Origin of the sequence: Streptomyces paromomycinus, from assembly GCF_003865155.1 — a bacterium.
Lineage (GTDB): Bacteria > Actinomycetota > Actinomycetes > Streptomycetales > Streptomycetaceae > Streptomyces > Streptomyces chrestomyceticus.
The window spans coordinates 8,619,818-8,677,488 of the sequence record NZ_BHZD01000001.1 but is presented as its reverse complement, the minus strand read 5'-3'; the positions used below and the strand labels follow the sequence as shown (position 1 = coordinate 8,677,488).

The following is a 57,671-nucleotide window of genomic DNA, read 5'->3' as shown; positions in this document are numbered from 1 at the left end:
GCCCCCAGCCCAGCAACCAACTCCTCCCGGCCCGAGCCCAGCACCACCCCCCGATGCTCCAACACCGCACGCGACGACACCAACGACCAACCCACATCCACCGGCCCCACACCCGCATCCCGCCCGACGAATGCAGCCAGCCGCCCAGCCTGCCCGGCCAGGCCCGCCTCCGAACGACCGGAAACCACCCACGGCAGCACAGGCAAATCCGTATCGGCGTCACCGTCCGCTCCAGTACCCGGAGCCGCCCCCGAAAGGAGCGCGTCCTCGACACTCGGGGCCTGCTCGATGATCACGTGAGCATTGGTGCCACTGATGCCGAACGAGGAGACACCAGCCCGGCGCGGGCGCTCACCCGTCTCCGGCCACGGCACCGCCTCAGTGACCAGCCGCACCGCCCCCGCAGCCCAGTCCACCTGCGAAGACGGCTGGTCGGCGTGCAGGGTCCTCGGCACTTCTCCGTGTTGGAGGGCGAGGACGAGTTTGAGGACGCCCGCCACGCCCGCGGCGGACTGGGCATGCCCGATGTTGGACTTCACCGACCCCAGCCACAACGGCCGGTCCGCCGGACGGTCCTGCCCGTAAGTGGCCAGCAGCGCCTGCGCCTCGATCGGATCACCCAACCGCGTCCCCGTCCCGTGCCCCTCCACCACATCCACATCAACCGGCTTCAGCCCCGCATCGGCCAACGCCGCCCGGATCACCCGCTGCTGCGACGGACCACTCGGCGCCGTCAGACCGTTGGAAGCACCGTCCTGGTTGACCGCACTGCCCCGCACCACCGCCAGCACCCGATGCCCATTGCGCCGCGCGTCGGACAGGCGTTCCAGCACCAGGAGGCCAGCGCCTTCGCCCATGCCCATTCCGTCGGCCTGGTCGGCGTATGCCTTGCAGCGACCGTCGGCGGCCAGCCCCCGCTGGCGATCGAACCAGTTCAGCCAGGACGTGGTGGCGTGCACGGTGACGCCGCCCGCGAGAGCCAGCTCGCACTCACCGGACCGCAGCGACCGGACGGCCAGGTGCAGCGCCACCAGCGAGGACGAGCAGGCGGTGTCCACCGTCAGCGCGGGGCCTTCGAGTCCGAGCGTGTAGGCCACCCGGCCGGAGATCACGCTGGGGGTGATGCCGGGCTGCAGGTGGCCCGTAAGTTCCTCGGGCGCGTGGCTGCCGTATCCGGACGGGGACGCGCCGGCGAAGACGCCGGTCGCCGAGCCCCGCAGGCGCCCCGGGTCGATGCCTGCGCGCTCGAAGGCTTCCCAGGAGAGTTCGAGCAGCAGCCGCTGCTGCGGGTCCATGGCCAACGCTTCACGCGGGCTGATCCCGAAGAAGGCGGCGTCGAAGTCCCCTGCGCCGGTGAGGAAGCCACCGCCACGGGTGGACAGCCCGGGGGTGGACGCATCGGGGCTCGCGAAGGCTGCGTCCTCGTCAGCCACGTCGGGTCGGGTGCCGTGCTGTCGGGAGAGGTCCCACCCGCGGTCGGCGGGGAGCGGGGCCACTGCTTCGCCGCCCGCGGCCAGCAGCTCCCACAGGTGTTCGGGGGTGCTGAGGCCGCCCGGCAGGCGGCAGCTCATCGCCACGATGGCAATGGGCTCGTCACCTCCCGAGGGTGCCGGCGGCCTGGTGGAGCCGGCGGCCCCGGCCGAAGGGGCGTGGCCCTGCGCTTCACCGTGCAGGAAGCCGGCGAGCGCGAGCGGGGTGGGGTGGTCGAAGATCAGCGTGCTGGGCAGTTGGAGGGCAGCCGCGGTGCTCAGCCGGTTGCGCAGGTCGACCCCGGTTACGGAGTCGAAGCCCAGTTCTTTGAAGGTACGTGCGGGGTCCAGGGCCGCCGGTGCCGAATGGCCGAGCACGGCTGCGGCCTGCGTGGTGACCAGGTCCAGTACGAGCTGGTGCTGCTCGGGCTCCGGCCGGCCGGCGAGCTGTCCGCGCAGCCCCCACCCTGCGGCCGTGTCCGTGGCAGCGGTGAGGTCCGCGGCCTGCGGCTCCTCGGCCGGCTGCGTGGAAGTGTCGGCGTCGAGCCAGTACCGCTCATGCTGGAACGCGTATGTCGGCAGCTCCACCCGCTTCCCTGCGGGGAGCACCGCCTGCCAGTTCACCGACGCCCCGTTGACGAACGCCTCGGCCAACGAGAGCAGCAGGCGCTCGGCTCCATCGTCGTCCCGCCGCAGGGTTCCGCAGACGGCGCCCGGTAGCGCGCCAGGACCGGCCTCCTGAGTGAGTGCCTGAAGTGTGTCCTGCATGGCGCCGACCAGCACCGGACGCGGGGTCACCTCGATGAACACTTGGTGACCACGACCCGCCAGCACCCGCACCGCACGGTCATAATGCACCGTCGCCCGCAGACTGCGGAACCAGTACCCGGCGTCCAGCTCCTCACCGGTCAGGGCCTCGCCGGTCATCGCAGAGACCATCGGAACCCGGCCCCGACGCGGAGAGACCCCGGCCAGGACAGAAGTGATCTCCTCCTCCAGCCGGTCCACCTGAGCCGAATGCGAGGCATAGTCGACCGCCACCATCCGCGCCCGGGCGCCCGCCGCCTCGAACTCCGCCTTCAACTCCTCCAGTGCCTCCGGCTCACCCGAGACGACAGTGGACGAGGGGCCGTTGACCGCCGCCAGGGACAGCCGGTCGCCGAACCGGGCCAGACGTTCCTGAACCTCCGACGCCGGACGGCTGACGGACAGCATCCCGCCCGCGCCCGCCAGCACCTTCAACGCACGCGACCGCAACGCCACCACACGGGCACCGTCCTCAAGCGACAGCATCCCAGCCACCGTGGCAGCGGCGATTTCTCCTTGCGAGTGGCCGACGACGGCTTCCGGGGCGACACCAGCGGCCTCCCAGACAGCAGCGAGGGAGACCATCACCGCCCACAGCGCAGGCTGGACGACATCCGCCGCCTCCAACGCGGGGGCACCTTCCGCACCCGCCAGGACATCGGTCAGCGACCAGTCCACATACGGCTCCAACGCCGCAGCACACTCAGACAACCGCGCCGCGAACACCGGCGAAACCCCCGCCAGCTCCCGCCCCATCCCCACCCACTGCGACCCCTGACCCGCAAAAGCAAACACCGGACGAGCCCCCGACCGCGCCACGCCGGACACCACCGACCCAGCCGGAACACCCGACGCCAGCCCTCCAAGCCCCGCCAGCACCTGCTCCCGACCCCCGCCAACCACCACCGCACGATGCTCGAAGACCGACCGCGTCACCGCCAACGACCACGCCACATCAACCGGCCGAAGAGCCGGACGAAGCGACACCCACTCCCGCAACCGCCCCGCCTGCCCCGCCAAACCCGCGGCCGAGCGGCCGGACACCAGCCATGCACTGACCGTCTCGACAGCTGACTCGGGGGTTGATTCGGCAACTGACGCAGCAGTTGACATCACGGTCGGTGCGACTGCCGATACGGGAGCGCCCTGCGTGACGTCCTGTGCCAGGGCCGCAGTGGGCCCCTCCTCCAGAAGAAGGTGCACGTTGGTGCCACCGAGGCCGAAGCCGGAGACCCCGACGCGGCGGGTGCGGGCGCCGGCCGGCCACGGTGCCGGAGCGGTCAGCAGCCGTACCCCGCCGGAGGACCAGTCCACCCCGGGGGTGGGCTCGTGTGCGTGCAGGGTCGCGGGGAGTTCGCCGTGGCGCAGGGCGAGCACCATCTTGATGACACCCGCGACACCGGCGGCGGCCTGGGTGTGACCGATGTTGGACTTCACCGACCCCAGCCACAACGGCCGGCCCTCCGGACGCTCCTGACCGTAGGTGGCCAGCAGCGCCCGCGCCTCGATCGGATCTCCCAGCCGCGTCCCCGTGCCGTGCGCCTCCACCGCGTCCACCTGGTCGGCGGTCAGGTGCGCGTCGGCCAGGGCGCGGCGGATGACGGCCTGCTGGGCGCTGCCGTTCGGCGCGGTCAGTCCCTCGCCGGTGCCGTCGGAGTTGATGGCCGAACCGCGCAGCACGGCCAGCACGGGGTGGCCGTTGCGGACTGCGTCGGACAGCCGCTCCAGGACGATCAGGCCGACGCCTTCGGACCACACGGTGCCGTCGGCGGCGGCCGAGAAGGGACGGCAGATCCCCTCGGCCGACAGGGCTCGCAGGCCGCTGAAGGCGATGAAGTTCCCCGGGGTGGACATCACGGACACTCCGCCGGCCAGCGCCAGCGAGCAGTCGCCGGTCCGCAGCGCCTGCGCCGCGAGGTGGATGGCGACCAGGGAGCTGGAGGCGGAGGTGTCCACGGTGAGCGACGGGCCGTGCAGTCCCAGCAGGTAGGAGATCCGGCCGGACATCACGCCGGGCGAGGTGCCGGTGAACAGGTGGCCCTTGGCGCTGCCCGGTGCGCTGTGCGGGCGGGGGCCGTACTCCCTGGGTTCGGCGCCAACGAACACGCCGGTGCGGGTGCCGCGGAGGTCTGCGGGGAGGAGGGCGGCGTTCTCCAGCGCCTCCCAGGATGCCTCCAGGAGCAGCCGCTGCTGGGGGTCCATGGCCTGGGCCTCGCGCGGCGGGATACCGAAGAAGGCGGCGTCGAAACCGGCGGCGTCGTCGAGGAATCCGCCGCGGGTGAGGTAGGTGGTCCCGGTGCCGTCCGGGTCCTGGCCGTGGAGCGAGCCGAGGTTCCAGCCACGGTCCTGCGGGAAGTCGGAGAGCCCCTGTCCGCCTTCGGCCAGCAGTTTCCACAGGTCCTCGGGTGAACGGACCCCGCCGGGGTAGCGGCAGCTCATACCGACGATCGCCAAAGGCTGTGCGCCGGCTGCGGCGGTGTCCTTCAGGGTCGGCCCATCGGTGTCGTTCACAAGTCCCTCGGCATTCCGGAAGTTGTCTGCGGTACCCGCTCGCCGGTCCTTCGGCCGGGAACAGGGCCGAAGGGCCGGACGGCTGCCGCGGGCAGGCTCAGCGAAAGGGGTGGGAGAAAGGCGTCGGGCACGGTGCGCGGCGGGCGCCCGTCCGTCGTGCCCGGGCGGCGGGCCCGACGGACGGACCGCCGGGCCTCGGCGTGTCAGCCGACGGGGGCCCTCTCCCCGGTGTTGGGAGACGCCTCCCCCGTGCCGGGAGTCGTCTCCCCCATGTCGGGAGTCGTCTCCCCGGTGTCGGGAGTCGTCCCCCCGCCGCCCGGGGCCAGTTCGGGGGCGATCAGGCGCATGGTGGACGGTGCCTCGCGGTGGTCGGCGAGCAGGTGCAGCCGCTGGACGCCCTCTCCGGCGGAGGCTTCGAGCGCGGCGAGGCAGGCGCAGGCGTCGTCGGCGAAGCCGGCGAACCGGTAGGCGATGTCCATCATGCGGTTGCGTTCGGTGCGCCGGAAGTCGGCGGCGAGGTGGGCGCCGGCCCGGGCCGCCTGATCGATGAGCCAGTTGAGGATCACCGAGCCGGCCCCGAAGCTGACCACCCGGCAGGAGGTGGCCAGCAGCTTGAGGTGCCACAGCTGCGGGTGGCGCTCCAGGAGGAGGACGCCCACCGCACCGTGCGGGCCGAAGCGGTCGGTGAGGGTGACGGTCAGCACCTCGTGGTCCGGGTCGGCCAGCAGCGCGCGCAGCGCGGCGTCCGAGTAGTGCACGCCGGTGGCGTTCATCTGGCTGGTGCGCAGCGTGAGTTCCTCGACGCGGGAGAGGTCTTCCTCGTCGGCCCGCTTGATGGCCATGACCAGGTCGAGGCTGCGCAGGAAGTCCTCGTCGGGGCCGTTGAAGGTCTCCTTCTCGGCGTCCCGGCGTGCGCCGGCCTGGTACATCTCGCGGCGCCGGCGGGAGTCGACGGTGACGGTCGACGGGCTGAACTCGGGCAGCCCGGTGAGCGAGGTGGCCTGTTCGGCCGGGTAGCAGCGGACGTCCGGGGCGCCGTAGGTGACCTCGGCGCGCTCGGTGGGCTGGTCGTCGATGAACGCGATGGTGCCCTCGGCGAAGTTCAGCCGCTCGGCTATCTCGCGGACCGCGTCGGACTTGCGGCCCCAGCCGATCCGGGGGTGCACGAAGTACTCGGCCAGGCCCAGCTCCTCCAGCCGCTTCCAGGCGAGGTCGTGGTCGTTCTTGCTGGAGACGGAGTGCAGGATGCCCCGGGAGTCCAGCTCCGCGAGGGTGTCCAGGATGCCGGGGAACGGTTCCACGCTCGCATCCTCCAGCAGGGTGCCGTCCCAGATGGTGTTGTCCAGGTCCCAGACCAGGCACTTCACGAGGGTTGTCTTGTCGGCCACGAGTTCTCCTACGGGCTTCGCTCGCGTGGCCCGCGGTCGACGCGGGCCGAGGGGGGAGTCACAGGGACGGGGACGGCGGGGTGGGACCGGCGGGTCAGCCGGTCTTCGTGGTGGACAGCACGTGGTCGGCGAGGATCAGCCGGCAGATCTCGTTGCTGCCCTCGATCAGTTCCATGAGCTTGGCGTCGCGGAACGCGCGGGCCACCACGTGGCCGTCGGCGGAGCCGGTCGAGCCGAGCAGCTGGACCGCGGTGGCGGCGCTGCGGGCGGCCTGCTGGGCGCTGACGTGCTTGGCCAGGACGGCCATGGTGCCCAGGTCCGGGGCCGCGGCGTCCCACTGCCGGCTGGCGTGCTCGCAGGCGCGCAGCGCGACCTGTTCGGCGACCAGCAGGTCGGCGAGGTGTCCGCGCACCAGTTGATGCTCGGCCAGGGCCACTTCGCCCTGGTGGCGCTGCTGCGCGTGCCGGCCGGCCGCGTCCAGGCAGGCCCGCAGGATGCCGACGCAGCCCCAGCCGATGGACACCCGCCCGTAGGTCAGGGCGGTGGTGAACAGCATGGACAGGGGCTGTCCGCCGCCGCCGAGCACCTGGGAGGCGGTCAGCCGTACCTGGTCCAGCCGGATGTCGGCGTGTCCGGCGGCCCGGCAGCCCATCGGGTGCGGCACCGGCCGGATGTGCACACCGGGCGCGTCGACGGGGACGATCGCGGCGGCGGCGCCGTCCCCGTCGCCGTACCGGCCGATGATCAGTACGAAGTCGGCGTAGCGGGTGCCGGTGACCCACTTCTTCTCGCCGTCGACGACGTACCCGTCCCCGTCGGCCTTGATCCGGGTGGTCATGGCCGCCAGGTCGCTGCCGGCACCTGGTTCGCTGAAGCCGACGGCGGTGAGTTTGCCGCCGGTCAGCTCTGCGAGCAGCTCGCGCCGCTGGGTGCGGTCGCCGAAGCGCTGGACGGTCCAGGCCACGATGCCCTGTGAGGTCATCACCGAGCGCAGTGAACTGCACAGGCTGCCGGCGTGAGCGGTGAGTTCGCCGTTGACGGCGCTGCTCAGGCCGAGGCCGCCGTGGTCGGCGGGGACCTGTGCGCACAGCAGGCCGCGGGCGCCCAGGGTCCGCAGCGTCTCTACGGGCAGTTCGCCGGCCACGTCCCAGTCGGCGGCCCGGTCGCCGACGAGCTCGCTGATCAGGGCGCGCCCGTCGGCCAGGAGGTCTGCCATGTCAGTGCGCCTCCGCCGTCCCCTGCAGCCGCATCACCAGGTCGGTCATGGTCTGCACGGTGCGGAAGTTGTCCAGCTTGAGGTCGCCGCCGACGATGGCGAGGTCGTACGCCTCCTCCAGGTGGACGACGAGTTGCATGGCGAACATGGAGGAGACCATGCCGGAGGAGAACAGGTCCTGGTCAGGCTCGACGGTGGTCTGGATCCGCTCGGTGAGGAAGTCGAGCAGTTCCTTGTGCACGGTCTCGGCGGTGCGGGTGGCGTTTTCGCCTTCGACGGTCATGATGCGGCCTTTCCGTAGTCGTAGAAGCCCCGGCCGGTCTTCCGGCCCAGGTGGCCGTCCCGCACCTTGGCGAGCAGCAGGTCGCAGGGGCGGCAGCTCTCGTCCCCGCGGCGTTCGTAGAGCACATTGAGGGAGTCGACCAGGTTCTCCAGGCCGATGAGGTCGCCGGTGCGCAGCGGCCCGGTGGCGTGGCCGAGGCAGCCCTGCAGCAGGTTGTCCACCGTCTCGACGGAGGCCACGCCCTCCTGGACGAGCATGGCCGCGGTGTTGATCAGCGGGTGCAGCAGCCGGTTGATCACGAAGCCCGCGGAGTCCTCGATGACGAGGGATTCCCGGCCCAGGACCGTGAGCAGGGCGGTGGCGCGTTCCAGGGTGGCGGGAGAAGTCTGCGGGCCCCGGATGACCTCGACCATCTTGATCATGTAGGCGGGGTTCATGAAGTGCACGCCCAGGAGGTCTTCGGGGCGCGTCGTCCAGGCGGCCATTTCCTCGATCGGGATGCAGGAGGTGTTGGAGATCAGGGTGGTGCCGGGCACGACGATCTTGGAGGCCGCGCCGAGCACCTCCTTCTTGGTCTCGGCGATCTCGGTGACGGCCTCGACGACGGTGTCGGCGTCCGCGATGTCGTCCAGCTTCGCGGTGATCGTCAGCGTGCCCTGCGGGCGGTCCGCGGGCAGCACGTTCATCAGCTGGGCGTGCCGCAGCTTGTGCCGCACGGTGCCGTCCGCCCGGTCGCGGGCGGCCTCGTCCGTCTCGACCAGGACGACGTCGACGCCGTGGCCGAGGGCCAGTGCCGAGATGTTCGTGCCCATCACGCCGGCGCCGACGACGGCGAGCCGGTGCTCATCGAAAGCAGTACTCATGGTCTCTTCCTGGTCTCTTCCCTGGGTTCGGTGGGCCGGTCGCGGCCGGCCGGTGGTGGCGCGGCCGGCGTCGGCCGGTTCCGGGTCATCGGCGCACCCTGGCGGCCAGGGCGGCGGGAGTCGGGTGCTCGAAGACGTCACGCAGTTGGAGGGCGATGCCGGTGAGGTCCTCGACCTGCTGCGTCAGCACGGCGGCGAGCAGCGAGTGGCCGCCCGCGTCGAAGAAGTGGGTCTGCGCGGTGACCTCGCAGCTCAGCAGCTTCTGCCAGATCGCCACGAACTCGCCGACAAGTGTGTCGTCGGCCGCGGCGTCCGGGGCGGTGGGCCCGGCGGCCGGGTCCGCGGCGGTCTGCTCGCGGGGGTGCCAGACGAGGGTGCCGTCCGGCTGCCACTGGGCGAGCCGTCCGGTGCGGTGGTGGCGCCCGTAGCCGGGGTGGTCCGGCAGGGCCGGGCCGTCCGGTGTGTCCAGGGCCGTACCGGTGCCGGCGACGCAGAGTTCGCCCCGCACACCGACAGGCAGCTCCCGTCCGTCGGGGGCGGCGACGAACGCCCTGGTGTTGCCGATCGGGCGGCCCCGGCGGGTGTCCTCGGGGGTGGTGACCCGGCCGGCGATGGCCCAGCCGGTGGTCTGCGGGGCGCCGTAGCCGCAGTGCAGCCGGCAGTCCGCGGCGAGCAGCGCCTTGGCGGCCGGCGCGGACAGCTCGTCACCGGCGACCAGGACGGTCAGTCCGGGCAGTTGGCCACCCAACTCCTCCAGCAGCCGGGGCGCGGTGCCCGGCGGTACGGCCAGCACGTCCGCCCCGTGCCGCTCGGCGGCCGCGCGCAGGGCGACGGCGTCGGTACGGGCCTCCTGCGGGGCCGGCACGAGCCGACCGCCGACGCTCAGCGCCAGAGCGGCGTCGAAGAGCGCCGCGAAGGTGCCGGGCCGGGCCAGACTCAGCACACCGGTGCCGGGCCCGACGCCGAGTTCCCGGGCGAAGTGGGCGGCGGTGTCGGCGATACCGGCGTGGCTCAGCACGACGGCCGACCGCGCCTCGTCCTCCACGACGGCCGACCGCGCCTCGTCCTCCTCGCCTGCGGGCAGCCGGCAGGCGGGTACGTCCCGTGGGGGCTCGTCGCCGTACGGGCCTACGGGCGCGCCCGGCCGCTCGGGGCCGGTGCCGGTGAACTCGGGCAGCGGCAGGACGGGCGGCAGGTCCGCCTCGGCGGGCAGATCCGCCTCGGCGGGCAGGTCCGCTCCGGCGGGCAGTCGCACTCCCGCTCCGGTGAGCACGGTCTTCGCCGCGGCCTGCGTCAGCCGCCGGGCCTGAAGGGACGGTTCCTCGCCGGGGTCGAGCGGGAAGCAGACGGCGCCGGCCCGCCAGCAGCCGAGAAGCGCGGCGGCCGTCTCGCCCGGCGCCGCCGCGACCGCGACCACCTCTGCGGGCCGCACGCCGGCGTCCGCCAGCAGCTCGCGGACGGCGTCCGCGGCCGCGTCCAACTCGCCGTAGGTGATGCTCCGGTCGCCGTCCAGCACGGCCACGTCGGCGGGACGGCTGCGAGCCCAAGAGGTGAACGCCGCCTCCAGCGTGGCCGGTCGGCCGTTCAGCGCGGTGTCGTTGGCCCGGTCGACCGTCTCGCGGTCACGCTCGCTCCAGCCCGCCGTCTCGCCGAGCGGCCGGTCCGGGTCCTGGGCGGCCGTGACGAGCAGCGCCTCGAAGCGGGACAGCAGGGCCGCGGCGTCGGCGGGGGTCAGCGTCCGGGAGTGACGCAGCATCAGCTCGGCGCGGGCCGGGGAGCCGACCAGTTCCAGGTCGAACTTGCTGTGCGGGTTCTCCACCGTCAGCAGCCGGGCCGGCATCCCGTCCACCCGCAGCTCACCGACGGGCGCGTCGGGGAGGAAGTTGAACAGGTGCCGGAAGAGCTGGGTCTGCCAGGACGTGCCGATGCCCGGCAGCTCTCCGGCGAGTTCGTCCACCGAGGTGTGCGCGTGCGCCATCGCGCCGAGGAAGGCGTCCCTGGCCTGGCGGGCGAGCGGGCGGAAGCCCTCGGCGAGGTCCACCCGGATACGGATGGGGACGACGTTGACGTGGTAGCCGATGGCGCCGGCGTCGGCCCCGCGAACGTCCACCGGGGAGCCGATCACCAGGTCCGGGCCGGCGCCGTGGGCGGCGAGCAGGGCGGCATAGGCGGCGAGCATCACCGCGCCCATCGGCGCCCGCGCGGCACGCTGCAATGCGACCGCGGCCTGCTGGGCCCGGGGGCCGAGGGTCCGCACGGCGCTCTCGCCGGCCAGCACCGGCTGCCGCCCGCGCGGGGTGCCGCACCACAGGTCCAGGCCGGTGGGGTCGAAGCCGTCCAGGGTGCGGCGCCAGTGGACGAGGTCGGCGGGGCGCGGCGCGGGCTCGGCGAGGGCCGGGACCGGCGCGACGGCCTGCTCGGGCAGCGGGCGGCCGGCCGCGACGGCGTCGTAGACCGGGACCAGCGCCTGCAGCAGCACGCCGACCGAGACCATGTCGAACACCAGGTGGTGCACGGCCACACAGAGCACGTCGCCGTCGGCGGTGGTGCCGGTGGCGACCCGGATCAAGGGACGGCCGTCGAGCGGGAAGGGCCGGTCGACGAACGCGGTCAGGTCCTCGGCCAGCGGCCCGCCGGACAGCTCCAGCGGCTCCACCGGGACGGCGAACTCCCCGGCGGGAACCGTCTCCTTGAGCAGCTCGGCGCCGCTCGCGTGGAACACGGTGCGCAGCACCTCGAACCGGCCGGCCACCACGGCCAGGGCCGCGCCGAGCACATCGGGCCGCAGCCGTCCGCTGACCTGGAGCGCCAGTCCCAGGTTGTTCACCCCGGTGTCCGGGACCAGCTGCTCCAGCAGCCAGAGGGCCTTTTCCTTGTTCGTGGTGGCCGTGCCGTGCACGGGGGCCGTGCTGTTCACGGCAGCCGTATTGTCCGCGGCGGGCGTGCCGTTCGCAGAGGCGGCGCCGTTCGCAGGAGCGGTGCCGTTTGCAGAGGCGGTGCCGTTCGCAGGAGCGGTTGTGTTCGCGAGGGCGGTGTCCTCTTCGGTGTCCGTGTTCGCGGCCGCCGGTCGGGGTGCGGATTCCGGGGCGCTTTCCGAGTTGGCCGGCTGGGAGTTCATACCGGTCAGAATTCGGTGTTGGCGAGCAGGGCGCGCACGGTAGACGCATCCCGCAGGAGATCGATGTGCCGGGTCTCTACGGGTATGCGCCGGCCGATCGCCGCGGTGGCGGCATTCACGACGGTGGTGGCACCGGCCTTCTCCAATTCGCCGTAGTCGGCCGAGGTGAGGCCGAGCGCACCGCCCCAGGCACCGGCCGGGTCGATCCGGGAGGAGGCCGAGAGCCAGGTCATGTACGACTCGAAAAGCAGCACCATCTCTTCGCAGCGGGACTCCGACAGACCGATCCGCCGGAAGCCCGAAGTGGCCAGCTCCCGGTACAGCTCGACCATCTGCCCGGCCGCCTCCGCCATGCCGATCGACGGGGTGGCGACGATCTCGACGGCCCGCTTGCGGCCCTCCTCCGCCTCCTGCTCGCTGAGCACCGCGGCGGCCTGCCCGATCATCTTGTGCATCTCCGAGGCCAGCAGCGGCAGATCGGCGAGCTGCGCGTCGAACAGCACCACCTGGGGCATCCTGCCCTGCACCGCCGCCAGCCGCTCGGCGACCCGGCCCGCGTAGACCGCGCCGACGCAGTATCCGAGCACCGCCACGACCTCGTACTTCTCCCAGTCGCCCGACCGCATCCAGTGGTCGGTGTAGAAGTCGCCGGACGGCCGGTCGGCCAGCCGCACCGGCGGCGGCGAGGTCTGCAGCACCCCGTGCCCGGACCAGGCGGTGCCCATTCCCTTCACCAGGTCGTCGAAGCCCGCCTCATGACGGCCGGCCGCGGGAAAGTCGACGCCGAGTATCAGGGAATTCGAGGCAGGCTCGGCTATGACGCTCCAGGCGTTCTCGTTCGGCACTTCTCATCCCATCATCGGAGTTGGCTGGCTGGTTTCCCCGCACGGCAGCCTGCGGAACTGAGCAACGAAATCCGGTCGGGCATCGGCGCTTTCCCGGATTTCCGGCGGTCTGCTACCGGTCTTCGGGAGTGCCTTCCCGAAGTGCCACCGTCAGCTCGCCGAGCAGGTACTCCGCGATGGCTTCCGGCATATAGAGGTCATAGACGAAGCCCTCCGGCAGTGTAAGACCAGTCAGCTCGTTCATTCGCAGCCGCAGTTGAACGGCCGACATCGAGGTCATGCCGAGTTCGAAGACGTCGCCGTACTGCGGGACGGAGTCCACGGACCCGTATCCGAGCATCGCCGCGATCTCCTCACGGACCAGTGCGCTCAACAGCTCCTGCTGCTGCGCCGGGCCGACTTCGGCGAGCCGCTGCCGCCAGCCGGCCCCGGCGCCGTGCGCACCTTCCGGTGCGGCTGCGGCGCCCTCGGCCGCGCCCGCGGCACCGGTCCCGTCCGCCCCGTCCGGTGCGGTGCGCTCCCGGCGCCAGGCGGCGACGTACGCCAGTACCTCGCCCAGCGGCATGTCCTCGCGCAACGGCGTGCCGACGCCCAGTACCTCGCTCAGCGCGGTCATGTCCTGCTCCGCCAACGCGGACCACAACCGCTGCTCGTCCGGGGACAGGGAGCCGGCCGCGGGAGCTTCGGCAGCGGTCCGGGCCGGCGGCTGCGGCCAGTACCGCTCCCGCTGGAAGGCGTAGGTGGGCAGTTCCACCCGGCGTCCGCCGCCCAGCACCGCGGCCCAGTCGACGGTCACGCCCCGCACGTGCAGGGCGGCCAGCGCGGAGGTGAACGCCCGCAGGCCCAACTCCCCACGGCGCAGGGTCGCGGTGACCACGGGCGCGCCGTCACGGTCCGCGCCGCCCCCTTCGGCATGCAGGACCTCGGCCAGGGCAGTGGCGAGCACCGGCTCCGGGCCGACCTCGACGTACGCACCGAACCCGGCTCCGGACAGGGCCTCGGCCAGCTCCCGTACAGGAACGGGCGGTTCCTGCCCCGGGGACGGCAGCCAGTGACCGGCGTCCAGGTCCGCGCCGTCCACCCAGGCCATGGACCGGGTGGAGTAGAGCGGCACCGTCCCCGGCCGCGGTTGGACGGCGCCCGGGCTGGCCGGCGCCCGGCCGCTCAGCACGGCCAGCCGGGCCGCGTCCGCCGCCGTCAGCACACCGGCCACCTGGGCGGCGGCGATCTCGCCCACCCCGTGCCCGGCCACCGCGGCCGGGTGCACACCGGCGGAGCGCCACAGCGCGGCGAGCGCCACCAGTACCGCCCACAGCACCGGGCGGTGGATCTCGGGGGTGGTGAGCGCCGGGCTGTCCTCGCCGGCTCGCAGCACCTCGGTCACCTTCCAGTCCACGAAGGGCGCCAGGGCCTGCTCGCAGTCGGCGATCCGGTCGGCGAAGACCGGCGACTCCTCCAGCAATGCGGCCGCGGCGTCCAGCCGGACGTCCGCGCCGGGACTTCCGGGTGATGCGGCCGTGCCGGGGCCTTCGGGCGATCCGGCCGGGCCGGGACCTTCGGGCGATCTGGCCGGGCCGGAGAAGACGAAGACCGGTTTGCGGCCCGTCCTCGCGGTTCCGGTCACCACGTCCCGGGTCTGCACTCCCGCGGCGGCCACCGCGAGGCCCGCCAGCAGCCCGTCCCGGTCCGTGCCCTGCACCACCGCCCGGTGGTCGAAGGCGGTACGCGTGGTGGCCAGCGAGAACCCGATGTCCACCAGGTCGAGTTCCGGCCGTTCCAGCAGGAACTGGCGCAGCCGTCCCGCCTGGGCCCGCAGCGCCTCCGGGGTCCGCGCGGACAGCGGCCACGGCACCGCCAGCGGCGGGACCGAGCCGGCCGCCGGAGCGATTCCGGCTCCGGACGGGGGCGCCGCGTGGGTTTCGGGGCCGGCGGGCGGTACGTGGCTCCCGGACCCGGAGAGCAGCACGTGGCTCCCGGACCCGGGAAGCCGCTCGTGGCTCCCGGACCCGGGAAGCCGCTCGTGGCTCCCGGACCCGGGAAGCCGCTCGTGGCTCCCGGACCCGGGAAGCCGCTCGTGGCTCCCGGACCCGGGAAGCAGCATCTGGCTCCCGGTCCCGGCGGGCGGCGCGGGCGCCTCTTCGAGGATGACGTGCGCGTTGGTGCCGCTGATCCCGAAGGAGGAGACGCCGGCCCGGCGGGGCCGGCCGTTCGCCTGCCACGGCACCGGTTCGGTGAGCAGCCGTACCTCGCCGCCGGTCCAGTCGATGTGCGGGCTGGGCTCGTCCACGTGCAGGGTGCGCGGCAGCTGTCCGTGCTGGAGGGCCAGCACCATCTTGATGACACCGGCGACACCGGCGGCGGCCTGCGTGTGACCGATGTTGGACTTCACCGACCCCAGCCACAGCGGGTCGCCCTCGCCGCGGTCCTGACCGTAGGTGGCCAGCAGCGCCTGCGCCTCGATCGGGTCGCCCAGCTTCGTACCGGTGCCGTGCGCCTCCACCACGTCCACGTCACCAGGCGTCAGGCGGGAGTTGGCCAGCGCGGCGCGGATCACCCGCTGCTGTGACGGCCCGTTGGGCGCGGTCAGACCGTTCGACGCACCGTCCTGGTTGGTGGCACTGCCCCGCAGCACCGCCAGCACCGGGTGCCCGTTGCGCCGCGCGTCCGAGAGCCGCTCGATGACGAGCAGGCCGGCGCCCTCGGCGAAGCCGGTGCCGTCGGCCGCGGCGGCGAACGCCTTGCAGCGGCCGTCCGCGGCCAGCCCGCGCTGGCGGGAGAACTCCACGAACGTGCCCGGGGTGGCCATGACCGTCACACCGCCGGCCAGCGCCAGCGAGCACTCCCCCGACCGCAGCGACTGCGCGGCCAGGTGCAGCGCCACCAGCGCCGACGAGCAGGCCGTGTCGACCGTCACCGCCGGGCCCTCCAGCCCGAAGGTGTAGGCCAGCCGGCCGGACAGGACGCTGGTGGCGATCCCCGTCATCAGGTGCCCCTGGGACTCGGTGCCGCCCTGCGCCAGCACGCTCGTCTCGTAGCCGGAGGTGTAGCCGCCGACGAAGGTGCCGGTCGGGCTGGAGCGCAGGCTGGACGGATCGATCCCGGACCGCTCGAACGCCTCCCAGGCCAGTTCCAGCAACAGCCGCTGCTGCGGGTCCATGGCGAGGGCCTCACGCGGGCTGATCTCGAAGAATCCGGCGTCGAAGGAGGCGGCGTCCTGCACGAACCCACCGGCCTGTGTACGGGCGGCGCCGCTCCGCGCGGCGTCCGGGTCGTGCAGTCCGTCCAGGTCCCAGCCGCGGTCGGTGGGGAAGGCCGAGATGGCGTCCTCGCCGTCGCGCAGCATCCGCCACAGGTCCTCGGGGTCCGCCGTGCCGCCGGGGAAACGGCAACTCATCCCCACGATGGCGATCGGCTCGTCCGGCGCCCCGGCTGCTGACGTCTCCGCTGCCGCCGGGGCGGTGGCGGCCTTCGTACGCGCCTGCGGCTCGTCGCCGAGCCGTCCGCGCAGGTGGCCGGCGAGCACGGCCGGGTTGGGGTAGTCGAAGACCAGGGTGGCGGGCAGCCGCAGACCGGTCGCGGTGCTCAGCCGGTTACGCAGTTGGACGGCGGTGAGCGAGTCGAAGCCCAGGTCGGTGAAGGCCCGCCCCGGCTCAACGGCCTCCGCGGAGGCGTGCCCCAGGACCGCGGCGACGTGGGCCCGTACCAGGTTCAGCAGCATCTCGTCGCGCTCGGCGGCGGGCAGTGCGGCCAGTTGCCGGCGCAGCGAGTCCGCACTCGCGTCGTCCCTCCCGGCAGCGCTGCGCCGCCCGGTACCGGCGCTGACCAGAGCCCGCCACAGCGGCGGAACCTGCGCGCTGCGTGCTGCCTGGGTCTGCAACCCGGCCAGGTCCAGCCTGGACGGCACCAGCACTGCCTCATGCCGGGTCAGGCAGAGGTCCAGCAGTGCCAGGCCCTCGTCAGCGCTGAGCGCCAAGGCACCACTGCGCGACATCCGGGACCGGTCGGACTCCGCCAGTTGCCCGGTCAGCCCGGACACCTCGGCCCACAATCCCCACCCCAGCGAGACACCGGGGAGGCCCGACGCCCGCCGCTTCGCGGCCAGTGCGTCCAGGAAGGCGTTGGCCGCCACGTAATTGCCCTGCCCCGGCACGCCGAACGCCGCCGCCGAGGACGAGAACAGTACGAAGTGGTCCAGGTCCATTCCCTGGGTCAGTTCGTGCAGGTTCCAGGCACCGTCCGCCTTCGGCCGCAGCACCCCCGCCACCCGCTGCACGGTCAGCGAACCGACCGTACCGTCGTCCAGCACACCCGCGGTGTGCACCACGGTCCGCAACGGGTATTCGGCCGGGACCGCCGCCACCACAGCGGCCAGCTCCTGGCGGACCGCAGCATCACATGCCGTCACCTGCACCGAAGCGCCTGTCTGGGCCAGCCGCGCGGCCAACGCCGCCACACCAACCGCACCGGGCCCCGAACGACTGGTCAGCACCACATGCTCCGCCCGCCCCGACACCACCAGATGCCCGGCCACCAGACCACCCAACGTGCCCGTACCACCCGTGATCAACGCCGAACGGGCACCGGACGGGTTGGCGGGTCGTTCAACTGCCTCCGTGGAGCCGGATGGACGGGTCAGCCGCCGCCCATGGACCGCGGAGTCGCGGATGGCCACCTCGGGTTCCCCGGCGGCGAGTGCGGCCGGGAGCGCGGCCGGGAGTACGGCGATCTGATCGGCGGTGTCGGTGGCCGGCAGGTCGACGAGGAGCAGCCGGTCGGGGTTCTCCGACTGGGCCGAGCGCACCAAGCCGGCCAGGGCCGCTGCCGGCAGATCGGTCACGCCCTCACCGGCCGAGACCGCCACCGCACCACGCGTGAGAACCACCAGCCGGCTCTCCGCCAGCCGCTCCTCAGCCAGCCACTCCTGCACCAGAACCAGGGTCTCGCCAGTCACCCGGGCCGCAGCCCGTGCCGGGTCCTCCTCGCTCCGGCCCTCGCCACCGGCGCAGACCAGGACGAAAGCGGGGTCGATCTCCCGGCCCGCTGCGGCAGCGGCCAGCTCCTCCAGCCCCGGAAAGCACCGCACCGGCGTCCCGGCAGCCGTCAGCTGCCCGGCGACATCGAAGCGGTCGGCGCCGATCAGCGCCCACTCCCCGGCAACGGGGGCCACGGACTCAGCGCCGCTGACCGGCATCCAGGCGACGGTGAACAAGGCATCCGCAACGGCCGACGCGGCACTGCCGAGCTGGCCGGCATCCACCGGGCGGGTGATCAGCGAGGCCACGGAAACCACCGGCTGACCCGCCGCATCCGCAGCCGCCACCGTCAACATGCCCTGCGCATCACGACGCAACCGGGCCCGCAGCACCGACGCACCACTGGCGTGCAGCTCCACACCAGTCCAGGCAAACGGCAACCGAACCTCTTCGGTTGTCCCCTCTTCGGCGCCGCCCATCAGGAAGGCAGCCTGCAGTACGGCGTCCAGCAGCGCCGGATGCAGGCCGAAGGCAGCAGCGTCCTCCGCCACCTCCTCCGGCAGCGCCACCTCAGCAAAGACCTCCTCGCCCCGACGCCACACCGCCCGCAGCCCCTGAAACGCCGGACCATAGCCGTAGGGACCTTCGGCAGCGGACTGATAGAGGTTGGAAACGTCCACTGTGGTGGCATTACGGGGCGGCCACACCGCGAAGTCATCGTCGGCCGCAGCCGCCGGACCCGCAGGGGCCAGCACGCCGCTCGCGTGCTGCGTCCACCCTTGCAACTGACCAGCGCCATCGGACCGGGAAAAGACCTCGACGCTACGGCGACCCTCCGCATCCGCCCCGGCCAGCACCACCTGGACCTGCACCGCAGCCCCGTCCCCAGGGAAGACCAGCGGCGCCTGGAGCGTCAATTCCTCCAGGAGCCCACACCCGACTTGGTCACCGGCGCGTACCGCCAGCTCCACGAAACCGGTACCCGGCAACAGCACCACACCGCCCACGGCATGGTCGGCCAGCCACGGATGCGTACGCACCGACAACCGACCCGTACACACCAAGCCCGCACCACCCGCCAGTTCAACCGCCGCACCCAACAACGGATGACCCACCGCACCCAGCCCCAACGACACCGGATCACCACCGGAAACCGCAGCAGCCGCCTTCGGCCAGAACCGCTCATGCTGGAACGCATACGTCGGCAGCTCCACCCGCCGCCCGGCCGGCAACACCGCCTGCCAGTTCACCAGCGCCCCACTGACGAACGCCTCGGCGAGCGAGGTGACCAGCTGGGCTGGGCCGCCCTCGTCGCGGCGGAGCGTCCCGCAGACGGCCGCCGGGACGATACCGGGGCCTGCCTCCTGGGCGGCCTCTTCCAGAGTGTCGTTCATCGCGCCCATCAGCACCGGATGCGGGGTCACCTCGATGAACACCTGATGACCACGACCCGCCAGCACCCGCACCGCACGGTCGTAATGCACCGTCGCCCGCAGACTGCGGAACCAGTACCCGGCGTCCAGCTCCTCACCGGTCAGGGTCTCACCGGTCATCGCGGACACCATCGGGACCCGGCCCCGACGCGGGGAGACCCCGGCCAGGACAGAAGTGATCTCCTCCTCCAGCCGGTCCACCTGAGCCGAATGCGAGGCGTAATCCACCGCCACCATCCGCGCCCGGGCACCCGCCCCCTCGAACTCCGCCCTCAGCTCCTCCAAAGCCTCCGGCTCGCCGGACACCACGGTGGCCGAGGGGCCGTTGACCGCCGCCAGAGACAACCGCTCACCGAACCGGGCCAGGCGCTCCTCAACCTCCGACGCCGGACGACTGACGGACAGCATCCCGCCCGCGCCCGCCAGCACCTTCAACGCACGCGACCGCAACGCCACCACACGGGCCCCGTCTTGAAGCGACAGCATTCCGGCGACCGTGGCAGCGGCGATTTCTCCCTGCGAGTGGCCGACGACGGCTTCCGGGACAACACCCGCCGCCTCCCAGACAGCAGCGAGGGAAACCATCACCGCCCACAGCGCAGGCTGGACGACATCCGCCGCCTCCAACGCCGGAGCGTCCCCTGATCCCGCCAGGACATCGGTCAGCGACCAGTCCACGTACGGCGCCAACGCCGCCGCACACTCCGCCAACCGCCCCGCGAACACCGGCGAAACCTCAGCCAGCTCCCGCCCCATCCCCACCCACTGCGAACCCTGACCCGCAAAAGCAAACACCGGGCGGGCGTCCGGTCGGGCCGTGCCCGCGATCAACGCACCCGAGGGCGCACCGGACGCCAGGCCCGCAAGCCCCGCCAGCACCTGCTCCCGATCCCCGCCCACGACCACGGCGCGGTGCTCGAAGACAGAGCGGGTGGCAGCCAGCGACCAGGCCACATCGGCCGGTGCCAGCTCCGGGCGGGACGTCAACCAGTCCCGCAGCCGGTCCGCCTGCGCGGCCAGGCCCGCAGCCGAGCGGCCGGACACCAGCCAGGCGCTCACCGTTTCGGCAGCCGCGTCCGCCCCGGCCCAGGAGAGCACCGGTGCCGAAGTGACTGTGTCACCGTCGGCGGGGTTGCCGGCCACGTGCGCGGGTTCCTCGGCGGGGGCCTCCTCCAGAAGCAGGTGGACGTTGGTGCCGCTGATGCCGAAGGAGGAGATTCCGGCGATGCGCGGCCGGTCGTTCGGCCGCCACGGCACCGGTTCGGTGAGCAGTTTCACCTCACCCTCAGTCCAGTCGACGTGCGGGGAGGGCTCGTCCGCGTGCAGGGTGCGCGGCAGCTGTCCGTGCTGGAGGGCCAGCACCATCTTGATGACACCGGCGACACCGGCGGCGGCCTGCGTGTGACCGATGTTGGACTTCACCGAACCCAACCACAGCGGCCGGCCCTCCGGACGCTCCTGGCCGTAGGTGGCCAGCAGCGCCTGCGCCTCGATCGGATCACCCAGCTTCGTACCAGTACCGTGCGCCTCCACCACATCCACGTCGGCCGCCGTCAGGTGCGCACCGGCCAGCGCGGCGCGGATCACCCGCTGCTGCGAAGGCCCGTTCGGCGCAGTCAGACCGTTCGACGCACCGTCCTGGTTGACCGCACTGCCCCGTACCACCGCCAGCACCGGGTGACCGTTGCGGCGGGCGTCCGAGAGGCGTTCCACGACCAGGACGCCGGTGCCCTCGGCGAAGCCCATGCCGTCCGCGTCGGCGGAGAAGGCCTTGCAGCGGCCGTCCGCGGCCAGGCCGCGCTGTCGGCTGAAGCCGACGATCCCGTCCGGGGTCGAGATGATCGTGGATCCGCCGGCGAGCGCCATGGAGCACTCCCCCGCGCGGATCGCCTGGCAAGCCAGGTGCAGCGCGACCAGGGACGAGGAGCACGCCGTGTCCACCGTCACGGCCGGGCCTTCCAGTCCGAGGGCGTAGGACACCCGGCCGGAGAGCACGCTGGTGGCGAAGCCGGTGGTCAGGTTCCCCTCCGCGCCCTCGTCGCCGGTCGCCACGCCGATGCCGTAGGCCGAGGCGAAGCCGCCGACGAAGACACCGGTCTGGCTGCCGCGCAGCGCGGACGGGTCGATGCCGGCCCGCTCCAGCGCCTCCCAGGAAGCCTCCAGGACCTGTCGCTGCTGCGGGTCCATGGCCAGCGCCTCGCGCGGGCTGATTCCGAAGAAGTCCGCGTCGAAGCCACCGGCGTCGCCGATGAAGCCGCCTTCCCTGGTGTAGGAGGTGCCGACGCTGTCGGGGTCCGGGTCGTAGAGCGCCTCCACGTCCCAGCCGCGATCGTCCGGGAAGCGGGAGACCGCGTCGGTGCCGTCGGCAAGCAGCCGCCAGAACTCCTCGGGGCCGTTCACCCCGCCGGGGAATCGGCAGGCCAGGCCGACGATCGCGATCGGTTCCCCGGAGGTCTGCTGCGTCGTACTGGTCGGCAGTGGGCTCGCGGCCGGCCCGTCGCCGTCACCGATGATCCTGGCTTTGAGGTGGCCGGCGAGCGCGGCCGGGTTGGGGTAGTCGAAGACCAGGGTGGCGGGCAGCCGCAGACCGGTCGCGGTGCTCAGCCGGTTACGCAGTTCGACGGCGGTGAGCGAGTCGAAGCCCAGGTCGGTGAAGGCCCGCCCCGGCTCGACGGCCTCCGCCGAGGCGTGCCCCAGAACAGCCGCCGCATGCGTACGGACCAGGTCGGTCAGCAGCCGGGTCCGCTCCTGACCGGACAGCCCGGACAGCCGCTCATGCAGCGAGTCCGCGCCCGCGTCACCGGCCCCGGCAGCGCTACGCCGCCCACTCCCGGCACCGACCAGAGCCCGCCACAACGGCGGAACCTGCGCACTGCGCACTGCCTGGGCCCGCAACCCGGCCAGATCCAGCCGCGACGGCACCAGCACCGCCTCATCACGGGCCAGACACAGATCCAGCAACGCCAGGCCCTCGTCGGCGCTGAGCGCCAACGCACCACCACGCGACAACCGAGAGCGGTCAGACTCCGCCAGTTGCCCGGTCAGCCCGGACACCTCGGCCCACAGCCCCCACCCCAGCGAGACACCCGGAAGACCCGACGCCCGCCGCTCAGCAGCCAGCGCATCCAGAAAGGCATTGGCCGCCACGTAATTGCCCTGCCCCGGCACGCCGAACGCCGCCGCCGAGGACGAGAACAGTACGAAGTCCTCCAGCTCCGGAACCAGGTCCCGGGTCAGTTCGTGCAGGTTCCAGGCACCGTCCGCCTTCGGCCGCAGCACCCCCGCCACCCGCTGCACGGTCAGCGAACCGACCGTACCGTCATCCAGCACACCCGCGGTATGCACCACAGTCCGCAACGGCGCCTGCGCCGGGACCGCCGCCACCACAGCGGCCAGCTCCTGGCGGACCGCAGCATCACATGCCGTCACCTGCACCGACGCGCCCGCATGCGCCAACCGCGCAGCCAACGCCGCCACACCAGCCGCACCGGGCCCCGAACGACTGGTCAGCACCACATGCTCCGCCCGCCCCGACACCACCAGATGCCCGGCCACCAGACCACCCAACGTGCCCGTACCACCCGTGATCAACGCCGAACAGGCAGCGGTCTGGGCCGATGCCGACTGCTGCGCTGCGGAGAGGTGCGCAGGGATCGTCAGGACGATCTTGCCGGTGTGCCGGGCCTGCTGCATGAACCGGAACGCGTCCCGCGCCCGGCGCACCTCCCAGACCCGCATCGGCAGCCGCTGCAGTTCGCCGGCGGACAGCAGTTCCATGATCCGGGCGAGCATGGTGCCCAGCCCCTCAGGACCTGCCTCGCCGAGGTCGAACGAGCGGTAGGTGACGCCCGGTTGCTCCGCGGCCACTGCCTGGGCGTCGCGGACGTCGGTACGGCCCATCTCCACGAACGCCCCGCCCCGCGGCAGCAACCGCAGCGAAGCATCGGTCAGCTCACCCGCCAACGAGTTCACCACGATGTCCACACCCGCACCACCCGTGGCGGACAGGAAATCCGCCTCGAACCCGGCAGTACGGGAAGACGAGACGTGCTCCGCGTCCAGCCCCATCGCCGCCAACACCGGCCACTTGCCCGGACTCGCGGTCGCAAAGACCTCCAACCCCAGATAGCGGGCAATCTGCACCGCCGCCATCCCCACCCCACCGGCAGCAGCATGCACCAGCACCCGCTGCCCCGGCTTCGCCCCGGCCAACTCCACCAACGCATACCAGGCAGTCATGAACGCCGTCGGCACCGAGGCCGCCTCCGCGAACGACCAGCCGTCCGGAATCCGCACCAGTTGCCGGGCACCGGTGACAACCACTGGGCCGAACCCGCCCTCACCGATTCCCGTCACCCGGTCGCCCGGGGCGAGCTGCTCTACCCCCGGCCCGGCTTCCAACACTGTCCCGGCGATCTCGCTGCCCAGCATTCCGCCGCCCGGGTACATGCCCAGCGCGATCAGTACGTCGCGGAAGTTCAGGCCAGCGGCACCGACGGCGATACGGACCTGCCCGGCTGCCAGCGGTTCATCCGCCTCCGGCGACGGGCGCAGTGACAGCCCCTCCAGCGAACCGCCCGCGTCCGGCTCCAACCGCCACCGGCCCTCCGGAACCGGCAGCGCCCCGGAAGGACGCACCAGTCGACGTGCATGCACCGCGCCGCCTCGGAGCGCCAGCTCCGGCTCCCCGGTACCAACGGCAACCGGCAGCTCGATGACCTGCTCCGCAGTACCGGTGGCCGGCAGGTCGACGAGGAGCAGCCGGTCGGGGTTCTCCGACTGGGCCGAGCGCACCAGACCGGCCAGGGCCGCTGCCGGCAGATCGGTCACGCCCTCACCGGCCGAGACCGCCACCGCACCACGCGTGAGAACCACCAGCCGGCTCTCCGCCAGCCGCTCCTCAGCCAGCCACTCCTGCACCAGAACCAGGGTCTCGCCAGTCACCCGGGCCGCAGCCCGTGCCGGGTCCTCCTCGCTCCGGCCCTCGCCACCGGCGCAGACCAGGACGAAAGCGGGGTCGATCTCCCGGCCCGCTGCGGCAGCGGCCAGCTCCTCCAGCCCCGGAAAGCACCGCACCGGCGTCCCGGCAGCCGTCAGCTGCCCGGCGACATCGAAGCGGTCGGCGCCGATCAGCGCCCACTCCCCGGCAACGGGGGCCACGGACTCAGCGCCGCTGACCGGCATCCAGGCGACGGTGAACAAGGCATCCGCAACGGCCGACGCGGCACTGCCGAGCTGGCCGGCATCCACCGGGCGGGTGATCAGCGAGGCCACGGAAACCACCGGCTGACCCGCCGCATCCGCAGCCGCCACCGTCAACATGCCCTGCGCATCACGACGCAACCGGGCCCGCAGCACCGACGCACCACTGGCGTGCAGCTCCACACCAGTCCAGGCAAACGGCAACCGAACCTCTTCGGTTGTCCCCTCTTCGGCGCCGCCCATCAGGAAGGCAGCCTGCAGTACGGCGTCCAGCAGCGCCGGATGCAGGCCGAAGGCAGCAGCGTCCTCCGCCACCTCCTCCGGCAGCGCCACCTCAGCAAAGACCTCCTCGCCCCGACGCCACACCGCCCGCAGCCCCTGAAACGCCGGACCATAGCCGTAGGGACCTTCGGCAGCGGACTGATAGAGGTTGGAAACGTCCACTGTGGTGGCATTACGGGGCGGCCACACCGCGAAGTCATCGTCGGCCGCAGCCGCCGGACCCGCAGGGGCCAGCACGCCGCTCGCGTGCTGCGTCCACCCTTGCAACTGACCAGCGCCATCGGACCGGGAAAAGACCTCGACGCTACGGCGACCCTCCGCATCCGCCCCGGCCAGCACCACCTGGACCTGCACCGCAGCCCCGTCCCCAGGGAAGACCAGCGGCGCCTGGAGCGTCAGCTCCTCCAACACACCACAGCCAGCCTGATCCCCCGCACACACCGCGAGCTCCACGAAACCGGTGCCCGGCAACAGCACCGCACCACCGACGGCATGGTCGGCCAGCCACGGATGCGTACGCACCGACAACCGACCCGTACACACCAAGCCCGCACCACCCGCCAGTTCAACCGCCGCACCCAACAACGGATGACCCACCGCACCCAGCCCCAACGACACCGGATCACCACCGGAAACCGCAGCAGCCGCCTTCGGCCAGAACCGCTCATGCTGGAACGCATACGTCGGCAGCCCCACCCGCCGCCCGGCCGACAACACCGCCTGCCAGTCCAGCTCGGCTCCATTGACGAACGCCTCCGCCAGCGACGCCACCAGACGATCCGCACCGCCCTCGTCGCGGCGGAGCGTCCCGCAGACAGCCGCTGGCATGACACCCGGACCCGCCTCCTGAGCGAGATCCTGGAGGGTGTCGTGCATGGCGCCGACCAGCACCGGATGCGGGGTCACCTCGATGAACACCTGGTGACCACGATCCGCCAGCACCCGCACCGCACGGTCGTAATGCACCGTCGCCCGCAGACTGCGGAACCAATACCCGGCGTCCAGCTCCTCACCGGTCAGGGTCTCACCGGTCATCGCCGAGACCATCGGAACGCGGCCCCGGCGCGGAGAGAGCCCGGCCAGGACAGAAGTGATCTCCTCCTCCAGCCGGTCCACCTGAGCCGAATGCGAGGCATAGTCGACCGCCACCATCCGCGCCCGGGCACCCGCCGCCTCGAACTCCGCCCTCAGCTCCTCCAAAGCCTCCGGCTCACCCGAGACGACAGTGGCCGACGGCCCGTTCACCGCCGCCAGAGACAACCGCTCACCGAACCGGACCAGACGCTCCTCAACCTCAGCCGCCGGACGGCTCACCGACAACATCCCGCCCGCACCCGCCAGCACCTTCAACGCACGCGACCGCAACGCCACCACACGGGCACCGTCCTCAAGCGACAGCATTCCGGCCACCGTGGCAGCGGCGATTTCTCCTTGCGAGTGGCCCACCACGGCTTCCGGGGCGACACCGGCCGCCTCCCAGACAGCAGCGAGCGACACCATCACCGCCCACAGCGCGGGCTGGACAACATCCGCCGCCTCCAGTGCAGGAGCGTCCCCCGATCCCACCAGGACATCGGTCAGCGACCAGTCCACATACGGCTCCAACGCCGCAGCACACTCAGACAACCGCGCCGCGAACACCGGCGAAACCCCCGCCAGCTCCCGCCCCATCCCCACCCACTGCGACCCCTGACCCGCAAAAGCAAACACCGGACGAGCCCCCGGCCGCGCCACACCGGACACCACCGACCCAGCCGGAACACCCGACGCCAGCCCACCAAGCCCCGCCAGCATCTGCTCCTGGCCCCCGCCAACCACCACCGCACGATGCTCGAAGACCGACCGCGTCACCGCCAACGACCACGCCACATCGGCCGGCTCCAGCTCCGGACGAAGCGACACCCACTCCCGCAACCGCCCCGCCTGCGCCGACAACGCCTCAGCAGTCCGCCCAGACAACACCCAAGCACCGGCACCAATAACCACCGGGGCTACCGGAACAACCGTCTCTCCGGACTCCTCGTCACCTTCGGCCTCCTGCGCCGCGGGAGGCTCCTCCAGAATGACGTGCGCGTTGGTGCCGCTGAGGCCGAAGGAGGAGACGCCGGCCCGCCGCACCCGGTCCCCGCTGGGCCACGGCACCGGCTCCGTCAGCAGCTTCACCTCGCCGGATGCCCAGTCGACGTGCGGGGAGGCCTCGTCCGCGTGCAGGGTGCGCGGCAGCTGTCCGTGCTGAAGCGCCAGCACCATCTTGATGACACCCGCAACGCCGGCCGCCTGCTGGGCGTGACCGATGTTGGACTTCACCGAGCCCAACCACAGCGGCCGCCCCTCGGGACGGTCCTGGCCGTAGGTGGCCAGCAGCGCCTGCGCCTCGATCGGGTCACCCAGCTTCGTACCAGTACCGTGCGCCTCCACCACATCCACGTCGGCCGCCGTCAGGTGCGCACCGGCCAGCGCAGCGCGGATCACCCGCTGCTGCGAAGGCCCGTTGGGCGCGGTCAGACCGTTCGACGCACCGTCCTGGTTGACCGCACTGCCCCGCAGCACCGCCAGCACCTTGTGCCCGTTACGGCGGGCGTCGGACAGCCGCTCCACCACGACCATGCCGGCGCCCTCGCCCATGCCCATGCCGTCCGCGTCGGCGGAGAAGGCCTTGCAGCGGCCGTCCGCAGCCAGACCGTCCTGCCGGGAGAATCCGCGGATACCGATGGCTGAGGCCATCACCGTGGCCCCGCCGGCCAGCGCCAACGAACACTCACCCGACCGTACGGCCTGCGCCGCCAGATGCAGCGCCACCAACGACGACGAACACGCCGTGTCCACCGACACCGACGGCCCCTGCAGGCCGAGCAGGTAGGAGATGCGGCCGGACATCACACTGGTCGCGCCGCCGGTTATGAGGTGCCACTGCAGGTCGTCGGTGTGCAGGGCGGGGTTGGCGCCGTAGTCGGAGGGGCCGACGCCGACGAACACACCGGTCTGCGAGCCGCGGAGGGAGGCGGGTGCCACCCCGGCCCGCTCCAGCGCCTCCCAGGACGTCTCCAGCAACAGACGCTGCTGCGGGTCCATGGCCAGCGCCTCACGCGGGCTGATGCCGAAGAAGTCCGCGTCGAAGGCGGCCGCGTCCCGCAGGAATCCGCCCTCGGCCGAGGAGGAGCTGTCCGGCCGGCCGGGGTCGTGCAGCTCCTCGGTGTCCCAGCCACGGTCGGCGGGGACGCCGGAGATGGCGTCGCCGCCGGTGGAGACCAGTTCCCACAGTTGCTCCGGGGTGGTCACACCACCCGGGTACCGGCAGCTCATGCCGACGATCGCCAGCGGTTCCGAGGCCGCCGAGACGAGCTGCCGGTTCTGCTGCCGCAGCCGCTCGGTCTCCTTCACGGAGGCACGCAGCGCTTCAAGGAGCTTGTCGGCCTGTCCTGTCATCGCTGCCTCCACGCATCGAGCATCACCATCGCCGTTCGCGGCACCGTCAGCACCACCGTTCCGGGCGTCGTCCGAAGGGTCATTCCTTCTCGCCGCCCAGCGCGAGACGGATCAGGCTGTCGGCGTCCAGCTCGTCGATGTCCGCGCCCTGTTCACCCTCTTCGGCGAGCAGGGCGTCGTCCTGGACGCCGGCGAGCCGCAGCAGCGCCTCCATCAGCCCGGCCTCCCGGAACCTGGACAGCGGTACGGTCGCGAGTGCCGTTCGGAGTTTCTCCTCCGCAGCGTCCGGCTCGCCATGTTCAACGATCTGAGGCAGCAGCTTTTCCATCAGGAAGGCGGCCAGTTCGAGGGTGTTGGGGTAGTCGAAGACCAGGGTGGCGGGCAGCCGCAGACCGGTCGCGGTGCTCAGCCGGTTACGCAGTTCGACGGCGGTGAGCGAGTCGAAGCCCAGGTCGGTGAAGGCCCGCCCCGGCTCGACGGCCTCCGCCGAGGCATGCCCCAGAACAGCCGCCGCATGCGTACGCACCAGGTCGGTCAGCAGCCGGGTTCGCTCCTGACCGGACAGCCCGGACAGCCGCTCATGCAGCGAGTCCGCGCCCGCGTCACCGGCCCCGACAGCGCTACGCCGCCCACTACCGGCCGAGACCAAGGCCCGGAACAGCGGCGGAACCTCCGTGCTGCCGGCGCTCTGCGCCCGCATCCCGGCCAGATCGAGCTTGGCCGGCATCAGCAGCGCCTCGTCACGGGCCAGCGCCAGGTCCAGCAACGCCAGGCCCTCGTCGGCGCTGAGCGCCATGACTCCGCCGCGGCTGATGCGGGCCCGTTCGGACTCGCTGAGCTGCCCGGTCAACGCGCTGGCGTCGGCCCACATGCCCCAGGCCAGCGAGGTGGCGGGCAGTCCGGCCGCCCGCCGCTTCGCGGCCAGTGCGTCCAGGAAGGCGTTGGCCGCCACGTAGTTGCCCTGGCCGGGGCTGGAGAAGGTGGCTGCCGCGGAGGAGAACAGCACGAAGTGGTCCAGGTCCATTCCCTGGGTCAGCTCGTGCAGGTTCCAGGCACCGTCCGCCTTCGGCCGCAGCACCCCCGCCACCCGCTGCACGGTCAGCGAACCGACCGTACCGTCATCCAGCACACCCGCGGTATGCACCACAGTCCGCAACGGGTATTCGGCCGGGACCGCCGCCACCACAGCGGCCAGCTCCTGGCGAACCGCGGCATCACATGCCGTCACCTGCACCGAAGCGCCCGCATGCGCCAACCGCGCAGCCAACGCCGCCACACCAACAGCACCGGGCCCCGAACGACTGGTCAGCACCACATGCTCCGCCCGCCCCGACACCACCAGATGCCCGGCCACCAGACCACCCAACGTGCCCGTACCACCCGTGATCAACGCCGAACGGGCACCGGACGGGCCAGTCGACCGCGTCTCGGCGAGGTCCGACGGCAGGGTCAGGACGATTTTGCCGGTGTGCCGGGCCTGCTGCATGAACCGGAACGCGTCCCGCGCCTGCCGGACGCCCCAGGCCCGTAGCGGGAGCCGTTGCAGATCGCCGGCGGACAGCAGCGCAACAACCCGCTCCAGGATCGTGCCCAGTGCTGCCGGCCCCGCCTCGCTGAGTTCGAACGGGCGGTAGGTGACGCCCGGTTGCTCTGCGGCCACTGCCTGGGCGTCGCGGACGTCGGTGCGGCCCATCTCCACAAATGCCCCGCCCCGCGGCAGCAACCGCAGCGAAGCATCGGTCAGCTCACCCGCCAACGAGTTCACCACGATGTCCACACCCGCACCACCCGTGGCAGCCATGAAATCCGCCTCGAACCCGGCAGTACGGGAGGACGAGACGTGCTCCGCATCCAGACCCATCACCGCCAGCACCGGCCACTTGCCCGGACTCGCGGTCGCAAAGACCTCCAACCCCAGGTAGCGGGCGATCTGCACCGCCGCCATCCCCACCCCACCGGTAGCGGCATGCACCAGCACCCGCTGCCCCGGCTTCGCCCCGACCAACTCCACCAACGCGTACCAAGCAGTCATGAACGCGCTGGGGACGGAGGCGGCTTCGGCGTAGGACCAGCCGTCCGGTATTCGCACCAACTGCCGGGCGTCGGTGACAACCGCCGGGCCGAACCCGCCCTCGCCGAGCCCCATTACCCGGTCGCCCGGGGCCAGGTGGTCCACCCCCGGCCCGGCTTCGAGCACCGTACCGGCGATCTCGCTGCCCAGCACTCCACCGCCCGGATACATGCCCAGCGCGATCAGCACATCGCGGAAGTTCAGGCCGGTCGCCCGGACCGCCACTCGCACCTGTCCGGTCGCGAGGGGCTGGTCCGCCTCCGGCGCCGGGCGCAGCGACAGTCCTTCCAGCGAACCGCCCGCGTCCGGCTCCAACCGCCACCGGCCCTCCGGAACCGGCAGCGCCCCGGAAGGACGCACCAGTCGACGTGCATGCACCGCGCCGCTTCGGAGCGCCAGCTCCGGCTCCCCGGTACCAATGGCAAAGGAGAGAACGTCAGTCTCATCGGCGGTGTTGGTGGCCGGCAGGTCGACGAGGAGCAGCCGGTCGGGGTTCTCCGACTGGGCCGAGCGCACCAGACCGGCCAGGGCCGCTGCCGGCAGATCAGCCACCCCCTCACCGGCCGAAACCGCCACCGCACCACGCGTGAGAACCACCAGCCGGCTGTCCGCCAGCCGCTCCTCACCCAGCCAGCCCTGCACCAGGCCGAGCATCTCGCCAGTCACCCGAGCAGCGGCCCGTGCCGGATCCTCCTCGCTCCGGTCCTCGCCACCGGCGCAGACCAGGACGAAAGCGGGGTCGATCTCCCGGTCCGCTGCGGCAGCGGCCAGCTCCTCCAGCCCTGCGAAGCACCGCACCGGCGTCCCGGCAGCCGTCAGCTGCCCGGCGACATCGAAGCGGTCGGCGCCGATCAGCGCCCACTCCCCGGAGGCCGCTTCGACCGCGGTGACCGCCGCCCATTCCACACCGAACAGCGCATCGGCCATTCCGGCGTCGGCGGTGCGGAGCTGGCCGGTGTCGACCGGGCGGGTGATCAGCGAGGCTACGGAAACCACCGGCTGACCCGCCGCATCCGCGGCCGCCACCGTCAACGTGCCCTGCGCGTCACGACGCAACCGGGCCCGCAGCACCGACGCACCACTGGCGTGCAGCTCCACACCAGTCCAGGCAAACGGCAACCGGATCTCGCCCGGCTCCCCCTCAGCCTCAAGCAAAGCACTGGCATGCAGTACGGCGTCCAGCAGCGCCGGATGCAGTCCGAAGGCAGCAGCGTCCTCCGCCACCTCCTCCGGCAGCGCCACCTCAGCGAACACCTCCTCGCCCCGACGCCACACCGCCCGCAGCCCCTGAAACGCCGGACCATAGCCGTACGAGTTCGCGCCCGCCGCCTGGTAGAGACCAGAGATGTCCACCGTCGTGGCGTTACGGGGCGGCCACACCGCGAAGTCATCGTCGGCCTCGGCTGCCTGACCGGCAGGGGCGAGCACGCCGCTCGCGTGCTGCGTCCACCCCTGCAACTGACCAGCCGCATCGGACCGGGAAAAGACCTCGACGCTACGGCGGCCTTCCGCATCCGCCCCGGCCAGCACCACCTGGACCTGCACCGCAGCCCCGTCCCCAGGGAAGACCAGCGGCGCCTGGAGCGTCAGCTCCTCCAACACACCACAGCCAGCCTGATCCCCCGCGCACACCGCGAGCTCCACGAAACCGGTCCCGGGCAACAGCACCGCACCACCGACGGCGTGATCGGCCAGCCACGGATGCGTACGCACCGACAACCGACCCGTACACACCAAGCCCGCACCACCCGCCAGTTCAACCGCCGCACCCAACAACGGATGACCCACCGCACCCAGCCCCAACGACACCGGATCACCACCGGAAACCGCAGCAGCCGCCTTCGGCCAGAACCGCTCATGCTGGAACGCATACGTCGGCAGCCCCACCCGCCGCCCTGCGGGAAGCACCGACAGCCAGTTCACCGACGCCCCATTGACGAACGCCTCGGCCAACGAGAGCAGCAGGCGCTCAGCGCCGCCGTCATCGCGCCGCAGGGTTCCACACACCGCGGCGGGCTCCGCCCCCGGGCCTGCCTCCTGGGCGACCTCTTCCAGAGCGTCGTTCATCGCCCCCATCAGCACCGGATGCGGGGTCACCTCAACAAACAGCTGATGCCCCTGACCGGCCAAAACCCGCACGGCGCGGTCGTAATGCACCGTCGCCCGCAGACTGCGGAACCAGTACCCGGCGTCCAGCTCCTCACCGGTCAGGGTCTCACCGGTCATCGCCGAGACCATCGGAACGCGGCCCCGGCGCGGAGAGAGCCCGGCCAGGACAGAAGTGATCTCCTCCTCCAGCCGGTCCACCTGAGCCGAATGCGAGGCGTAATCCACCGCCACCATCCGCGCCCGGGCACCCGCCCCCTCGAACTCCGCCCTCAGCTCCTCCAAAGCCTCCGGCTCGCCGGACACCACGGTGGCCGAGGGGCCGTTGACCGCCGCCAGAGACAACCGCTCACCGAACCGGACCAGACGCTCCTCAACCTCAGCCGCCGGACGACTCACCGACAGCATCCCGCCCGCACCCGCCAGCACCTTCAACGCACGCGACCGCAACGCCACCACACGCGCGCCGTCCTCAAGCGACAGCATCCCGGCCACCGTGGCAGCGGCGATTTCTCCCTGCGAGTGGCCGACGACGGCTTCCGGGGCGACACCGGCCGCCTCCCAGACAGCAGCGAGGGAAACCATCACCGCCCACAGCACGGGCTGAACGACATCCGCCGCCCCCAGCGCGGGGGCACCTTCCGTTCCCGCGAGGACATCGGTCAGCGACCAGTCCACGTACGGGGCCAACGCCGCCGCACACTCCGCCAGCCGCGCCGCGAACACCGGCGAAACCTCAACCAGCTCCCGCCCCATCCCAACCCACTGCGACCCCTGACCCGCGAAAGCGAACACCGGACGAGCCCCCGGCCGCGCCACACCGGACACCACCGACCCAGCCGGAACACCCGACGCCAGGCTCTCCACCCCACCGAGCAGCTCGACACGGCCTGTACCCACCACCACGGCCCGGTGCTCGAAGACCGAACGGCCGGCAGCCAGCGACCAGGCCACATCGGCCGGTTCCAGCTCCGGGCGGGACGTCAGCCAGTCCCGCAGCCGGTCCGCCTGCGCGGCCAGGCCCGCAGCCGAGCGGCCGGACACCAACCAGGCGGGTGCCACGCCGGGAACGAGTACCGTGCCCCCGGCCCCGGTCCCCTCAGGGGTTCCGACGAGGCTGTCACCGTCCTGTGTGACGGCGGGTGCCGGAGCCTCTTCCAGGATGACGTGCGCGTTGGTGCCGCTGAGCCCGAAGGAGGAGACGCCGGCCCGCCGCACCCGGCCCCCGCTGGGCCACGGCACCGGTTCCGTCAGCACCTCCACCTCGCCCGCGGCCCAGTCCACGTGCGAGGACAGTTCATCGACGTGCAGGGTGCGTGGCAGCTGCTCGTGCTGGAGGGCCAGCACCATCTTGATCACACCCGCCACACCGGCCGCCGCCTGAGTGTGACCGATGTTGGACTTCACCGAACCCAACCACAGCGGTCGTCCCTCCGGACGCTCCTGACCGTAGGTGGCCAGCAGCGCCTGGGCCTCGATCGGGTCACCCAGCTTTGTACCAGTACCGTGCGCCTCCACCACGTCCACGTCACCAGGCGTCAGGCGGGAGTTGGCCAGCGCGGCACGGATCACCCGCTGCTGTGACGGCCCGTTGGGCGCGGTCAGGCCGTTGGATGCACCGTCCTGGTTGGTGGCGCTACCCCGCAGCACCGCCAGCACCGGATGGCCGTTGCGCTGCGCGTCCGTAAGCCGTTCGATGACGAGGACGCCGGCGCCCTCGGCCATGCCCATGCCGTCGGCCTGGTCGGAGAACGCCTTGCAACGGCCGTCCTTGGCGAGGCCGCTCTGCTCACTGAAGCCGATGAAGCCTTCGGGCGTCACCATCAGGGTGACGCCGCCGGCCAGTGCCATCGAGCACTCCCCGGAGCGCAGGGCCTGGGCCGCCATGTGCAGGGCCACCAGCGAGGACGAGCAGGCGGTGTCCACCGTCACGGCCGGGCCTTCCAGGCCGAGGGTGTAGGACACCCGGCCGGAGAGCACGCTGGTCGCGGTGCCGGTGATGAGGTGGGCCGCGCCCTCGAAGTCGGCGCCGTAGCCGTAGCCGGACGCGTAGCCGCCGATGAACAGGCCGGTCGCGGTGGACCGCAGGGAGGCCGGAGCGATGCCGCTGCGCTCCAGTGCCTCCCAGGAGGTCTCCAGCAACAGACGCTGCTGCGGGTCCATGGCCAGCGCCTCACGCGGGCTGATCCCGAAGAAGCCGGCGTCGAAGCCGCCGATGTCCTCGATGAAGCCGCCGTGCCGGACGTACGAGGGGCCGTCCAGCGCCTCCAGGTCCCAGCCACGGTCGTCGGGGAACCCGGAGATGCCGTCGCCTGCGGAGGTGAGCAGCTGCCACAGATCGTCGGGACCGGCCACACCTCCCGCATAGCGGCAGGCCATGCCGACGATCGCGATCGGTTCGTCCGCCGCGATGGTGGCCGGCAGCGCGGCCGGTGCCACGGGGGTCTGCGCCCCGGTGCCCAGGAGTTCAGTCTCCAGGTAGGCGGTGAGAGCGGCCGGGGTGGGGTGGTCGAACAGCAGGGTCGCGGGGAGCCTGAGCCCCGTTGCGGCGCTGAGGTCGTTACGGAGTTCGACGGAGGTCAGCGAGTCGAAGCCGAGGTCGCTGAAGGCGCTCCGGTCCTCGACCGCGTCGGGCGAGGTGTGGCCGAGCACCCGGGCGGCCCCGGCCCGTACCAGGTCGCTCAGTACCCGGCGCTGTTCGGGGCGGCCCAGTCCGGCCAGCCGTTCCGCCAGGGCCGGTTCGGCCGGTGCCTGCGGGGTCTCGGCCAGCAGCGCGGCCAGTCGGTGGACCTCGGGCAGGTCCCGCATCACGGCAGCCTGCAGCAGGCCTGCCGAGGACTGCGGCTGGGCGAGGATCGCCGACCAGTCGATGTCCATCACTGTCAGTACGGTGTCGCCGCCGTCCAGCGCCTCGCCCAGGGCCCGTACCGCCAGGTCCGGGTCCATCACCTCTTCCCACTGGTTGCGGGCCAGCCGCTGCCGTGCCGCTGCGGAGCCCTGTGCCACGCCGACCGCCCACGGGCCCCAGGCCACGGCGAGTGCGGGCAGGCCGCGGCTGCGCCGGTGCTGGGCGAGGGCGTCCAGGTAGGCATTGGCCGCACCGTAGTTGGCCTGTCCGGGGGCTCCGGTGGTGGCGACCACGGAGGAGAACAGTACGAAAGCGTCCAGGTCCAGGTCGGCGGTCAGCTCGTCCAGGTGGGCGGCGCCGGCGGCCTTGGCCGCGAGCGCGGTCTCCAGCCGGGCCGGCGAGAGGGCGTCGACCACACCGTCGTCCAGTACCGCCGCGGTGTGCACGACGGTGGTGAGCCGGGGGCCGTCGGTGCTGATCCGGCCGATCACCGCGGCCAGGCGGGAACGGTCGGCCGTGTCGCAGGCCAGTACGTCGACCCGGGTGCCGCGCGCGGCCAGTGCGGCGGCCTGCGCCGCGGCTCCGGCGGCTGCGGGGCCGGAACGGCTGGTCAGGACCAGCCGCTCGGTGCCGCGCGCGGCCAGCCAGGCCGCTACGTGGCCGCCGAGTGCGCCGGTGCCGCCGGTGATCAGTGCGGTTCCCGTCGTCGGCTGCGGAGTCGCGGCCGCCGGGGGCTGCGGGGCGTGGGCGAGTCTGCGGCCCAGGGCCCCGGACGGCCGGAGGGCGACCTGGTTCTCCGTGGAACCGGCCAGTGTGGTCGCCAGTTGCGCACCCGTACGTTCGTCCAGGACTGCGGGCAGGTCGACCAGCCCACCCCAGCGGTCCGGGTGCTCCAGCCCGGCGATCCGGCCGAAGCCCCAGACCTGGGCCTGCAACGGGCTGGTCGGCGCCTCGTCGGGGCCGGTGGCGACGGCGCCGCGGGTGGCCACCCACAGCGGCGCCGCGATGCCGGTGTCGCCGAGCGCCTGCACCAGTGCGAGGGTGGCGGCCAGGCCCGCCGTCACCACCGGGTGGTCCGGTAGCGGCGTCTCGTCCAGCGCGAGCAGGGAGAGCACTCCGGATGCCGGCTCGGCATCCTGCTGAGTCCGGTCGAGCAGCGCGGCGATCGCGTCCCGCTGAACGGTGTCTGCAGGCACCTGGACCGGCACGGTCGCGGCGCCGCGGGCGGTGAGCGCCGCACGGCACTGCCGGGCCGCCTCGCCGTCGGCCTCCTGGGCCGGTACGAGCAGCAGCCAGCGGCCGGTCAGGCGGGCCGGTGCCGGGTCGGCCACCGGCGCCCAGGTGATCCGGTAACGCCAGCCTTCCGTGGCCGAACGTTCCTGTTCGCGACGCCGCCAGGACGCCAGCGCGGGCAGCAGGCCGTCGAGTTGGTGCTCGTTCTCGATGGCCAGTGCCCGGGCGAGCCCGGTCCGGTCGCCGCTTTCGACGGCGGCCCAGAACTGCGCTTCGGCGGCCGAGGAAACGGTTGCGGCGGCCGTGGCGGCAGCTGCGGCGGCGGAGGGCTCCAGCCAGTAACGGCGGTGCTGGAAGGCGTAGGTGGGAAGATCCACCACCTCACCGGCCGGCAGAACCTTGCGCCAGTCCACCGGCAGCCCCGCCACATGCGCCTGCGCGAAGGCACGCAGCAGACCGGCCGCACCGGCATCGGACTGGGACAGGGTGCCGATGCTCAGCACCTGGGCGCTGGCAGCGGCTTGGGCGGCATCCGTCTCCTGGGCGGTGCTTGCGTCCTGGGCGGTTTCGGTCACCGCGGCGGTCAGCACCGGATGCGGCGAGACCTCGACGAACGCTCCGTAACCGGCCTCCAGCAGACTCCGGACGGCATCCTCGAAACGCACCGTCTGCCGCAGGTTCGCAAACCAGTACCCGGCATCCGCCTCCTGCCCGGCCAGCCACTCGCCCGTAACCGTGGAGACCATCGGAACGCGACCCGCCTGCGGGGCTATCTCCGACAGCTCCTCCCGGAGCCGGTCGGCAAGCGGCTCCACCGCCGCCGAATGCGCCACAAAATCCGTCGCCGGAATCCGCCAGCGCAGCACCTTGCGCGCCGCCAGCTCCCGCTCGAACGCCGCCAACGCCTCCGACTCACCCGACACCACCACGGATGCCGGACCATTAACAGCGGCCACCGACAACCGGCCGTCGAAACCCGCCACCAGCTCACGCACCGCACCGGCCGGCATCACCACCGACACCATCGCCCCGGCCACATCGAGGGCTGACAGCGCACGCGAACGCACCGCCACCACCCGCGCCGCATCCTCCAGCGACAGCATTCCGGCCACGGTGGCCGCAGCAATCTCCCCCTGCGAGTGGCCCACCACCGCATCCGGGGCGACACCCGCCGCCTCCCAGACAGCAGCCAGCGACACCATCACCGCCCACAACGCAGGCTGGACAACCTCAGCCGCCTCCAACGCCGGAGCGCCCTCCGCCCCCGTCAGGAGATCGCTGAGCGACCAGTCCACATACGGCGCCAGCGCCGCCTCACACTCCGCCAACCGCGCCGCGAACAACGGCGACGAAGCCAACAACTCCCGGCCCATACCGACCCACTGAGCACCCTGCCCAGCGAACACAAACACCGTCCGACCCGTGGCCCGAGCAACCCCCGACACCACACCCGGCGCGGCCGACTCACCGCCCGCCAGATCTCGCACGCCATCCAACAACCCCGCCCGGTCGCCAGCCACGACCACACCACGATGCTCCAACACCGCCCGCGTAGCCGCCAACGACCACGCCACATCAACCGGACGCAACGCCGGACGCTCCGCCGCCCACTCCCCCAACCGCCCCGCCTGCGCAGCAAGACCCTCCGCAGACCGACCCGACACCAACCACGCAAACGCACCACCCACCGCAAGAACAGCAGGTCCATCCTCAGCCGGCTCGGGCGCTTCGCCAGCGTCGGCAGCCTCCTCCGGAGCCTCCTCCAGAATGACGTGCACATTGGTGCCGCTCATCCCGAACCCGGAGACACCCGCCCGGCGTACCCGCTCACCACCGGGCCACGGCACCGACTCCGCCAGCAGCCTGACCTCACCCGCCGACCAGTCCACATGCGGCGTCGGCTCATCCACATGCAGCGTGCGCGGCAACCGCTCATGCTGAAGAGCCAGCACCGTCTTGATGACACCCGCGACACCGGCAGCAGCCTGCGTGTGACCGATGTTGGACTTCACCGACCCCAGCCACAGCGGCCGCTCCGCAGGGCGGTCCTGACCGTAGGTGGCCAGGAGGGCCTGGGCCTCGATGGGGTCGCCCAGCTTGGTCGCCGAACCGTGTGCCTCCACCACGTCCACGTCAGCAGGGGTGAGACGGGCGTTGGCCAGCGCGGCACGGATCACCCGCTGCTGGGAGGGACCGTTGGGGGCGGTCAGGCCGTTGGAGGCACCGTCCTGGTTGACCGCGCTGCCCCGTACGACGGCCAAGACCTTGTGCCCATGACGCCGCGCGTCGGAGAGCCGCTCGACCACCAGCAGGCCCACGCCCTCGGCGAAGCCGGAGCCGTCCGCCGAGGCGGCGAAGGACCGGCAGCGGCCGTCCAGCGACACCCCGCCCGCAGTGGCGAAGGTGACGAACACGTCCGGGGTAGCGGTGACCGTGACGCCGCCCGCGAGAGCGAGCGAGCACTCCCCCGCGCGCAGGGCCTGGGCAGCCATGTGCAGCGCCACCAGCGAGGAGGAACACGCGGTGTCCACCGTCACCGCCGGGCCCTCCAGGCCGAAGACGTAGGAGAGCCGGCCGGAGAGCACGCTGGTCGCGTTGCCGGTCGCCAGGTGTGCCTCGGCGACGCCGGTGCCCTCCAGCGACGCGTCGTGGGCGTACCGGGAAGAGTAACCGCCGATGAAGGCGCCGGTCTGACTGCCGCGTACCGATGCCGGGTCGATGCCCGCGCGCTCGAACGCCTCCCAGGAGGTCTCCAGGAGCAGCCGCTGCTGGGGGTCCATGGCCAGCGCCTCGCGCGGGCTGATCCCGAAGAAGCCGGCGTCGAAGGAGGCGGCGTCCGGTACGAATCCGCCGACCTGCTGGTAGGAGACACCGGTGCGCTCCGCGTCCGGGTCCTGGAGCCGGTCCAGGTCCCAGCCGCGGTCCTGGGGGAACGGGCCGATCGCGTCCGTGCCGGAGTCCAGCAGGTGCCACAGCTGCTCCGGGCCGGCCGCACCGCCCGGGAAGCGGCAGGCCATGCCGACGATCGCGATGGGGTCGTCGGCGCCCGCTGCCACCGGCGCGGTGGGAACGGCGGTGGCGGGCAGGTCCCCGGCCAGTTCGCCGCGCAGGAAGGTGGCGAGCGCGGCAGGGGTGGGGTGATCGAACACCAGCGTCGCCGGCAGCCGCAGTCCGGTCTGCGCCTTCAGCCGGTTGCGCAGTTCCACCGCGGTCAGCGAGTCGAAGCCGACGTCGGTGAAGGCACGGCCGGCGTCGACAGCGTCCGGGGAGGCGTGTCCCAGCACGGCGGCGGCGTGCGCGAGCACCAGCTCCAGCAGGAGCCGGTCCCGCTCGCTGCCGCCGACCGAGGCCAGCCTGTGGCGCAGGGCCTCGCCGGCTTCCGTACCGGAGCCGACGGCAGCCCCGGAGGCGGCGGTGCGCCGGGCGGACGTCCCCGCCAGTGCCCGCCACAGCGGCGGCACCTCGCCGCCGGCCGCAGTCTGTGCGCGCAGCGCCGCAGTGTCCAGTCTGGCGGGCATCAGCACTGCTTCGTCTCTGGTCAGCGCCGTGTCCAGAACGACCAGACCCTCGTCGGCGGTCAGCGGTACGAAGCCCCGGTCGATACGGGCGAGGGAGGTGGCATCCAGGTTGCGGCCGATGCCGGCCTCGTGAGCCCACGGCCCCAGCTGCAGCGACGTGCCCGTGAGGCCGGTGGCCCTGCGGTGCGCGGCCACGGCGTCCAGGAACGCGTTGGCCGCCACGTAGCTGCCTTGGCCGGCCGAGCCGAAGACGGCGGCGGCGGACGAGAACAGCACGAACCGGTCCAGTTGCAGTCCGGCCGTCAGTTCGTGCAGGTGCCAGGCCGCATCGGCCTTCGGCCGCAGCACCGCGGACAGCCGTTCCGGCGTCAGCGACATGATCACACCGTCGTCGACGACGCCCGCGGCGTGCACGACGGAGCCCAGCGGGTTCGCGGCCGGGATCTGCTCCAGCACGGCGGCCAGGGCGTCCCGGTCGGCTGCGTCGCAGGCGACGATGCGGACCTGTACACCCAGCTGGGCCAGTTCGGCGGCCTGTGCGGCCGCACCGGTGGCGGCCGGGCCGGAACGGCTGGTCAGTACCACGCAGCCGGCCCGTCCGGTGGCCGCCAGGTGCCGGGCCACCAGCCCGCCCAGGGTTCCGGTGCCGCCGGTGACCAGCAGCGAGCGGGCGGCCGGGTCGGCCCGGGTGCCGGACGGCCACTGGGTCCGCGTCACCTCACCCGTGGGGCGGGTCAGACGCCTGCCGTACCGGATCTGGCCGCGGACCGCCACCTCCGGCTCTCCGCTGCCCAGCGCCGCGGGCAGCAGCGCCGCCTCGTGCGGGGCGCCGTCGCGCGCGGGGAGATCGGCCAAGAGCAGCCGGTCCGGGTTTTCCGCCTGTGCCGACCGCAGCAGGCCGCGGACGAGCGCCGCGGCCGGGTCCACCACGTCCTCGTCGGTGATCGCGTCCGCTCCCCGGGTGACGACCACCAAGCGGACTTCTTCCAAGGAGGGTTCGGCCAGCCACTGCTGTACGAAGCGGAGTGCGGCGGCGCCGGCCCGGTGTGCCGCGCCCGGGAGGTGGCGCGCCGCTTCGGCCGGCTGCGGGGAGCTGGGGGCCGCCGAGGCCTTCTTGCCCGCCGGTGTCTCCTTGCCCGCCGGTGTCTCCTTGCCCGCCGACGTCACCTCGTCCGCCGGGGCCTTGTCATCCGCGGGCGTCCTGTCGTCCGCAGGTGTCCTGTCATCGGCCCGCGCTTCAGCGTTCTCACCGGACACGCCCTCGTCGGACAGAGTCCCCTCGCCGGGCAGGGTCCCCTCGCCGGACAGGGCATCGGCGCAGACCACAACGGTTCGCGGGGCACCGGTGCCGGTCTGCGCCGCGGCGACCAGCTCGGGGAGGCCGGGGAAGGGACGCAGTTGTACGCCTGCCGCCTCCAGCCCGCCTGCCAGCCCGTAGCGGTCGGCGCCGAGCAGAGCCCAGTCGCCGACCACGGCGTCGCCGCCGGACAGCTCGGTCCATTCCTGGACGAAGAGCGAGTCGGTCAACTCGTCTTGCGTAGCGCGCAGTTGCTCAGCCGATACCGGGCGCCGCACCAGCGATCCCACGGTGACCACCGGAGCCCCGGTGGTGTCGGCGGCCGCCAGCGAAAGCCCGCTCTGTGCGTCCTGGCGCAGCCGCACCCGCAGCACCGAGGCACCGCCGGCGTGCAGTGCCACGTCGGTCCAGGCGAACGGCATGGTGACCTGCCCGGTCTCCTGCGCGGCGTCCGGCTGGGCCAGGAACGAGGCGTGCAGCGCCGCGTCCAACAGCGCCGGGTGCAGGCCGAAGGCGCCTGCCTGCTGCGCGACCTCCTCGGGCAGCGCCACCTCGGCGAAGACCTCCGCGCCGCGCCGCCAGGCCGCACGCAGCCCGTGGAAGGCGGGGCCGTAGACCTCCGCCAGCCGCACCGGGTAGACGTCCGAGACGTCCGCCGGCACCGCGTCCTGCGGGGGCCACACCGCGAAGTCCGGGTCGGCCGGTACGGGCGCAGCGGTGGGCCCGAGCGTCCCGCCGGCGTGCAGCGTCCACGGCTGCCGGTCGGCGGCGTCCTCGGGGCGGGAGAAGACCCGGACTCCGCGACGTCCCTCCGTGTCCGGTGCGGCCACCGCGACTTGGAGCTGCACCCCGCTGCCGTCGGTGGGCAGCACCAGCGGGGCGTGCAGCGTCAGTTCTTCCAGGAGCCCGCAGCCGACCTGGTCACCGGCGCGTACCGCCAGCTCCACGAAGCCGGTGCCGGGCAACAGCACCACACCGCCGACGGCATGGTCGGCCAGCCAGGCATGGGTGCGCAGCGAAAGCCGCCCCAGGCACACCACGCCGTCGCCCCCGGCCAGTTCGACGGCGGCGCCGAACAGTGGGTGGCCGACCGCGCCGAGGCCCAGCGCCAGTGCGTCGCCGCCATCCTGGCGCAGGCCCATCATCTTGCCCTTGGGCCAGTACCGGCGGTGCTGGAACACGTAGGTGGGCAGCTCGACCCGCTCACCGGCGGGCAGCACCGACGCCCAGTCCACCGGCGCGCCGTTGACGAACGCCTCGGCGAGCGAGGTGACCAGCCGTTCCGCGCCGCCGTCGTCCCGGCGGAGCGTCCCGCACAGGGCGGCGGGCACGGCGCCCGGGCCCGCCTCCTGCGCGGCCTCCTCCAACGAGTCCGTCATCGCGCTCAACAGCACCGGATGCGGCGACACCTCGATGAAGACCCGCTGCCCCTGGCCGGCCAGGGAGCGCACCGCCCGTTCGAAATGCACGGTGGTGCGCAGGCTGCTGTACCAGTAACCGGCGTCCAGTTCTTCGCCGGTCAGGATCTCGCCGGTCATCGCGGAGACCATCGGGACGCGGCCCCGGCGCGGAGAGATCCCGGCCAGGACGGTGGTGATCTCTTCCTCCAGCCGGTCCACCTGAGCGGAGTGCGAGGCATAGTCGACCGCGACCATGCGGGCCCGGGCACCCGCCACCTCGAACTCCGCCTTCAGCTCCTCCAAAGCCTCCGGCTCACCCGAGACGACAGTGGCCGACGGGCCATTGACCGCCGCCAGAGACAACCGCTCACCGAACCGGACCAGACGCTCCTCAACCTCAGCCGCCGGACGGCTCACCGACAACATCCCGCCCGCACCCGCCAGCACCTTCAACGCACGCGACCGCAACGCCACCACACGCGCGCCGTCCTCAAGCGACAGCATCCCAGCCACCGTGGCAGCGGCGATTTCTCCTTGCGAGTGGCCCACCACCGCATCCGGGACGACGCCCGCCGCCCCCCAGACAGCAGCAAGGGAGACCATCACCGCCCACAACGCAGGCTGGACGACATCCGCCGCCTCCAGCGCAGGGGCGTCCCCCGATCCCACCAGGACATCGGTCAGCGACCAGTCCACATACGGCCCCAACGCCGCCGCACACTCCGCCAACCGCGCCGCGAACACCGGGGAGGTACGCGCCAGCTCCTGTCCCATGCCCAGCCACTGGGAGCCCTGACCGGGGAAGACGAGCACCGGCCGGACGCCGGGGCGGGCCGTTCCGGACACCACCGAACCGTTCGGCGTTCCGGCGGCGAGATTTTTCAGGCTCGTCAGCAGCGCGGCGCGGTCGTCATTGCCGATGATGACGGCACGGTGCTCGAAGGCGCTCCGCACGGTCGCCAGCGACCAGGCGACATCGGCCGGTCGCAGCTCCGGACGGGCCGCCAGCCAGCCGTGCAGCCGGTCCGCCTGCGCCGCGGGCGCTGCCGCCGAGCGGCCCGAGACCTGCCAGGCCCGGACCGCACCGGCGCCTTCTCCGGAGAGCACACGCGCAGCCGGCCCGTCCGGTTCCGTCTCCGGTTCGTTGGGCTCCTCGGCGGCTTCGGCCTCCTGCGCTGCGGGGGCCTCCTCCAGAATGAGGTGGGCATTGGTGCCGCTCATGCCGAACGCCGAGACAGCAGCCCGCCGCACCCGGCGCCCATCGGACGACCAGGGCACCGGCTCGGTGAGCAGCCGCACCGCACCGGCCTCCCAGTCCACGTGCGAGGACGGCACCTCGGCGTACAGAGTCTGCGGCAGCCGCTCATGCTGCAGCGCCAGCACCATCTTGATCACACCAGCAACACCGGCCGCAGCCTGAGTGTGACCGATGTTGGACTTCACCGACCCCAGCCACAACGGGCCACCCTGACCGCGCTCCTGACCGTACGTCGCCAGCAACGCCTGCGCCTCGATCGGGTCACCGAGCGTGGTCCCGGTGCCATGAGCCTCCACCACATCCACGTCCCCCGGCGCCAACCGCGCATTGGCCAACGCCGCACGAATCACCCGCTGCTGCGACGGACCGTTCGGCGCAGTCAGCCCATTCGACGCACCATCCTGATTGACCGCACTGCCCCGCAACAGCGCCAGCACCTTGTGCCCGTTACGGCGGGCATCGGACAGCCGCTCCACCACGACCATGCCAGCACCCTCGGCCCAGCCCGTACCGTCCGCATCCTCCGAAAACGCCCGGCAGCGGCCATCGGCAGACAGACCCTGCTGACGGGAGAAGTCGATGAACGTACCCGGCGTCGCCATCACCGTCGCCCCGCCCGCCAACGCCAGCGAGCACTCCCCCGACCGCACCGCCTGCGCCGCCAGATGAAGCGCCACCAACGACGACGAACACGCCGTGTCCACCGTCACCGCCGGACCCTCAAGACCCAGCACATACGACACCCGCCCGGACAGAACACTCGTCGCATTGCCGGTCAGCACGTGACCCTCGGCGCCGGAGTCGTCCTGGCTCATGGATACGCCGAGCCCGTAACCCGAGGTGAAGCCACCGGCGAACACACCGGTGGCGCTCTCCTTCAGCGAGGCCGGGTCGATGCCGGCACGCTCCAGCGCCTCCCAGGACGTCTCCAGCAACAGCCGCTGCTGCGGATCCATGGCAAGAGCCTCGCGCGGGCTGATCCCGAAGAATTCCGCATCGAACTCGGCCGCTTCCCGCAGGAACGCGCCCTGGGCGACGTACGAGGTGCCCTCGCGCTCACCGTCCGGGTCGTACACGCTCTCCAGGTCCCAGCCACGGTCGGTCGGGAAACCGTCCACGCCGTCGCCACCGGAAACAAGGAACTCCCAGAACTCCTCCGGACTGCCCACTCCACCGGGAAACCGGCACGCCATCCCGACGATCGCCAGCGGCTCCTGCTCGGCGGCCTCCAGCCGGTGCAGCCGCTTACGCGTTTCCTGGAGCTGGGCCGCGGTCTTCTTGAGGTAGTCGAAGAGTTTCTCTTGGTTGTCCACCAGGATCCCTTACCAAAATGTTCCGTCAGTGAGCGCGAAGTACTAGTCGGACAGACCAAGTTCCCTGTCGAGAAACTCGAACATCTCGTCGGGTGTGGCCGACTCGATTTCCACCCCGCCGCTGCCGGAATCCGACCGGCCCTGCTTTTCGATCCAGTTGGAGAGAATGCTTTGCAGCCGCCTTGTGATCCGTTCGTTCGTGTCCTGGTCGGGTGCCGCGCTCAACAGACCGGCTTCGAGCCGGTCGAGGTCGTCGAGTACCGGCAGCGCAGACGGCTCGTCCGGGGCGAGCTCGGTGCGCAACCAGGCGGCCACCGCCACCGGGGTGGGGTGATCGAAAATCAATGTAACCGGGACTCGCAGTCCGGTCGCAGTGTTCAACCGGTTACGCAGTTCGACTGCTGTCAGCGAATCGAACCCGAGGTCCTTGAACGCCTGCTGATCCTGCACCGCCTCGGCCGAGGGATGGCCCAGCACCATGGCGGCCTCGGCCCGCACCAGATCGGTGAGGGCCCGCTCCTGCCCGGCCCGGTCCAGTCCGGCCAGCCGGCGTGCCAGCTCGCCCTCCGCGGAGGCAGGCTGCTCGGCAGCCCGGTTGCCGGCCGTGGCCAGCCGACGCACCGCCGGCAGGTCCCGCACCAGCGGCACCTCCGTCAGGTTTGCCCCGCTCTGCGCCAGCACGGCCCAGTCGACGTCCATCACCGTCACCACGGGGTCCGGGCCGTGCAACGACTCGCCCAGTGCCCGGACCGCCGACCGCGGATCCATCGCGGACAGCGGGAGCTTCTTCATCCGCTCCCGGATCGCCTCCTTGGAGTCAGCCATGCCGCCGCCGCCCCACTGGCCCCAGGCCACCGACAGACCGGTCAGCCCGCGGGCCCGCCGGTTCTCCGCCAGTGCGTCCAAGTAGGAGTTGGCGGCCGCGTAGTTGCCCTGGCCTGCGGAGCCGAGGGTGGATGCGGCGGAGGAGAACAGTACGAAGGCGTCCAGGTCCAGTCCGGCCGTCAGCTCGTCCAGGTGAGCGGCGCCCGCGGCCTTGGCCGCCAGCACCGTCTGCAGCCGCTCGGCGGAGAGCCGGTCCACCACCCCGTCGTCCAGTACCGCGGCTGTGTGCAGCACGGTGGACAGCGCCGGTCCGCTCGTTCCGATCCAGGACACCAACCCGCCCAGCGCGGAGCGGTCACTCACGTCGCACGCCACCACGTCCACCCGGGTTCCCCTGGCGGCCAGTTCGGCGGCCGTCGCTGCGACACCGCCGGCGGCGGGTCCGCTGCGTCCGGTCAGCACCACACGGGCCGCGTCGGCCTCGGCCAGCCACCGGGCCACGTGCCCGCCGACGGCGCCGGTGCCACCGGTGATCAACGCACTGCCGCGCGGAGTCCAGTGCCCCTCGCCGGGGCCGGCTTCGGCGGCATGCCGCATCCGGCGGCCGAGTATCCCGGTGGCCCGGACAGCGACCTGGTCCTCGCCGCAGCCGCCCAGGACCGCAGCCAGCCGGGCAGCCGCGCGCTGGTCCAGTACCTCGGGCAGGTCCACCAGCCCACCCCAGCGGTCCGGGTGTTCCATGCCGATGACGCGGCCCAGGCCCCAGACCTGCGCCTGTACCGTGCCGACGGGCACCTCGCCGGGGCCGGCCGCCACGGCACCGCAGGTGACCGGCCACAGCGGTGCCTGGATGTCGGCGTCACCGAGGGCCTGTACGAGAGCCAGGGTGACCGCCAGTCCGGCAGGCACCGCCGAGTGGTCCGGCAGCGGCGTCTCGTCCAGCGCCAGCAGCGACAGCACTCCGGAGACGGCCGACGGGTCCGCCGCCTTGCCCAGCAACGCGGCCAGCTCGGCCCGGTCCACGGTCCCGGCCGGGATGTCGACCACCGCGACCTCGGCACCGCGGGCGCTCAGCGCCTCGGTGCAGCCCTGCACCAGCTCCGCAGCGGCCGACTGCGCGGGGACGACGACCAGCCAGGTGCCGGTCAGGGCACCCGGGTCGGGCTCGGCGACCGGCTCCCAGACCATCCGGTAGCGCCAGCCGGCAGTCGTCGAACGCTCCAGGTCACGCCGCCGCCACTGGGTCAGTGCGGGCAGCACTTGGTGGAAGGGGCGGTCGCCGTCCACCGCCAGGGTGTCCGCGAGCTGTTCCAGGTCACCGCTCTCGACGGCCGACCAGAACGCCGACTCGGCCGCGCTCGCCGCTCCGTCCCGGCCGGTGGCCGAGGTATTGGCCGACAGCGCAGCCGGAGCCTCCGGCCAGTACCGCTGGTGCCGGAAGGCGTAGGTGGGCAGCTCGACGTGTTCACCGGCGGGCAGGACACGCGTCCAGTCCACCGGGGCGCCGTGGGTGAAGGCGCGGGCGAGAGCGGTCAGCAGGCCTGTGGCGTCTTCGGCGTCGCGCCGCTGGAGCGGGAGGAAGGCGGGCTCGGCGCCCTCCACCTTCGCTACCGCGTCCGGGCCGAGGGAGGAGAGTGAACCGTCCGGACCCACTTCGAGGAAGACGGTTATGCCTTCCGCCGCGAGGGTGGCCACCGCGTCGGCGAAGCGGACTGTCTGGCGGGTCTGCGCGGGCCAGTAACCGGCCTGCGGATCGGACACCAGGTCACCGGTGAGGACACCGGCCCACATCACCTCCGGGCGACGCAACTCCAACCCCTCCGCAACGGTACGAAGCTCATCCAGCACCGGGTCCATCGCCGGGGAGTGGAAGGCGTGTGAGACCCGCAGGCGCCGCACCCGGCAACCCCGTCCCCGCCACAGCTCCACCACCGCATCGACCGCCTCGGCCGCACCCGAGATCACCACGGATTCGGGGCCATTGACCGCCGCGACAGCCACCTCACCCGACACCGCAGCCGACACCTCGTCGAACGAGGCGACGACCGCCGCTTCCGCTGCGTTGATCGCCGCCATCGCCCCACCCCGGGGCAGCTCCTGCATCAGCCGGGCCCGGGCCGCCACCAGCGCACAGGCCTCCGACAACGACAACACGCCCGCCACATGGGCCGCGGCCACCTCGCCTACCGAATGGCCCACCACCGCATCCGGCACCACACCGGCGGCCTTGACGACCTCGGCCAGAGCCACCTCGAAGGCAAACAGACCAGCCTGCGCATACAGCGTCTGATCCGCAAGCTCCGCCCCGTTGCCGTCCAGGACCACGTCCCGCAGGCGTACCCCGGCCCCCAGTTCGAGCTCCAGCAGCCCGCACACCCGGTCGAACACCTCGGCGAACACCGCACTGTTCGCGTACAGGCCACGGCCCATACCCGCCCACTGCGCACCCTGCCCCGCGAAGACCAGACCCACCCGGGCATCCGGCCGCACCAGCCCCGACACCACCTCGGGCGAGGACGTACCAGCGGCCAGCTTGTGCAGACCGGACAGCAGCGCGTCGCGCTCCGTACCGAGCACCACGGCCCGGTGCTCGAACGCCGACCGCGTCGCCGCCAACGACCAGCCCACATCGGCCGACCGCAGTTCCGGACGGGCGTTCATCCACTCCCGCAGCCGCCCAGCCTGCGCCGACAACGCCTCAGCCGTACGCCCCGACACCACCCACGCACCCGCACCCTCAAGAGCGACAGCCGGCTCCCGACCGGCGCTTTCGCTCCGCGCCTCGATCGCGGGGGCTTCCTCCAGGATCACGTGGGCGTTGGTCCCGCTGATACCGAACGCCGATATACCTGCCCGGCGCGGACGCTCCCCCACCGGCCACGGCACCGACTCCGTCAGCAACCGCACCTCCCCCGCCGACCAGTCCACATGCGACGACGCCACATCAGCATGCAACGTCCGTGGCAGCTGACCGTGCTGGAGTGCCAGCACCATCTTGATCACACCCGCCACACCCGCAGCAGCCTGAGTGTGACCGATGTTGGACTTCACCGACCCCAGCCACAACGCATCCCGCTCACCACGATCCCGGCCATACGTCGCCAACAACGCCTGCGCCTCGATCGGGTCACCCAACGTCGTGCCAGTACCGTGCGCCTCCACCACATCCACCTCGGACGCCGAAAGACCCGCACTGGCCAACGCTGCCCGGATGACGCGCTGCTGGGAGGGGCCATTGGGTGCGGTCAGGCCGTTGGACGCACCGTCCTGGTTGACCGCACTGCCCCGCAGCACCGCCAACACCTTGTGACCGTTGCGCCGCGCGTCCGACAGCCGCTCCACCACGACCATGCCCGCGCCCTCGGCCCAGCCCGTACCGTCCGCGTCCTCCGAAAACGCCCGGCACCGGCCGTCCGCCGACAGGCCCTGCTGCCGGGAGAAGTCGATGAACGTACCCGGTGTCGCCATCACCGTGACACCACCGGCCAGGGCCATCGAGCACTCGCCCGACCGCACCGCCTGGGCCGCCAGGTTGAGCGCCACCAGCGACGACGAACACGCCGTGTCCACCGTCACCGCCGGACCCTCCAGACCGAGCACGTAGGACACCCGGCCGGACAGGACGCTGGTCGCGTTCCCAGTCATCAGGTGACCCTCGACACCGGAACCACCCTCACCAGCCGCTGCGGAAACCCCAAGGCCATATCCAGAGGCGAAACCGCCGGCGAACACACCGGTCGAACTGCCACGCAGGGACGACGGGTCGATACCGGCGCGTTCCAACGCCTCCCAGGACGTCTCCAACATCAACCGCTGCTGCGGATCCATCGCCAGCGCCTCACGCGGGCTGATCCCGAAGAACCCCGCGTCGAACTCGGCCGCCCCCCGCAAGAACGCACCTTGGGCGACGTACGAGGTGTTCTCACGCTCACCGTCCGGGTCGTAGATGCCCTCCAGATCCCAGCCACGGTCGGTCGGGAAACCACCCACCGCATCGCCGCCGGAGGACAGCAGCTCCCAGAAGCCCTCGGGCGTGCTCGCGCCACCGGGGAAGCGGCAGGCCATACCGACGATCGCCAGCGGCTCGTCCGCAACGGACGTTGCGGAAACCGGCGCCACAGCTACGGCCTCTGCCACCTGCCCAGTCAGTTCGCCGCGCAGGAAGGTGGCCAGCGCGGTCGGGGTGGGGTGGTCGAAGACCAGGGTGGCCGGCAGCCGCAGCCCGGTCGCCGCATTGAGACGGTTACGCAGCTCGACCGAAGTCAGCGAATCGAAACCCAGGTCCTTGAACGCCTGCCGCGCCTGCACCCCGTCCGCCGAGGCATGTCCCAGTACGGCGGCGGCCTCGGCGCGGACTACACCGGTCAGCACCCGGTCCTGCTCCGAGCGGGACAGCCCCGCAACCTGGGCAGCCAGTTCGCCCTCCGCAGGCGCCAGAGCCGGCGTACGGCCGGAAGCTGCGGACAGCTCCCGGATCTCAGGGAGGTCCCGCACCAACGGCCGGACCCGCATGTCAGCAGCACCCGCGCCGGATGCCAGCTGAGCCCAGTCCACCTCCATCACCGTCACCACAGCATCCGGACCATCCAACGCCTCACCCAACGCCCGCACAGCCAACTGCGGATCCATCGGCGGCATCGGCATCCGACGCATCCGAGACCGAATAACCTCGCTCGACTCGCCCAGTCCGCCACCGCCCCACAGGCCCCAGGCCACCGCCAGACCGGCCAGCCCACGACCGCGCCGGTTCTCCGCCAGCGCGTCCAGGAACGCATTGGCCGCCGCATAGTTACCCTGCCCCGGCCCACCAACGGTGGAGGCGGCCGAGGAGAACAGCACGAACGCGTCCAGATCCAGGTCCGCAGTCAGCTCGTCCAGCAGCACCGCTCCCTGCGCCTTCACGCCCAGCACAGTCTCCAACCGAGCAGTGTCGAGACGGTCCACCACACCGTCATCCAGCACGCCCGCGGTGTGCATCACCGAGGACAGCTCCGGACCACTGCGGCCGATCCAGCCCAGCAGGGCCTCCAGCGGGCGGCGTTCGCTGACGTCACAGGAGATCACGTCCACGTGGACACCCGCGGCGGCCAGCTCCGCAGCCCGAGCCGCGACATCGGCTGCTGCCGGGCCGGAACGGCCCGCCAACACCAGACGCTCCGCACCCTGGCCGGCCAGCCACTGCGAGACATGCCCGGCAATGGCACCGGTCCCACCGGTGACCAGCACGGTCCCCCGCGGCGACCAGCTCTCGCGCACACCACGGCCCGAGACATGCGCAAGCCTGCGGCCCAGGATCCCGGCTGCCCGGATGGCAACCTCGTTCTCGCCGCAGCCGGCCAACACCGCACACAGCCGTGCGCCGGCCCGCTCATCGAGCGTCTCCGGCAGATCGACCAGACCACCCCAGCGCTCCGGGTGCTCCAGACCGACGACCCGGCCCAGACCCCATACCTGCGCCTGCACCGGACGGGCCAGCATCTCACCACGGCCGACAGCAACCGCACCGGACGTCGCCACCCACAACGGCGCCTCAACCCCGGCATCACCAAGCGCCTGCACCAAGCCCAAAGTGACGGCCAGGCCGCCGGGCACCACCGGGTGGTCCGGCAGCGGCGTCTCGTCCAGCGCCAGCAACGACAGCACTCCAGACACGGCCGGCACATCCACCGCACCCGTCAGCAACGCCGCCAGCTCGGCCCGGTCCACCGCCCCAGCCGGAACCTCGACCACCACAGCCTCAGCACCACGGGCCGTCAATGCCGCCACACACTGATGCCGCAGCTCCTCCGCACAACCAGCCGGCGCAAGCAGCACCCAAGCCCCGGAAAGCACACCAGCATCCGGCTCGGCAACCGGCGACCAAACGGTCCGGTAACGCCAGTCAGCAGTAGCCGAACGATCCAGCTCACGCCGCCGCCAAGACGCCAACGCCGGCAACACCGCACCCAGCTGACCCTCATCCTCCAAAGCCAGCGTCTCCGCGACCCGCCGCAAATCACCGCCCTCAACAGCCGCCCAGAACCCAGCCTCCGCCTCGGAGCCAGACCCGGCCACGGCGGTCGCGGAACCAGGCATCGGCAGCGCCAGCATGCCCTCCGGCCAGAACCGGCGACGCCGGAACGCGTAGGTGGGCAGCTCCACCTGCTCACCGGCGGGCAGTACCGACGCCCAGTCCACCGACGCCCCGTTGACGAACGCCTCCGCCAACGAGGTCAGCAGGCGCGCGGCGCCACCGTCGTCGCGACGAAGTGTCCCGCACACCGCGGCAGGCTCTCCACCCGTCTCCTGAGCGAGGTCCACGAGGGTGTCGTTCATCGCACCCATCAGCACCGGATGCGGCGTCACCTCGATGAACACCTGATGACCACGCCCCGCCAGCACCCGCACGGCGCGGTCGTAATGCACCGTCGCCCGCAGGCTGCGGAACCAGTACCCGGCGTCCAGCTCCTCACCGGTCAGGGTCTCACCGGTCATCGCGGAGACCATCGGGACCCGGCCCCGGCGCGGGGAGACCCCGGCCAGGGCGGTGGTGATCTCTTCCTCCAGCCGGTCCACCTGAGCCGAATGCGAGGCATAGTCGACCGCCACCATCCGCGCCCGGGCGCCCGCCGCCTCGAACTCCGCCTTCAGCTCCTCCAGGGCCTCCGGCTCGCCGGACACCACGGTGGCCGAGGGGCCGTTGACCGCCGCCAGCGCGGCACGCTCCCCGAACCGGTCCAGACGTTCCTGGACCTCAGCCGCCGGACGGCTCACCGACAGCATCCCGCCCGCGCCCGCCAGCACCTTCAACGCACGCGACCGCAGCGCCACCACACGCGCGCCGTCCTGAAGCGACAGCATTCCGGCCACCGTGGCAGCGGCGATTTCTCCCTGCGAGTGGCCGACGACGGCTTCCGGGGCGACACCGGTCGCCTCCCAGACAGCAGCGAGCGACACCATCACCGCCCACAGCGCAGGCTGAACGACATCCGCCGCCTCCAACGCGGGGGCACCTTCCGCACCCGCCAGGACATCGCTGAGCGACCAGTCCACATACGGGGCCAACGCCGCCGCACACTCCGCCAGCCGCGCCGCGAACACCGGCGAAACCTCAGCCAGCTCCCGGCCCATCCCAACCCACTGCGAACCCTGACCCGCGAAAGCGAACACCGGACGAACGTTGGAGCGGGCCATGCCGGACACCACCGACCCAGCCGGAACACCCGACGCCAGCCCTCCGAGCCCTGCCAGCACGTGCTCCCGGTCCTCGCCCACGACCACCGCACGATGCTCGAAGACCGACCGCGTAGCCGCCAGAGACCACGCCACATCGGCCGGCTCCAGCTCCGGACGCAACGCCGTCCACTCCCGCAGCCGGCCCGCCTGCGCCGACAACGCATCAGCAGTCCGCCCAGAGAGCACCCAAGCACCGACACCAGCGTCCGCGGCCAGCGCTGCCGCCTTCGGCGTTGTCGCGTCCTCAAGGCCGTCGATCACCTCGGCGGGCTCCGGCGCAGGGGCCTCTTCCAGGATGAGATGGGCGTTGGTGCCGCTCATGCCGAACGCCGAGACAGCAGCCCGCCGCACCCGATCGCCGTCGGACGGCCAGGCCGTCTGCTCGTTCAGCAGCCGCACCGCACCGGCCTCCCAGTCCACGTGCGAGGACGGCACCTCGGCATGGAGAGTCCGCGGCAGCTGCCCGTACTGCAGGGCCAGCACCATCTTGATCACACCCGCCACACCGGCAGCAGCCTGAGTGTGACCGATGTTGGACTTCACCGACCCCAGCCAGAGCGCATCCCGCTCACCACGGTCCCGGCCATACGTCGCCAGTACCGCCTGGGCCTCGATGGGGTCACCGAGCGTGGTCCCGGTGCCATGAGCCTCCACCACGTCGATGTCGGCGGTGGACAGACCGGCGTTGGCCAGCGCGGCACGGATCACCCGCTGCTGCGAGGGTCCGTTCGGCGCGGTCAGCCCGTTGGACGCACCGTCTTGGTTGACCGCACTGCCCCGCAACAGCGCCAGCACCTTGTGGCCGTTACGGCGGGCGTCGGACAGCCGCTCCACCACGACCATGCCCGCACCCTCGGCCCAGCCCGTACCGTCCGCATCCTCCGAGAACGCCCGGCAGCGGCCATCGGCAGACAGGCCCTGCTGACGGGAGAAGTCGATGAACGTACCCGGCGTCGCCATCACTGTCGCTCCGCCAGCCAGCGCCAGCGAGCACTCGCCCGACCGTACGGCCTGCGCCGCCAGATGAAGCGCCACCAACGACGACGAACACGCCGTGTCCACCGTCACCGCCGGACCCTCAAGACCCAGCACATACGACACCCGCCCGGACAGAACACTCGTCGCATTCCCCGTCAGCGAATGCCCCTCGGCACCAGAATCCCCCTGATTGGCGAGCGACAGCCCAAGCCCATACCCCGAGGTGAAACCACCGGCGAAGACACCAGTGGCACTCTCCTTCAGGGACGCCGGATCGATGCCGGCACGCTCCAGCGCCTCCCAGGACGTCTCCAGCAACAGACGCTGCTGCGGATCCATCGCCAACGCCTCACGCGGACTGATCCCGAAGAACCCCGCATCGAACTCAGCCGCCTCCCGCAGGAACGCACCCTGCGCAACATACGACGTCCCCTCGCGCTCACCCTCCGGGTCAATGAGGCCGTCCAAATCCCAGCCGCGGTCTGACGGGAAGTCACCGACCGCGTCGCCACCGGAGGCCAGCAGCTCCCAGAACTCCTGCGGGCTGCCCACCCCGCCAGGGAAGCGGCACGCCATACCAACGATCGCCAGCGGCTCATCCGCAGGGGCCGCCACCACGGTGACCGCCGCAGCACCAGTGGTGCCCGCCTCCCCACCGGTCAGCTCACCGCGCAGGAAAGCGGCCAGTGCCAGCGGAGTGGGGTAATCAAAGACCAGAGTCGACGGCAGCCGCAATCCGGTCGCCGCGTTCAGGCGGTTACGCAGCTCGACCGCAGTCAGCGAATCGAACCCCAGATCCTTGAACGCCCGACGGTCCTCCACCGCACCGGCCGAGCCATAGCCCAACACGACAGCGGCTTCCGCCCGCACCACCTCCGTCAACAACCGCTTCTGCTCCGAGCGGTCCAGCCCAGCCAGCTGACGGGCCAGCTCACCTTCCGCAGGCGCTACGGTGACCGTGTTCCCCGCCGCCGCGAGCAGCTGACGAATCTCGGGCAGGTCCCGCACCAACGGCCGCTTCAACAGTTCCACGGCCCCCGGACCGGAAGCCAGCTGCGCCCAATCGACATCCATGACGGCAACGACGGCATCCGGGCCCTGCAACGCCTCGGACAGCGCACGGACCGCAAGCCGCGGATCCATCGGCGGCATCGCACCCCGCTCAACCCGCGCCCGCACCGCACCACTCGACGCAGCCATACCACCACCGGCCCACGGCCCCCACGCCACCGCCAGGCCCGCCAGCCCACGACCACGCCGCTCCTCCGCCAACGCATCCAGAAAAGCATTGGCCGCCGCATAGTTACCCTGCCCCGAACCACCCAAAGTGGCAGCCGCAGCAGAGAACAGTACGAACGCATCCAGGTCCAGGCCCGCGGTCAGCTCATCCAGCAGCACCGCACCCTGCACCTTCACCCCCAGCACAGTCTCCAACCGCCCAGCGTTCAGGCGGTCCACCACACCGTCATCCAACACACCCGCGGTATGCATCACCGAGGACAGCTCCGGCCCGCTACGACCGATCCAATCCAACAAGCCAGACAGCGGCGCCCTTTCACTCACATCACACATCACCACCTCAACCGCGCTGCCCGCCTCCGCAAGCTCCGCGGCCAGCACCGCCACGCCCTCCGCCGCAGGACCCGAGCGGCTGGTCAGCACCAGCCGCTCAGCGCCCTCAGCACAGAGCCAGCGCGCCGTATGCCCCGCGATCGCGCCTGTCCCTCCGGTGATCAGCACACTGCCGCGCGGCGACCAGTTCTCACCGGAACCGTGTCGCGTGACACGCGCAAGCCGACGGCCCAGGATTCCGGACGGCCGCAGAGCCACCTCGTTCTCACCGCAACCGGCCAATACCGCACACAGCCGTGCGCCGGCCCGCTCATCGAGCGCCTCCGGCAGATCGACCAGACCACCCCAGCGCTCGGGGTGCTCCAGCGCTACGACCCGGCCCAGACCCCACACCTGCGCCTGCACCGGACGGGCCAGGGCTTCTTCAGCACCGGCCGCCACCGCACCGGACGTCGCCACCCACAGCGGCGCCTCGATTCCGGCATCACCGAGGGCCTGCACCAAGCCCAGGGTGGCAGCCAGGCCGGCGTTCACCACCGGACAGTCCGACAGCGGCGTCTCGTCCAGCGCCAGCAGTGACAGCACACCGGACACGGCCGCCACATCCGCTGCACCCGTCAGCAATGCCGCCAGCTCGGCCCGGTCCACCGTCCCAGCCGGAACCTCGACCGCCACGGCCTCGGCACCACGGGCACTCAGCGCCTCGATACAGTCCTGCGCCAGCTCCGCAGCGGCCGACTCTGCGGGGACGGCAACCAGCCACATACCGGACAGCACACGAGCGTCAAACTCGGCAATGGGCGACCAGACAGTCCGGTAGCGCCAGTCAGCAGTAGCCGAACGGTCCAGCTCGCGACGTCGCCAAGACGCCAGTGCGGGCAGCACCTGGTGGAAGGGACGGTCGCCGTCCACCGCCAGGGTGTCCGCCAGCTGCGTCACGTCACCGTTCTCGACAGCCGACCAGAACGCCGACTCGGCCGCGCTACCCGCTCCTTCCCGGCCGGTGCCCGAGGCACCGGCCGACAGCGCCGCCGGAGCCTCCGGCCAGAAGCGCTGGTGCCGGAAGGCGTACGTGGGCAGCTCGACCTGCTCACCGGCGGGCAGCATCGACGCCCAGTTGACCGGGGCACCGTTGACGAAAGCGCGGGCCAGACCGGTCAGCAGGGCCGCAGCACCTTCGTCGTCACGCCGCTGAAGTGCGACAAACGCCGCCTCCGCGCCGTCCACGCCGGCCACCGCATCCGGGCCGAGGGAGGAGAGTGAACCGTCCGGGCCCACTTCCAGGAAGACCGAGACGCCCTCCCGCGCGAGGGTGGCCACCGCGTCGGCGAAGCGCACGGTCTGGCGGGTCTGCGCGGGCCAGTAATCGGCCTGCGGATCGGACACCAGCTCACCGGTGAGGGCACCGGCCCACATCACCTCCGGGCGACGGAACTCCAATCCCTCCGCAACGGTACGGAGCTCATCCAGGACCGGGTCCATCGCCGGGGAGTGGAAGGCGTGTGAGACCCGCAGGCGCCGTACTCGGCAACCCCGGTCCCGCCACAGCTCCACCACCGCATCGACCGCCTCGGCCACACCCGAGATCACCACCGACTCCGGGCCGTTGACCGCCGCGACAGCCACCTCACCCGACACCGCAGCCGACACCTCGTCGAACGAGGCGACGACCGCCGCCTCAGCGGCGTTGACCGCCGCCATCGCCCCACCCCGGGGCAGTTCCTGCATCAGCCGGGCCCGGGCCGCCACCAGCGCACAGGAATCCGACAACGACAACACCCCCGCCACATGGGCCGCAGCCACCTCACCCACCGAATGGCCCACCACCGCATCCGGCACCACACCAGCAGCCTTCAGCACCGCCGCCAGAGCCACCTCGAAAGCAAACAGACCAGCCTGCGCATACAGCGTCTGATCCGCCAGCCCAGCAGCGGAACCGTCACCGTCGCCGTCACCCTCCAGGACCACGTCCCGCAGACGTACCCCGGCCCCCAGTTCCAGCTCCAGCAGCCCGCACACCCGGTCAAACACCTCAGCGAACACCGCACTGCCCGCATACAGACCACGGCCCATACCCGCCCACTGCGCACCCTGACCCGCGAAGACCAGACCCACCCGGGCATCCGGCCGGGCCACCCCCGACACCACCTCGGGCGAGGACATACCAGCGGCCAGCTTGTGCAGACCGGACAGCAGCACGTCACGCTCCGTACCGAGCACC

At 72.0% G+C, this 57,671-nt stretch carries 10 protein-coding genes (2 of these 10 running past the window's edge); all 10 read right to left on the bottom strand.

Features of this window, described 5'->3' with window-relative positions; genetic code table 11:
- Positions 1–4,787, bottom strand: partial view of a type I polyketide synthase gene (locus OEIGOIKO_RS36905; protein WP_246177787.1) — the 5' portion only. The gene continues 9,310 nt to the left of window position 1, outside the view; 4,787 of the gene's 14,097 nt are visible here — the first part of the coding sequence; the start codon lies at positions 4,785–4,787; its stop codon lies beyond the left edge, outside the window.
- A gap of 203 nt (positions 4,788–4,990) precedes the next feature.
- On the bottom strand, positions 4,991–6,175 hold the full coding sequence (locus OEIGOIKO_RS36900) for an HAD-IIIC family phosphatase (protein WP_125057677.1): 1,185 nt from the start codon (positions 6,173–6,175) through the stop codon (positions 4,991–4,993).
- Positions 6,176–6,269: 94 nt separating this feature from the next.
- On the bottom strand, positions 6,270–7,391 hold the full coding sequence (locus OEIGOIKO_RS36895; protein WP_125057676.1) for an acyl-CoA dehydrogenase family protein: 1,122 nt from the start codon (positions 7,389–7,391) through the stop codon (positions 6,270–6,272).
- A 1-nt stretch (position 7,392) separates the two neighbouring features.
- Positions 7,393–7,674: an acyl carrier protein gene (locus OEIGOIKO_RS36890; RefSeq protein ID WP_125057675.1), complete on the bottom strand. Its 282-nt coding sequence runs from the start codon at positions 7,672–7,674 to the stop codon at positions 7,393–7,395.
- Positions 7,671–8,537 (bottom strand): 3-hydroxyacyl-CoA dehydrogenase family protein, encoded by an 867-nt coding sequence (locus tag OEIGOIKO_RS36885; RefSeq protein WP_125057674.1) that lies wholly within the window; start codon positions 8,535–8,537, stop codon positions 7,671–7,673. Before OEIGOIKO_RS36885 ends, OEIGOIKO_RS36890 begins: the two co-directional genes overlap by 4 nt.
- A gap of 85 nt (positions 8,538–8,622) precedes the next feature.
- Positions 8,623–11,454, bottom strand: coding sequence for a condensation domain-containing protein (locus tag OEIGOIKO_RS36880; RefSeq protein WP_170251966.1), 2,832 nt, complete (start codon positions 11,452–11,454; stop codon positions 8,623–8,625).
- Between the two features lie 206 nt (positions 11,455–11,660).
- The gene (locus tag OEIGOIKO_RS36875) at positions 11,661–12,500 is read right to left on the bottom strand and encodes a hypothetical protein (protein WP_125057672.1); all 840 of its coding nucleotides are present in this window, start codon (positions 12,498–12,500) and stop codon (positions 11,661–11,663) included.
- Positions 12,501–12,612: 112 nt separating this feature from the next.
- Complete coding sequence (locus OEIGOIKO_RS41955; RefSeq protein ID WP_125057671.1) at positions 12,613–27,816, bottom strand: type I polyketide synthase; 15,204 nt, start codon at positions 27,814–27,816, stop codon at positions 12,613–12,615.
- Between the two features lie 79 nt (positions 27,817–27,895).
- A complete protein-coding gene (locus tag OEIGOIKO_RS43300) occupies positions 27,896–44,860 on the bottom strand; it encodes a type I polyketide synthase (RefSeq protein ID WP_246177784.1) in 16,965 nt (5,654 codons plus the stop codon).
- A 42-nt stretch (positions 44,861–44,902) separates the two neighbouring features.
- Positions 44,903–57,671: the 3' portion of a type I polyketide synthase gene (locus OEIGOIKO_RS36810; RefSeq protein ID WP_125057670.1), read on the bottom strand. The gene runs 11,096 nt beyond the window's last position; only the last 12,769 of its 23,865 coding nucleotides appear in the window; its start codon lies beyond the right edge, outside the window; it ends in the stop codon at positions 44,903–44,905.

Bases quoted from the DNA above. Each gene is read 5' to 3' on its own strand.
- OEIGOIKO_RS36895 (WP_125057676.1), bottom strand. From the start codon at position 7,391: ATGGCAGACCTCCTGGCCGACGGGCGCGCCCTGATCAGCGAGCTCGTC.
- OEIGOIKO_RS36890 (WP_125057675.1), bottom strand. From the start codon at position 7,674: ATGACCGTCGAAGGCGAAAACGCCACCCGCACCGCCGAGACCGTGCAC.
- OEIGOIKO_RS36885 (WP_125057674.1), bottom strand. From the start codon at position 8,537: ATGAGTACTGCTTTCGATGAGCACCGGCTCGCCGTCGTCGGCGCCGGC.
- OEIGOIKO_RS41955 (WP_125057671.1), bottom strand. From the start codon at position 27,816: ATGACAGGACAGGCCGACAAGCTCCTTGAAGCGCTGCGTGCCTCCGTG.